Below are 57479 nucleotides of genomic sequence, written 5' to 3'. Positions count from 1 at the left end.
CGCGGAAAGAGAACTCGAAGTCGTTTTCAAATCCGCCACTTCCGTCTGCAGATGAGTGACCGCGGCATCGTTGGAGGTGAGCATTGGCTGATTTGCATCAAGCTTCTGCCTGGCATCCGCTGCGTCCTTCTCCGCCCTCTCAAGCCTGGCGCCCTGCGCCTTCATGTCCTTTTGCATAACATCGAATCGTTGCTGAAGGTCGTCATACTTCCGGTTCAGATCGTCCAGCTTATGAAACTTGTCGTTGAGCTGCTCAAGGAGAATCTGTTCCTGCGTCTTCGGCTTCACTTTTTCAGCTTTTTGGCGCGACTGCGAGGCCGCAGGCTGCGAGCCGCTCGATGTTTGCGCACAGGCCACACCCGTTATCAGCATGACAATTGCAATTATTCTAAGAAACTGCTGCATCGGTTCTCCTTGACTTCAATCTCTTCAACTTCAAACTTTTCGAACTTTCCTATTCACGGAATTCAACTGCGAGAAATACGTGCCTTGACGAAGAGCAGCTGGTCAGCGAACAACTTTCCCATGGCCGGGGCCTGCCACGGACCGGTCTTGCCCGTAAGCGCATTGCTGGACGTGTCGCTTGAAATGTTGATCGAGAAGCCGACAGCCCTCGTAGGGTCCGCAGCTGAGGTCGCTACAATTTGCACAGGAGCGCCCCCGACTGCGGGAGCGGTATATGTCGTTGCCACGCCGCTGGCCGTCTGCGCTGGACTGTAAGAGCCGCAATCGCTGGCTGCGCATATAACTGTCCAGTTCACGCCTGCATTCGTGGGATCGTTGCTGACCACTGCGGTAATCTCTAGCGTCGCTTTACTGTTCAGTGAGGACGGCAGCGTCGATCCGAGTTTTATCGAGATAGGAACCCCTAATATCGTGAGCGAAACACTCGACGTCCGGCTGTGATCTCCCGTTGCCGAGGCATAGAGCGTGACTGACCCTTCCTTGGGTGGCACGGCAGGCGCCGTGTAAAGCGTGACGTAGCCGGTTCCGGTCGTAAGATAAACGGGCACCGGACCGCTCATCGTATGTCCCGGAGCGAACAGGCCGCACGATGGGTCCTGCGTCTGCCCCGGAGGTGGCGGAGTGCCCAGCGGCGGAGCGCTTCCGCAATACTCGCTCCAGTCCGCACCTAGACCATCCACACCGTCTGAAAGATTCACCGAAAGGTACGTGCTCTCACCTACGCCAATGACCTTCTGCGGCTGTGGGCGCGGGTTTCCATTGACGTCTGTAAATAACACAGATCCAATCTGTGGCCGCGGCGTACTCGTCGAACAACCCGACAAAGAGAGCGACCCAAGCAACACCACGGCCGGCATCGCCAGCCAGATGAAACCGGGCCGTTTCGAGATATCTTTCCTGTGGGAACTGCCAGTAGGAATGCCTGACTTCATTGCGGTCCTCTTCTGCGAAAGTTGGAAGTGCGGGAGCAGTTTGCAATCGTCGACAGACTGGATCATGGCTTGGCTCCCAGGTGCCCATTGCTCAAACCAAGGGCCAATGGCGTTACCACCGGAGTCGCCACACCGACGTATTCCGTGACAGAGTTGTCCGCCAGCAAAATCCAGACATTGCCGGAGCCATCGATCATCATCCGCAGAGGCCCGGCTGCGAGGCTGGGAGATACCAGGTTGTTCACCGACCCCGTCCCAGGCAGAATGCCGGGAGGAAACGCTATTCCCCCGCCCGCAGAAGGAGTGCCGCCCTGCCCCGCGAGCCACACCGTGCCGGCTCCATCCAGCGCAACCCCTCGTCCGTTCGTAAAGCTCGCACCCGGCAAGCTCGCGCTTTGTGCAGCTCCTTCTTCGAAACACCCACTAAGAAACAACACTGAGCCCACGCCTGCATACGGTGTCGCCTTGCAGAAGATCGATGGGCCAAAGAAAGCCCAGATATCGCCAGAGGCATCGGGAGCGAATTGCGGGGTTGCTGCGAAAGTAGACGTCGGCGGAGTACCCGTCTGGATCAAACTGGCTCCCAGAGTCGTGAGTTCGGCGATTCCGTTGATCGACTCCACCCCCACCCACACATTGTCCGAACGGTCGACGCCTATCGACGTATAGCCGCTCAGGCCAGTCCCGGAGTATATATATCCGCCAGGCGGGGAAATAGCGACGCCCAGGTTGCTGTACTCGCTCACTGCCACATCGCTGGCAAGCCAGAGGTTCCCCTGCGTGTCGAAAGCGAGATCATTGCCGCCACCCGCTACGCCCTCATAAGGAGCGCCCGCCAGTGACATTCCAAGGCTGGTAAGCTCCTCCAACTGGCGGTTGCCGGAGATCCATATATGACCACTCGCATCGATCGCGATTGGACCGCCGCCCGCAGGGAAACCACTCGCTGGAGAGAGCGCCGCACCCACGGAATTCCACTCGATGACGCTACTTCCCTTCGCATCTGTAATCCAGAGATTGCCCCCAGAGTCGACGGCAAACGAGCCCACCGTACTCGACTGGTTCAAGCCGCCTCCGCAGGTGAAATTCAACGAGAGCGTCCAGTCGTGTGGAGCGGTAGGAAGAACCGGCTGGATAGGGGAGTCCACACTTATCAGGAGGTCCTTATGGAATGCTGAGGCATCGAAGACATAACCCACGACATTGGGCGTGCTCGTATTCAGTGAAGGCTGCCCCTGTACCAGCGCGACGTTGAAGGCTGCCTGCAAGGTGTCCGCAGGGCCAACCCCGCCAAAAGCAATTCTGTTCTGGCCCAGGGTGTCGGTCGCGGTAAACAACGTCCCACATGGGCTACCGTCTCCTTCCACGCCGCCCGCAGTCGAAGTGCATGCATTCAAGGCATCGGCCAGCGTGTTGATCTCCACATACGGCGTCTCCGCGTTGCCTGCGGGAGTCAGAAACCGAGCCTTCCCCGTCGAGATATCTACCAGGTTGTTGACCGCGGCAAAGGCGTTTTGAATACCGGTGGAATTGCTCCCCGAGCCTATGTAGAAATAGCTCTTGTTGCCCGTCAATTCATCGTTCGATGCGAAGGGAGCAAGCGGATACACCGACCCAACCGTCGTTACCTCATTCACAACCACCGGCGAGGAGCTGAGATTGCCGCAGGCGCCAAGCGCCGTCATCAGTCCAAGATTTGGGTTGGCTGCATTCGCACTCATACTGCCGCCCAGCGCAACCAGATACACCTGGCTCTCAGGCGAAGGACAGGTATAGCTTCCCGGTATGTTGAATGCGCCACTCTTGTCAGTGACAACAGTGGAACTCAGTTGATCCGATTGGAGGCCATAACCGCCGGTGCTGACAGCGTAAAGCGCCACCGAAGATCCCACGACAGGTTGTATCGCGGCATTGACCGTCCCATGTAACTCGGGCCCAGTTGAGGCTGTGCTAATCGTGATATTCCCGGAAACAACTTTACTCGAATCGGCGTGCGCGGAAGCTAACACCGTCACTGACCCGGTATCCGGTATCTGGCCAGGCGCGGTATAAGGAAGTGGCGTGCCATTCTGCCACCCCGTGACCGTTGTCGCCGTAACTGCGGGAACAACAGGAACATAAGGAGTCGTCGCTGTCGCAGGAATCGCGGGTATCTCTGGCTTTACGGTGAAGAAGCCGCAACCCGAGGCGCAGACCTGCCAGTCCACTCCGGCGTTCGTCGTATCGTTCCCCGCTGCGGCAAGCAAGTTCAGAGATGCATTCGGTTGCAACTGGGAAGGCAGCGACGGAACAAAGCTCATCGAAAGCGCCGTCGAAGGGACGATGGCAATTGCATTCGATTGGGCACTGATGCTGGGATTCGCCACCGAGGTGGCAACGATAATTACGGAGGTTCCAGCCACCCTGACAGGAGGCGCCATATAAGTCGCCGCCGCTCCGCTGGCCGAGTGACCCGGAGTAATTGCTCCACAGGCGCCCGCGGCCGTGCTGCTGCACTGCAGGCTCCATGCCACGCCCCCGGGAGCCACATCATTGGCCACCTTGGCGCTGATCGTGGTCTGCTCTGAAGCAGTAAGACTCGATGCCGGCTGCTGCGTAATCGTCACCGCCGGCGATTGCGCCGTGATCGTTGTGACTGCAACTGCCGGATTCGATGGAGTTGAAGCAGGTGCGGCAGAGGCTGCGGTAATCACCACCACATTCCCCGCCGGGACAGCACTCGGCGCCGTATAGAGAATCTGGCCGCCGCTGGCAGTGTGCGCCGGAGAAATGCTGAATGTTCCGCACGCATCAGCACTGCCGCAAGTCGCCGTCCAGTTGACACCCAGAGAATTTGGGTCAGAAGCAACACCTGCTGCAAGAGTTGCCTGCGATCCCGACGTCAGTGCGAGGGGAGGCCGAGACGACATCGTGACAACAATCGGCGAGTCAACAACAATATTCGCGGTGGCTTGTGCAGAAAGCAAAGGATTGGTGGTCGATTGAGCCGTAATCGTAACCGTGCCGCCCGGAGGCGTAGTCGACGGAGCGGAATACGTCGTCGCCACGCCGCTCGCTGTATGACGTGGAGTGATACCGCCACAGTTTGCGGCTCCACAACTTATCGACCAGTCGACACCCGCAGCCGCAGGATCGTTATCGACCACTGCGGTAAGGGTCGCGGAGTGAGCCGCGCCGCTCATTTGCGTATACACAGTGCCTGGGGTCACGCTGATGCTGACTACCGGTATCTGTGTGATCAGAATCGTTGCGCTTACCGACTTCGTCGTGTCTATCGCAGAAGTGCCGGTCAAAGTTACCGCGCCGTTCGGTGGAACTATCGATGGAGCGGTATATACCGATGAATATAAGGATCCAAAGCTGGTCGGAGAGGGCGGATTAAACGATCCGCAGGCGCTCGATCCGCACGTAGCCGTCAGGATCACTCCTCCCGAACTGGTGTTGTTGGAGATATTCACGTCGAATGGCAACGTGCCGTTGACAGTCACCGATGCCGGTACAGGATTAGCCAGCGAAACGCTGATAGGCAGTGGAGCGATCGTGTAAGTCAAACCACTGCTCTGAGATGGATTGCTCGTCACCGCTGCCGTAATGAGAACAGACCCTCCAATCGGAACCATCGAAGGCGCGGTATAAGTCGTCTTGCCCCCATCCCCCGTATGCGTCGGAGACAGCGTGCCACAGGCGCCATTGGTCACGCCCCCGGAGATTGGATTGCCGCCGCAATTTGCCGTCCAATCAACCCCAGCCTTCAGCTTGTCTCCGGTGGGCATCATGCTCAACTGCACGCTTGCCGTCGTACTGAGCACGCTTGGGCCATTTGTTCCACTGCTGCCGCTCGCCACGATGGGTCCGGCCTTGACCTGCAAAGATCCTCCTCCGCAGCCCGCCAAAAATGCAGACAAAACAAATAGCGCAACGATCCCCGGCAGCAAATGGCGTCTCATTGCGAATCGGCCACGCACCAGCGTGACTTGTATACTTCGCGGAGACCTTACAGCACCTGTAGACGACATGACCTGCCCCTAGTCCTTTCCACTCGTGACAGCATTCTCTTGTAGCACCCCGTTAACCGATTGCGCAGCCATATCTATCCTGTCTGCCGCGGCAGATAAGTCAGTGCAGATAGCTGCCGCCTTTCGTTCCGGTGGAAGGTCTGTTCGCGTGAGTTCTTTGGTGAGCGCTAGATTGCGAGCCGCTGCCTCCGAAAGTGATACGGGATGCCTGCTACTTTCCTCACCCATTGCATCTGCCGCCCCGATCTCCGCAAGCAAATGTCTTTCCTGCTTCAACACATCTTCCAACCGCTCTTGATGGCTGTAGATCAAATCCGCAAGTGTAGCCGACATCATCATCGAACTCGTGGCGTTTGGCCGGAACCGCGACTGCAATTCCGCAAGGGCTTCGCTTTCCTGGCTGATCGTGAGAGCTGTGCTGAACAGCCTGTGCGCAATCAGGTTGCTGTCCTTTACATCCCGCCCTCGCGATTCAAGAAACATCTGTAACGCGGACGCCTGATCCTGCATCGTGACCGCCTCTATCTGCTCCGGGGTAATGCCATACTCCCGAGTTCTCTTCACATCGTCCAGACTCTGAATCGAAACATGGACTCGCGGAATGGTCGCAAGCTGAGCACGCAGTTCGTTCTTCTGCTTCTCCGTTTCAACCATGCCCTCCACATCAACAACCTGCGAAGATTGGTGAATCGTAATTTGCTCACCGATGTCGGCATGAAGCTGGTTCAACACAAGCCTCACGCCAAGCTCCGCCTCATCCAACTGCTCCTGGCTCGGAGCAGCTAATGGAAAAATTGGAAGGATCCGCGCGTTTGCTGTCGAAACAATATCGGCGTTGCCCAGCGGCTCAAAGACACTCGCCTGGGGCACATTCCACGGAAGAACTGCATAGTCCAACTCTGCGATTTCCACATGTTCCCGGTCGCGAAAATCCACCGTTCGAGCCACGGGGTGAAAATCCGTGTCGCGCATAGTAAGGGACTGCCCGAGTACGGCGCCAGTGTCCATGGTCGTCGTCAGCGTAAGTAAGTGCTCGCCCGTTCTGGTAATGGAGTCCTCGCGCCGCGCCTGCTCCCCACGCCAAGTCAGGTAATCTTCCGCGGAGATAGGATGATCCCAATTCACACCGGCCTGTTCCAGGGTCGCCTTCAGTTGCCGTGTGGTGCCTGTCGGCGCAACCGCCTTCGCAAGCCGCTTGCCATGTAGATCCCAATACACTGAGCGCTCCAACCTGCTACCGTTCGTCTTGATCTCCAGCTTCTGATAGGCAAATCCCGCATTCGCATTCGGGTCTGGATGCTCCCATCGCGCCGCCTTGTTCAACAGGTCATCTGCGCTGACACCCAGTGCAACCGGTCTCGGCCAAAAGTAAAAAGACCCTGCCGAGATCGCGACTACAAGAGACAGCGAAACTGCCAGCAGCCGGGGCGCAACCCTTAACCGCATCCCACCAGCACGGGGCCGCGCGTGCAGCTCCCTTTCACCTTCCTGGCTTACATATTCCTCCAGCCATGCAGCCAAAACAGCTCTCGGCCTCTCCGGCGGTTGACTGGCCACGAATTCAGTAGCCTCGCTGTACTCCTGCAGGATGCACTCAGCGCCAGGCCCCTTCAGATAATGCAGACGGCCACGGCAGCCCCAGCATTTCGCCAGGTGCTGCCTGACAATCCACCGGTCGAGCGCAGACAGCCGCCCTCCGGAAAACTCCGCCATCGTCGCATTCGAGAGATGCTGCTTGAGACCCGGCACCAAGCCCGTCAATAGCCGGTCCAGTATGGTTCGATCATTCACAGGCAGCCGCCAGGTACGTCGTTGCCTGCTTCACAATGAAGGCCGCGCGCTGTTCGCTGATACCGATGGAAACACCAATGGCTTTATACCCGAAACCTTGTATTCGCAACTGGAGACACTGGCGTTGCAAGGGTCTTAGGCCAGTTAACGCTGCTTCCATTTTTTTCGTTCGCTCCTTCTTCGAATACACCTCTTCAGGCGAGGACGCTGAGTCCGGGCAATTCTCAAGTACAAAGGGTGTCGAGTTACTATCAATGACGATTTCGTGGCGCTTTCTCAACAGATCCACGCCAAGATTGCGCGCAACTCGAACGATCCACGCCTCGATATGCTGCACCTGGCTTTCCCTCGTAAGCATTTCCTTGGTCAACCGCATGAAAGTTTCCTGGATGATTTCTTCGACAAGGTCTTCCCTGATGTACATGCTGCGCAGATATCGAAATAGCTTCGGCCGATACTCGTCATAAAGGGCCAGAATCCTCTGCCGCGGATCGCAGCCAGCTTCAATCAGGTCCATTGGACGCTCGGTTGCCGCTGGCGGGTCTATCTCCTCGGTGACGAAGACTACCCGCCTTGCCGACCTGTCCGAGCCCAACCAGGTTATGCCCACCGAGTTATCGCTTAAAACGCACTCTTGTACGCTTGGCTCTGTCCTGCGATTAATCGTCATACTCGCCACTCCTCGCCGGTCGTCGAGACATTTGTCACTTGTTGGCCCTCTGCTCGTATCGCGAGGATGCGTGTTAGTGAATGTTTCCGTCTGAATATTTCTGGCGCTTTATGAACGCGGCGTGGCGTGCAAGCACGCTCCTGCGGTCCACGTATTTGTTCTCTATGGCCGCGCTCCAAGCTGACCGTTTTTCAGCGCGACTGACGTAGGTGTAACCACCGGCGCACCGATACCCACAAACTCCACCAGCACGTTGCCCGGTATCACATTAAAGTTGGCATCCAGACCACTAGTGTCGTAATTCATAACCCACAGGTTGCCCGAACCGTCCATTGCGCCAATAGGCGTATTGGTTTGTGGAAAATAGTTTCCATCCAAATGAAGCGTCAGCCCCTCCCCGGCGCTCGTTCCCGTGTAGCCATTGGCAGCCGGAGAAATTAAGGCTCCGCCAGTGGTGTACTCGTCAAGGGTCATCACTCCAAGTCCCGAATTGGCATCTAAAACAAAGATGTGCCCCTGACCGTCAAGAACCATCCAGCCACCGGCAGAAGAGTTTCCACAACCGCGTCCTGTATCGGTGATCGGATACATGAAGAGGATGGAACCTGCCGGCGGATTCGAGTTGCTGTTGTAGTTCAAGACATCCAGATTCAGGCCTGTGGGATCGCAGCCGTAGATGCCCCCTGATCCATCGGCTATCAAGGAAGTTACAAAGTAACCAGGCACACTATTGAACGGGTCGTATACGACATTTCCGGTGGCTGGATCCAGGGCGAACAATCTCGGCTGGATGGAGTTTGCATCGATTTGAGTCACCCATGGAATTCCATTCGAGTCAAAGGTTAGGTCACCGGTCTGGCTCGTGAAGCCGGGATTATTCGATAAAATCTGAGATAACGACTGGTTACTGCTGTTGTATGTGTACTCGAAGATGCCGTTGACCGACGTTGCCCAGATATTGCCCACCGAATCGAGTGCAAGGCCTGTAACTGAGCTGACATTTTGCGCAGGAGGTAGGATCACAGAACCAGTTTGTCCAACTGCGAGCAGCGAAGACTGACCCGAGGCCGACGGATTCAAATCCCCCAGCCAGGCATTATCAGAAGCATCGAACGCGATCGCCCCAATGAGCGCCACCGGACTGCCAGGTTCAGGATCATAACCGCCAAAAGTAATCTGCGGCGTAGCGTCAGTGCTCAGGGTCGTTGCCGGGGTAACCGGTGCACCCAGCGCATCGAACCGGGCAAGGATCGCGTGAACAGCGTCTTGCGGTCTCGGACTAGGCAAGCCTGCCTGCCCATCCTCGCCGAATGCGGTGACCCATATATTGCCCAGGGCGTCGATAGCCATACCCGTGTTGATGATTGGTCCAAGATCTGTGTAGTCATTCCCTCCCGAGCTATAGCTGGCCAAGGTCGTAGGTGAAAGCCCCAGCCCTGCACCGGTATAGGTGAGCGCGATCGTCCAGTCATTCGGCGCAACCGCTAACTCCGGCTGAAACGGACCAGTAGCAGAAGCCAAGCCAAAGAGAGTCGATACATTCAGTCCAGGATTCTGCGCCACGTCCAGAATGGCCTGGAGCGTGTCGCCTGGAGCCATACCGCCCGAAGGCGTGGCTGCGCTAAACAGGGCCGAACATGCTCCCCCGCCGCTCGAAGCCGTGCAGCTCGCCAGAATGTCCGCCAGCGTGTCGATACGCGCCTGCGGCACCGTGCTGCTATTCAGGAGCGGGACCGGATTGGACGCATACGCAGGGGTTATCGTCAGCACCGTTCCAGCAGCCGTGTTCACCAGATTGTTGACCGTGGCAAACGAGTTGCTCAACCCCTGGTAGTTCGTCGCAGACGTACCCACATTCGGAGCGGTGGTCATGAATGCAGAGAGCGCGTAAGCCGAAGCAGCCGTCGTAGCCTCATTGATCACCACCGACACGCCGCTTGTAGAAAGCGCGCTGCATGGTCCCAGCGCGGTCATCAATGCGATCGAGGAGTTAGCCCCGCTCCCTGTATCCCCGCCTGTAGCCACCAGGTAAAACAGGTCGTTGGGCGATGCCGGGCAAGTGCCGTAATTAAGCATGAACGCGCCGGTCGCATCCGTGCTCACCGAAGCGCCTATCGCAGTACCACTTGAGCCGTAGCCAGTGCTGCCCGCGCTATACAACTGCACCGAAGCACCCTTGATCGGAGTCGTCCCGCTCAGCACCTTTCCAGTCAGCCCAGCCCCCGCTGGAGCAACATCGTAGGATGCCGTAGCAACCGTGCTCGTGCTGCCGTTATCGATCGCAATCGCCTGAATCGTGATAGATCCAGCCACGTTCAATGCGATGGGCGCGCTGTATGCAGGCGAGTTAGCTGTCGGCGGGGTGCCATCGGTAGTTACGTGAATGACAGCATTAGCATCGCTGTCAGCCAACTGTACCGTCTGTCCGACGGTGACCGCGCTGCCGCTTGCCGGGGAGAATGCCGGTGGCGGCACAACCGCCGCCGCCGTTACCGTGTAAGTCGCCATGGCCGCGGCGCTATTGCCCTCGTTGGCATCGACAGCAATGGCCTGAACTGTAATCGTTCCTGGAGTCGTGAGCGAAATCGGAGCACTGTAAGTTGGTGAAGAACTGCTCACCGCGCTGCCATCGATCGTGTAGTGGATCACGGCACTCGTATCGACATCAGAGATCGTGATGGATTGCTGTCCCACCTGGAAGGAAGCGCCGCTGGCCGGGAAAAAGGCGGGTGCGGGCACGGGCGCATTCATGGTGATCGCATAAGCAGCCAGGGTAACTGGGCTGCTGGTTCCATTCACCACAGCGATAGCGCTCAAGGTGGCCGTCTTCGCAATGGTGACCGGGCCACTGTATACCGAGGAAGCAGTGCTGGCCGTACCGTTCAGCGAATAATAGATAACTGCCCCGGCGGTCTGATCGGTGATCGTCACCATCTGGGCCGAGGTATAGCTACCCGTACCGACTGAGAAGACTGGAGCGGCTACGGCCTGGTTGATGGAATAAGTCGCACTGACCACGCCGCTGTTCGAGTAGCCTGCAGCCACAGCGATAGCGTTGATTGTCTCGCTTTTCGAAACCTGGATCGGCGTCGTATTCATATAAAGCTGCGAGGAGGCCGTCGGCGTACTGCCGTCAGTCGTGTAGTACACATTTGCACCAGCAGTCGCATCTGCGATCGTAACCTGCTGCGGCCCCGTATACGCGCCCCCCGCCGGCGTGAAGCTCGGCGTGGCAACCGTATTCAGATTGATCGTGTAAGCCGCCGCGGCTACATTGCTGGTAGTCTTGCCTGGCACCACCGCAATCGCCTGCAGAAACTCGGTCTGATAAACCGTCGTTGGCTGAGCGCAACGCGGCGACGATGTCGTCGGAGTCGATCCGTCTGTCGTGCAATACAACACTGCATTCTGCGTGGTATCGCTAATCGTCACGGCCTGCGACGAGTTGTAAGTTCCGCCCGCCGGAGCGAACGATGGAGTAGGAACCCCACCCGCCGGCATTGAAGAACCGCCACAACCTGAGAGCAATAAGGAAGCCAGGAAAAGGGGGATCAGGGAAACGCCGACCACTACCCGCGACACCACACACTTAATCGACATACCCGCGCCCGCCTCCATATAACACCGCTTGACCGGCCTCCCACATACTTCCGCGCTGGACTTGCAATCAGATTGCAATCGTCAACTAGCAGTGGGTAAGTCAGTGCCTTCACAGTAATGACGGGTTCGCCAGGAATTCTCAACGGCAGACACTAACTTTATTTTTTATGAACTTGATTGATAAGGAAGCGAACTCGGGACAAACAGCACACCGGCGTGCCGGATAAAAGCATGGCGCCAATCGATTCAAAGTCTTTGCAGACTTGCTCTCAAGAGAAATCTGATCGTTACACAGCAACCGGTGAGACAGTATTAAACTCAAGTGAATTGAGCCGGGCATCCGTCTTCCCGCCGAACCAGAGGATCACGATGCAACACGCTAGTTACTTCGTAGTCATACTATCTATCGTCTCTATAAACTATTGAAAAGCCGGACCGAGTAACTTCTATTCTGGCGATGCGTTCCATTTCATCTAGCTCAATCGCGCTTGCATTCGAGCTAATACTTACATGATATCTAGTCAGATAACTCCTGGTTACTTAGAAATGACTGTCTTTGAATTTCCAGTGAATCTGATACCTGGCCCCATTGTAAATCCACGCCTCACCCGTAATTCATTGTTAGGAACGAGAGTAATAATCTCGTTCCTGATTCACTCTCCTTGTTTCTCAATCGTCACTTAGACACTTGCCCAACCTTCACCGTATGGACCCGCGAAACAGCTTCGGCCTATCACCCTGGCCGTGGTCAACGCTAAGTTTACAGTTTTAAAGGAGCAGATTCTGATGAAGATGATTATCAAGTCAGCCATCGCCACCGGCGTGGCCCTCATCGCTCTCTCGGCGAACGCGCATGCTCAGGGCATTACTTCTGCCAATGTCGCATTCAAGGGCCTTGGCTCGTCCGGTATTGCTCTCGAACTCGGCCTCGGAGCTTCCTCAGCCACCCTGGGCAGCATCCATGCCACCTGCATCTGGAGCGGCGCCGGACTGATCGCGAAAGATGCTACTGCGCCCTTCACCGCGAGCACACCGGCAACGGACTCCGGCAACGCTTGGGCGGCCTGGACACCTGCTGGCGGCACCTGCGCGGCTCCCGGCACGGGCACTGCCATCTACTCTTATCTGACGACCGACTCGGTCGTTGGCAACCGCTGCCTCTTCGATGGCACAGCCTGTTCCATCACCAACTTCCCCACCACCGATCCGGCTTCTGCGGGCCAGTTTAGCGGCCTGGTGACCGAGGTCCCCTTGCCCACGGAGATCGCGAACGCCTTAAACTCAGCTGCCATCAATGCGGCCGGAACCGACATCCGTCCTGAGGATGCCGAGTTCGCTACCGCCCGCGCTCTCACACCCTGCGGCTCCGTTATCGCTGGCACACAGTATCTGGGCCTCGGATACTCGAAAACCGACGTCACGCACGCCCAGGTTACCACTGCTGTCACCGGCAGCTCCAGCGTCTTCAATGTCATCAACTTCACCCTGCCGGCCTTCACCGTCACCCCGGTCGGTGCTACGCCGATCATCGTCGTCGTCAACGGCAGCAGCACCACCGGCCTCGGCCAGTTCTCAAACATCACGAGCGCTGCTCTGGCCAAGTTCCTCGACGGCACCTTCTCTTACTCCGACCAGGTTACATCGCCTACTTCTACAAGCGGAGACCGCGTCTACGTCGGTATTCGCGAGCCTCTCTCTGGTACCTACAACACCATGGAGTACAACGTCCCCAACACCACGGTTAACATGACCTCCCAGGATGTGGGCGTTAATCAGAACGCCACCAACGGTACCCTCGCCCAGCGGGCCTGCACCGCCAACGGAACCGGCACCGTCGCCCTCAACCCGCTCAACATCACGACCGCCAGCACTGGCGCTCGTATCCGCACCATCGGCACCGGTCAGGAGCTCTCCTTCGTTCGCAGCAATGGCGTCGTCGGCGGCATCAATAACAACATCGGCTACGGCTTCTGGAGCGTTGCAAACTTCTCCGGATTCAGTTCCACCAACGGCAAGTACCTGATGGTCGATAGCATCGATCCTCTGCTCAACAGCTCCAGCTCTTACACCGCCTATAACGGCGCCATTCCGCTCAACAGCACCACCGAGTTGGCCAACGTTGATCTGCACGCAATGAACGCTGTTAACGGATATCCCATCTGGTCGCTGCTGCGCCTCGTTTCCAAGGGCACCACCGTTCCCTCGGCGGTCACCACCCTTGCCAGCGCTGCCCAGAGCTTCGTCACCTTCGACACCACTACCGCACGTCCGGACTTCATCGTTCCATCCAGCCTCACTGTGGTCCGTTCGCACTTCCTTCCGCCTGCCGGTTCAGGTTTGCCTCCCGTCGCATCGATCGCCGACGGCCACGTAGGTCTGAACTCCAGCAGCTGCTCCGCTCTTGAAGCAGGCGGTGATGTGGGCGGCGTCGTTCTGCGCCTCTCCGGCACCGGTTCGCCTACCTCCGACAACTCCTACTGCGCCAACACCAGCAACCCCCACCATCTCGACGGCCAGACCGGAATGCGCCGGTAGCCTAAGACCTCTCTGAAGTACTTTTCAACGGCAGATCCGCTCGCAAGATCGGGTCTGCCGATTTCTTGTCAAGCACTACACAGATCAGGAGCAGCTCATGATCCGCCGCCTATTTTTCCTATTTGCAATCGATCTTCTTACCATGGCGAATCTTCATGCCCAGACCCCCAACATCCCAATCCCCATGCAGGCCGCACCAGAAAAAGAAGCTTCCCCAGCGACCGGCCTCAAAACTCTGAATATTCCGGATGACGCGCCCAAAGAAGACTGGAACACTCTTGCGCTCGCCAAAAGCAACCTGCCACCGCAATCGATTGGCGGCTTCCTCCTCAGCAAAGTCGATCTGCCCGGCGGCTGCACACGCGAAATCCTGCGCATGGAGTGGCGCAAGAACGATCCCATCGATCTCTACGTGATTCGCCCAACACATAACGGCAAGATGCCAGTCGTGCTATTCCTCTACAACTACACCTTCGATAACGACATCTTCCGTGAAGACCGCTGGTGCGATCGAGCCAGGGACAATGGTTTCGCCGCAGTCGCCTTCGCCACCGCACTCTCCTGGCCGCGCATTCACTCCCCGCGCCCTATCGGAAACTGGTTCGTAAGCCAGTTGCAGGAGGCATTAGCCAGTTCCACCCACGACGTACAGATGGTGCTCAATTACCTGGAGACGCGCAATGACCTCGACGCCGGCCACGTCGCTGTCTTCGGTCAGGGCTCAGGTGGAGCAGTCGCGATCCTCTCAGCCGCCGCCGACCAACGAATCGCCTCACTCGATCTGCTAGACCCCTGGGGTGACTGGCCTGAATTTCTCCGCGACTCGAAACAAATCCCCGAAGACGAGCGCCCGAATTATCTAAAGCCAGAGTTTCTCAAAAGCGTCGCATCGCTGGATCCGGTCGACTATCTTCCTGAGCTCAAAGATCGCGTCGTTCGCATGCAGCAGATAAGCGACGAACCCGTCATGCCCGCCGCAGCAAAGGAAAAAATGGCCTCAGCCGCACCGCATAGCGACCAGCTCATGCGCTTTCCCGACCGCGCCGCCGCCGGAAAAGCCCTCGGATCCAACGGCATCATGAGTTGGCTCGGCGAGCAAGCTAATCATGAAACCTCGGGCAGTCGTTCGCACTAAACAAAGCCGTCCCTTACGTTGCCAATAAGTTCAGAACGTCTACCTGGTTTGCTTCCCAGAGGCTCATGGCCGCTTTGTTCTTAGCTATAGCCTTCTTCACGGACTCTTTGACTGGAGTAGGGTTCCTTTTGCGATTGGTTTTTTACCGTACCCATATTAGCCGGGATAAATAGGGACTCCACTTTGAAATCTTCCATCAAGATTGTTGCCCCGGTGAAGGGATGCCCTGCAAAATCCACTACATTTCGCTGTTTCTGAGGGTCATCGGGGAGTGTCGAGAGTTCTAAGTCTAAGAAAATAATTGGCTCCTCAGGTAGGACTCGAACCTACAACCCTTCGGTTAACAGCCGAATGCTCTGCCATTGAGCTACTGAGGAATACCCTGTGGAGCACGTCTGGGCGACGCACTGCGCTAAGACATTTATAGCAAAGACAGTTAACTCGGGTCAATTAACCACTGAAAATAAGCGACTTTTGTCTGCACCAACGATTTCGCAAGCTGTTCTGTCCTGATCCCTCCCCGATTGCTATCGATATGCTCACAATTATCACCCGTTTTGAAAGAGCAGGTGCACAAAATTCTTCACAGTCATTTTGTCTTCCGCATCTCTGTTTGGCCTAATTTGCGGCGCTTCGTTCCAAACCATCGCGGATGATCCTGGGATCCAAATTAAGTCCTTCCGCGTTCTGACAACAATGCTCGTTGGCCATCGAACAGGCACATCTGCCGACTGCTGATGGTTGTCTGAGCAAACAGGAAACGAAGGATAGAGGTCAATCCCGACTACATTGCGGTTGGCAAGAAGGTTTCGCCCGAAGCAACTTGGATTCAGGCCGATGTATTTGACCTTCCTAAGAATATCGGCCGATTCGATTGTGCAATCTCCAACCCTCCGTTCGGTGCGACTAAAGCATCTGGCAAGTCCCCTCGATTTACCGGCAGCGATTTTGAGTACAGAGTTATCGACATCGCAAGCGACCTGACGGATTATGGTGTGTTCATTATTTCCCAGATGTCAGCCCCGTTTGAATATAGCGGTAAGGAGCACTACCAAGAACGGAAAGTGATAAATACAAAAAAACCTATAAGCAAACAGCCATCGAGTTAGGCTAATTGCGGAATTGACACTTCCTTCTACCGAATGGATTGGAAGGGCGTCGCGCCCGCTGTTGAAATCGTTACTGCAGATTTCGAGGAGGTGCGTGCTGCACGTCGACTGCCAGCCGAACCCGGAGCGGCCGATGGAATAACAGAGCATAAAAGCACGGTATCGGCGCATCTGAATGCATAAAGCTTCGACAGCAAATTCCGATCTACAGATGACATTATTTTGACCCTTATGAATCCGCAAGATAAGCCCCCACCACGTGATTTTAGACAGGAGATGACGGATGAAATTATTCGTCTCCTTGAGTCTGGCGCCGCTCCATGGCAACAGCCTTGGGAAGGCGGTAACGGAGGTTTACCTTATAACCTTATAACCCCACTACGACCAAAGCCTATCGTGGCGGTAATGTTCTCGGCCTCATGATTACCAGCATGGTGCGCGGTTACCCCGACCCACGATTTTGCACCTTCAAACAGGCTCTCGACAATGGCTGGAGCGTACGCAATGGGGAGAAAGGTTCTCGCATTGAGTATTGGGAACCGAAGCTGGGAAAGAAGGACGAGGAAGGCGCTACCGATGAGGAAAAGAAAAGCCGCTCGCAAGATGGTCGCGCGATTGAGAGGGGTAACCAATCAGCTCCATCCGATTCTGCTCGACTACACGGAAACACGGGGCCACAAGCCAGTTCTAACTCTCACAGAGCGTATTCGGAGCCTGGCAAATAGTCTCACATTCCTGATTGCAGAACTCAACGGATAATGCGCAAACTCTCAATCTCAAGGCGCAGGTTAGGGATTTGAGCGCAGCCATTGAGGATGAGGAAGGGAAACATCATTTGTCTCAAGTAATTACTAGAGTCCTTCATGGACACCGGTTCCTCAAAAATGATGTGTGCAGTTGGAGACAAGCGCTTGATGCTTTTGCCTCGTGGTAAAAAGCTCCTACTCGACTGACGAATGTTTGCCCCAATCAAACCGCCGTCCCAGGATTCCTTTGACGATGAGGTGATCGGTCGCTGCAGTTGGGCCGACCCCAACACCGATGTTGATCTCCCATTTCGGCGATATGTTGAGGTCCGTTACGGCGAAGATCTGTTGCTGCTGATTATGGAGGGTGTCAAAGGCTCCAAGCCGGCCATAGTCTGCGTAATATTCGAGGCCTCCGCTAATCTGACGAGTGAAATCGTAGCTGACCTTGACTCCGGGCGAGAAGCCGAGCCCCTGTTTTACATCCGGACCATGCAAGGTGCGTTCGAGAGCAGGGTTGAATGCGAAATACCATCGCCCGAGAGTCTTGTCGATGATTGGACGTATCTCCCAGGTCCATGTGTCAGGGGAATAGATTGCTCGCTGATAGCCGATTTCTGTCGAAAGGCTAAGCCCGACCGGGAGATGCCAACTGTCAGGCGCTCTTACTCGTGGTCGAATATGGTCTCCGACCCATTGGACTCCGTGACCATCCTGCTCGCTGGTGAAGACATAGAAGCCGATCTCCGACCAGCTCGTAATGCCTTCAGTGAGTTCGAGCGTCTCATGCTCCTGATGATTTGTCGGAATCACGCCATCGATGTCGTTCTTCTGACCTTCCGGGGTGAAGTTGGAGTGCAATTCAGCCATCAATGTCTTCGGAGCAACGGTGTCTGCCCCGTAAACCTGGATCTCATAGTTTCCTTGTGCCGCAGAGGATCGCACACACAAAATGGCCGCGATAGCGAAAATCGCATTAGCCGCGAGCTTGATCGTTGAGTTACGCATAATTGAACACCATCATGAATCCTCGATCCATGTGATCTTGCTGATGACAATGAAAGAGTGTTTTACCCGGATTGTCGGCCACAAACTCTACCTCGACAGTTTTACCGGCGTGTACCAGCACCACATCCTTGCGCACACCGGCGATCTCAACGCCGTCCTCGATCCGGCGGACTTCAAACGTGTGACGGTGTAGATGCATGGGATGGTCATCCATGCTTTTGTTCTTCATGACCAGACGGTATCGCTGTCCGGTCTGCAGAATGGGTGAGTTGGCAGGTGTAGAGTTCTGAGGATAGCTCAGACCGTTGATGCGCCAGAGTTCTTCGTTGCCGTGCCCCTGGAACTTGGAGTCAAAAACCAGCTCGATCGTTTTTGCGTCCTGATGTTGTGCGGCATCGCCTGTTGCCGCGAACTGGCGATAGTTCCACACAAGATCCTCCGGTTGCGTCCACACCGGTTTACCGGAAGAGTTGGCGTATTCGATGACAACACCCATTCCGCTGGCTTGAACATGCTTGCGGACTTCACCCAGGACCCATACGCCGGGATTGTTCATCTCGACGATGGCAGAGACGCGCTCTGCGGGTGCGAGCCGAAGCATGGAAACTGTCTGAGCCTGGGCTACTGGATTTCCGTCCAGCGCTACGACCTTGAAGCTATGCCCTGAGAACGAAATCCAATGAACCTCGGTCGGGCTGCTATTGAGGATGTGCATCATGACGCGCTCGCCTTGTTTGACCTTTACGGGATCTCCAGAGCCGAGCATCTTGCCGTTGATTGTCGTGACATTGTAGACCGGGTTCATATAACCGTCGTCACTGCTCAGGAATTGCCCGTTCCAGTCATGAAGTCCAAGGAAGATCTCCTGATCGTAGGCAGCAGGGTTGTCACGCGGTTCGATCAGCAGGAAACCGTGCAGCCCACCGTATTGCGCCTTGGTGAGGTTCTTCCCTGCGAAGGTGTGCGTGTGATACCAGCGGAAACCTGCCGGATTGGGCGTCATGGTATAGCGCGTCGAGGCCCCCGGCGCAATCATTGGCGTACCTTCCTCCATCGCTCCGTCGATATCGGGCGGCAAGTAAAGGCCGTGCCAGTGAACGACCTCCGAATCTTTCGTCAGGTTCCGAATCTCAACAGACTGCGGTTTTCCCTCACGCATCCGAAATAACGGCCCGGGAATCTGTCCGTTATAAGCCACAGTCTGGATGTGATGCTTTGGCGAAGCTTCCAACGTGTACGGAGCAATCTCAAGCCTCACGTCCGGCGCAGCCGCAGCGCGGGCCGCGCCGGACAATGCGAGTGAGCCGACCGCCATTCCAGAAAGTTGAGTAAAACGTCTGCGTGTCAGCGTAGGGCGAGACGCGGAATTGGGCATAGTCCTTTGTAGCTCCGATTGAGTTCAATAAAAAAGCAAGTGCAGTTAGAACGGAATAGTCCTGTTACAGCGTGCAAACAGGATCGTCAGTTAGTTAGAAATCAGGCCAACGAGATTGAGATCAATCGCAACGTCATTCTCAGCTTTCCAGAACATGAAGCTTGGGTTCTTGAGACCCCACTGAACATAGGGAACGACGAATTGCGCCCTCACAGTTGCCTTCGATCCATCCATGTAAATCTGCATCGGAATCGTCAGGTCGTGGGGATTGCCAAGTAGGGTGAACACTCCGCTCACCTGAATTGTTGAGTCACCACGGGGCGCGATCGTCCCGGTGTAGGTTTTGGGCGCAAAGGAGACGGTCATGTATTGGTCGACTTTGAGAATGTCCTTATTCATCTTCTTATCGCGGCTGTCGTTACCGGTCTTCCCGCTGCCAGCCAGTACGGCCACCGAACCCGACATCCTTGGATTGCTTCGGTCAAACTCAATCGATCCCGATTGGATGTGAAAGATGCCGTTGACAACCTCGTGGGTCGTGTTGAGCGTCATCTTGATTTCGCTGGTATCGGGGTTGACGGCGAAGGTCTGATGCTGGGCGAGAGCGGCTGGAGCGAGTATGACCGCGAGAGCAAAAATTGCGAAGGATTTCATTCGATCTCCCCTGGAGGGCTTTGACTAACGAGAGCTGTTTCGGCGTGGCCCGATTTCAGTTGGCGAACGCTTGTGGAGCAACAGCGGCGGGCTGGGCGACACGCGTGAGTCTGGCCGTTACACGCATCGCTCCGGGCCAGACCCTCAAGCAGAACGGCAATACAGCGCGCGCGAGTGCGTTGTTTAAGCCGTCGGCGGCGATCTCAGCAAGACGCATCTGGGGCAGCATTGCGGAGCGCAGTTTTGACTGAAAGACCGGCGCCGGCTCCGCCGCAAGATAGGCAGCGGCAGCACGACGGCCAGTATGCAGGGCGATGGATATGCCATCGCCGGTAAACGAGGGGATTACGGCTGCCTGATCGCCGATACAGTAGAGCCCATCCTCGGTTGCGCGGCGGACATAACCGTACGGGATATGGGTGATGGTGATCGGTTTGTGGAGCAGCGGTTCCGCACCGTCAAGCCGCATCGCGAGGTGAGGACAGTCCTGCTGCATCTTCGCAAGGAGTCCCTCCCAGCGAAGACCTGAACGGACAAAATACCGCCGTTGCACCACACAGCAGAAATTCGTAATGCCGTCTTCCACCGGTTGGATACCACCGTAGCCTCCGGAATAGAGCGTCAACTCGGAGGCGTCCGCGAGGTCAGCGGTCTGGGCAGCTGACAGTCGGTAATACATCTTGAAGGCGACCCATTGGTGGGGGTCCTTCGGGCGACCGTGGCCGCGCAGATCATGCTTGCCCGTCGCGAGAAAAGCCGTCGGAGCTTTATAAGTGGTACCGTCGTCGAGCGTAGCCTGCCAGAGGTTGGTAGTCGTACGACTGAGAGACTGCACAGCGCGGCCACGTTCTACGCGGACTCCCGCTGCGATGGCCTCGGCAATGAGCGCTGTATCAAGCCCCTTGCGTGTGAGTGAGGCCGCGGGAAAAGGCAACGGAGCCTCTGCGGCGCGCCTGGCGGCGGCAAGGCGAACGTAGTTGATGGGCACAGCGCCTAGCGAGGCCACGTCGATGCCGAGTGCATGAAGATCCTCAAGGGCCTCGCCGCTTAGAAACTCTCCGCAGACCTTATGGCGTGGTGTGGGCTCGCGTTCAATCAGCGTAACGGCCCGTCCCTTACGAGCGAGTGCGATCGAAGCGGCACAGCCTGCCACACCACCACCAACGATCAAAACTTCGTCTTGCAAAGCACTACTCCTAATTCACTGGATGTTCAATCAATTTGTAGCGGGATTCCATATTTCTAGTAGACGCCCCAAAAACAGTCCGGCACGTCATTCTGTACAAATCGTCATTTGGGAACCGGACCCGCTTCGGAAATAGAACAGTTTGCAAATCCGCATCTCAAAATCTCATAACCCTTAGCTGACGCTCAGTTGCGACGTGTGGTGAGTTCGCGCCAGTTGAGGCCGAGATCAACAATCAGCAACGAGGCAAGTGTGAAGGCAATCACGCCGACGGCGGATAAGACGTCGCCCAGGTGGCTCCAGTAACGCGGCCAGAGATTGAGCACGCGGCTGGAGACGAACGTAAAGGTAACTGCATAGGAGCGCGCCATCCATTGGCGGTGCTGTGTGATTTGGCGGTTGCGCGCGGTGATGAAGGCGGCGGTGGTGCAGACCATCCAGGCGGCGGCCTGCATGGAGGTTCCAGGAAGACCAGGGCGTCCAGCAGCGAGAGCAATCCCCGTGAAGGAACCTATGAACACGGAGATGACGTAGATGCGGCCAAGAATGCGATGGAGTTGGGGGTGACGTTGGCGGATTCGCGAGGAGAAATTGATCGGGCCGATCAAAAGGGCGAATATTCCTGCAAGGGTATGCGGGATGAGGAGATGTCGGTCGGCAATAACCTGCAGACGGTAGGCGTGGTACATCGGATAGTCGGTGATGAGGAGCAGTTCTGAAGTAATGAAGACGAAGAGTACGGTGAGACCAAGCGAGACCCAGAGAATCGTCTTGAATCTGAAACCTGAGGTACTGGGCGCTGGTAAAGTAGAAATCGGCATTATTCGCTTCTCAGATGGTTAGACGCGATGAGGTGCGCCATAAGGGTGACGAGGCGAGAGGAGTCAAATCTCTTAATCTAAAAAGGTGCTTCAGAATGATCGACCTCACTTCCACCGCCCCACGCACAAGCGTCCCGGCCGCCAACGCTCCACCGTCACCGCCTCTTGCGGGACCTCAGCTGCAGCCAGCAAGCGTATCCAATCCTCCTTCCTGAAGGCCCGCCGGAACGACACCGGCCCATCATGCCGCACAAACCGGTGCCACTTCACCACCTTTGCCATCCACCCAAACATCCGACTACTCCACTCGGACCGCTCCAAATCATTGATAAACCAACCTGCCTTTACCGTCGCTTCCATCCACCTCAGCAGTGCGACGATCTCCTCGTCCTCCAAATGATGTGCCATCAGCGAACTAACGACGATATACATCGGCTGCTCCGGTCGAGATTCCATGGCATCGCCGGTCATCCACGTGATTCTGAGTTCCTTCGGCGTAGACTCCGCTGCTGCGCGTGCAGCATAAGGATTTAAATCGATCCCCGTTAACCGCACAGCAATGCCCCGTCTCTTTGCCCAGCCTGCAATCTGCCGTAGTAGATCGCCGCCGCCACTGCCCACATCGACGATGTGTACTGGATCAAGCCGTTCAAGTGGCAACCGCTCCAGCCAAGCCAGTGTCGGCCGATAACCCAGCAGCCAGCGATTGACCTTTTCCAGACTACGCAGGCAGTCACGGAAATCCTCATAGCTACAGTTACCGTCCATCAGCTCCGGCAACTTCCGCGGAGAGACACGCCGACTGAAGTCGCTTTCCGCACTAGACCGCATGAAAACGCATCGTCTCCGCTGTCAGCCCCGGCCCAAACGACATCGCACACCCACGCTGACCTGGTTGCGCTTGCAACATGAGTCGCTGCAACACAAACATCACTGTCGCCGACGACATGTTGCCGAAACACGACAGAACCTCGCGCGACGTCGCCAGCGCATCGGGCGGTAGCGCCAGTCCCTTCTCCACCGCGTCCAGAATCGATCGCCCACCCGGATGAACAGCCCACAGGTCGATACCATCACGTTGGGCCATCAGTTCGCCCTCGTGTAGCGCGCGGCCCAACTCTCCCGGCACTTGCCCGGAAAGCAGCATGTCGAAACCTCGCCCGCCGATCTTCCAGGTGATTAGCCCACGTGTCTCCGGCACCATCACCGCTTTAAAGCTGTCCAGAGCAAAACCCTGCTCGTGCGCAGTGATTAGGTTCGCCGCAGCTCCGTCGGCGAAGACCAAGAACGAGAGCACCTGCTCCAGATCCTGCGTCTCCTGGAAGTGCAGCGTACACAGCTCAAGGTTCAACATCAGCACACCCGCCTTCGGATCTGAGCGCACAATGTGCCGCGCCAGCTTCAACGCATTGATCGCGGCATAGCACCCCATGAATCCAACCATCGTGCGCTCCACGTCCGGCGAAAGTCCGAGGTGATCGACGATCTCAAAGTCCAGACCGGGCGCATAGAGCCCCGTGCAGCAGGTCACCAACACATGCGTAATACCGGAGCGCTCCTGCTCATTGAGAGCAAGCCGGTCTACGGCCTTCCTCATCAGTATCGGAGCGCACTGCTCAAACAGTTCCATACGCCGCGCCGTGTCGGGAAAGTTGCCTGGCCGATAGAAATCATACGCATCATGCAAAGAGAATTGGCCGGAGCCTTTCTGCGGATCGAAGAATGAATAGCGATGCGCGATGTCAGCGCGGCTCACCATGCGGCGGAAGACCGTGCGGCGCCGCGGATCGGCAAGCATGTTCTCTGCGAAGGCGGCGAAGGCGTCATGCACATCGTGCTCTGGTACGGCAGTGGCGATGCGGTTCAGGTAAGCCGTAGTCATGCACAATGGCCCTCAGCGGGATTGGATTAGATGTCGGTTCGCCTTGAAGAAAATCTGGACCACAAAGAGACGACGATCCGGCGACAGTCGACTACTTGAGAGAACAGGTTTCTCATTCTGAGTACAACAGCTTCTTGTTGAGACGAGATCTCTGTTTCTTTGATAGCACTTGCCTGGAGGGGAATACGATGACGATTTGTTCATGGAGGACGCAATCACCCGAGCGCCCCCTGAATTTCGTCCGTTCAGATGCTAAGTTACGGAAGAGCAAAGCAAGAGGCGCGATCACGAGTGTTCTTAGGAATCGACATTCAGCGCTCTGCCAACGACTAAAATTTGCGAGGTCAATACTCCGAGATGAGATCCGCAGCATCACTCAAATCTATCCGCCTGATACACCGCTACATTGGACTGTTCTTCTCGCCAACGATTCTCTTTTTCGCAATCACAGGTGGTCTACAGATGTTCGGGCTGCACGAGAGCGCTCGTGGCAGTTCCTACGTACCTCCTAACATCCTCATGCATCTCGCCCAATTGCATAAAAAGGGGACGCTTTACCTTCCTCCACGAAAGGTTGCTTCACCCACTTCGACCAAGTCGGATGGGGCAAAACCAGATGGTCCAAAAATTGAGACCCCAAAGCCAACGCAAGCATCCCCGGCCACGCCACCCAACTCGCTTCCCATGAAGATATTCTTTGCCTCCACAGCACTTGCACTTGCCTTATCGACATGTACGGGCCTCATAATGGGTTGGAAGTGTGCACACCGGAAATCGATCGTTCTGCTCACTCTTGCGGCAGGAGTCCTTATTCCGGCTATCTTGCTCTTTATATAGCGCTTCCCGACTCGTTCATTCTTGAGGGAGACGCAGATGACACAATCGTCATCTTGCAGTCTCATGGAGTATGCGACTCATGAACTAAAATGTCTTACCAGGATTTATGCGACTTCTAATGGTCGAGGATGAACCCGAGATTCAGGATTTCTTAAAGCAACCCCTTGCTGATGCGGGTTACGAGGTGGATGCCGCCAAGGATGGGCGATCCGCCATCCAACTCGCGTCTGGAAAGAAATATGACGTTCTGATCGTCGACCTTGGACTTCCGGATCAAGATGGCATTGACCTGATTCTTCAGCTTCGACGCTCTGGCATTAGCAGCCCCGTATTAATACTTTCAGCCAGAAGATCGGTCGACGATAGGGTCAAAGGTCTGGAACAAGGTGGTGACGATTACCTGACAAAACCCTTCGCACTCGCAGAATTACTAGCAAGATTGCGTAACCTCTTGCGGCGTAATCTTGTTACGAGTGAGGAAGCGAGCCGCCTCCGCGTACTGGACCTGGAGCTGGATTTCATCAGCCGTAGAGCGTCTCGCGGTGGAGAGGTTTTAAATCTAAGTCCGCAAGAATTCGTGCTTCTGGCATATCTATGTCGACACGCTGGGCGTGTTATTACTCGGTCGATGCTTCTCTCCGAAGTGTGGGGGATGCGAATTCAACCTAACACCAATGTTGTTGACGTACATGTCTACCGCCTGCGCGGCAAGGTGGATACAGAAGGCCGTGAGCCGCTGATCAAGACCTTACGAGGTATTGGCTATGTCCTCAAAGACCGCTAATCCGGTCATGCGTAGCGCTGCATGGCGTATTTCTCTTTGGGCAACACTTGCCTTTGCCATTGGAATAATGCTGGTTTTTGTCATGCTTCATCGCTTCGTCGCGAACGACATTCAGCGTAGGAGTGACCAGTGGCTTAGTGGAGAGGTGGCAGTCCTCGGTGATGTAGCCGGGCGAACACCAAAGGACCGCCTCTACGGTCGGGTCGTGGGAGAAGTCGCGGAACTTGCAAGCAGAGAGGTGCCAAACAAACTCCGCTCCAACAGCAATGAGAACGACTCTGTCTTCTTTCTTCAGGCTGGCGATGATGGGGCTCTGAAGCTTTGGGTAGGTGCCGGTGACGGGATGCCAAACTTAGCTGCGATTCGCGCGCGCAAGTTTATCTCCGACGCTCCCTACGACTTGAATGTCAAAGGATTTAATCACCCCTTTCGGGTGGCATCGGTGCGACTGGAGGACGGGAGTCATATTTATCTCGGACTATCGGAGCGAGATGAATTGCGTGTGCTGAAAAACCTCCGCTTCCGGTTTTTTTGCCTCTGGCTACTCGTCGTGCTGTTTGGTTCTGCGATTGTGTTCTTCGTGACCAGACGCATGCTGGGCCATGTTCGTGAGATCACCGAAGCTGCATCCCGGATTGGGCAATCTGATTTGAGTAGCAGGGTTCCGACCAGCAAACGGAACGATGAAGTAGGACACCTGGCGCTAACACTCAACCGCATGCTGGATCGGATAGAAAGCTCGATGCACCAATTGCACACTATTACAGAGTCCCTCGCTCATGATCTTCGTAGTCCGTTGACAGCGATCAGGGGAAAGCTGGAAGTTGTCCTGTCGGGAGATTTAAAAGTCGAGCAGAGTGAACCGATCGTCTCAGCCATCGATGAACTGGATCGATTATCAGAGTTCCTGAATACTTCGCTAGATGTTGCTGAAGCGAAGGCTGATGCGCTTAGACTTTCACGCACCGACGTCGATCTCGATGAACTGGTTCGAATCATGATTGACCTGTACGAGCCTTCCATGTTGGAGAAAGGGCTTCGAGTGAATCTACTAAGCGCTGGCCCTGTCACAATACTGGCAGACGCTGCTCTTCTTCATCGGGTGGTCGCAAACCTTCTCGATAACGAACTCAACCACCTACCCGCATCATGCACCGTTTCCATAAAACTTGGCACAAGTGAGAGCGCTACAACCCTGATTGTGGAGGATGATGGCCCGGGATTTGCTTCGGAGATTGGTCTCCGGATGTTCGAGCAGAGGGTGAAAGGAAGAGACTCCAGAGGGCATGGGCTTGGGCTTGCATTCGTTGAAGCGGTGGTGCGAGCTCACGGTGGGAGTGTAACGGCGTCGAACCGTCCAGAAGGAGGAGCTTTGCTGTCGATTTCCTGGCCTCGTGAGACCGGAGAAAAGATCGAAACTTCGCACTCTCTCACACTGGTCAACAGGTAAGCACATGCAAGCCTTGCATAAGATCGATGTGACCTTGGAGATGATCAAGCGGGAACACTCAATCTTCGCTCAGCCGTTCGCTTTGACCGCTGCGATGTTGAGTCTGCATCAGAGCTATGCTCTACTGCAGCACGCGCTGCAGCGTGGAAGTATGAGGCCGCCTCAGATTTTGCAACAGGGAGAAATCCTTCTGACCGGTTGAAGAGACACGTCAACAGGAGCACGGCTCGAACATAGGCATTCACGAATCATTTCCGAGAAGCCGACTTGTGGCTAATGATCCTCCAACGGAGAGCAAACGAGCAGAAGCGGCACCGCTCCTGCTCGCTCATGATTGGTGCCATTCAAAGACTAGGATGTAGCTCCCGTACAGGACTTACCTGCTCCAAAAGGGCTGCCGCATGAAGAATCGTAGATTCGGCGTGCCAATTACCAACGATCTGCACACCGATCGGCATCCCGTTATGGCTCGTACCGAACCGCATGGAAATGCCCGGCAGACCGGTCACATTCAATGGCGAGGTCGCGGACATGATGTTCATGATGCTTACCGTCTGGCCGTTGATCTGTAGTTCCGCCTGACCGTGCCTAAAGGACGGAACAGGAAGTACCGGAGTGAGCAATACGTCGTACTTCTGGAAATACTCGGCATACCCATCCTTAAGCCTCTCCGCAGCCTGCACTGCGTCGATATAGTCTGCCGCTGGCGTATCAGGCAGTGAGAGCATGAACCTGGCCATTGCACCTATTTCATCCTCGCTGCGGCCTGCCGTTGTCTTCACGAATCCGGGCTTCATCTCGAGGACATGCAGACGGCTGAAGACATCGAGTGCGAAGTCGCGCTCAAATGCAGGAATGCGCACGGACTCGACCATGTGTCCGAAGGCTTTGAGCGCATCCGCGGCAGTTTCCACCGTTACTGCGACCTCACGGTCGATCGGCCCAAAACCTGGCTCGACGAGCCAGCCCACACGAAGCGAGCGATTGTTGGAGTGGATGTTGTTATCGAACGGGAGGGCGCTGCTGGAGTAGGCGTCCTGTCCGTCCGGTCCAGCTAGTTGTGAAAAGGCCAGTGACAGATCGCGAATGCTCCTCGCCATTGGGCCCACGTGCCAGAAACGGCGCGGCTCACGCGGCCAGATGCCTGTCATTGGTACTCGTCCATGGGTTGCCTTGAGAGAAACAATGCCGGTGTGAGCCGCCGGACCACGTACCGAGATTGCAAGGTCAGTGCCCAGACCAAGTGGAGACATGCCGGCTGCGATCGCCGCAGACTCCCCGCCGCTTGAACCACCTGCAGTCAGATCCATGTTCCAGGGGTTGTTTGTCCGGCCCGTGAGCAGATTGTCGCTTTCGATTCCGTAAGAGAATTCAGGCAGATTGGTCTTCGCAAGCAGAATGCCCCCAGCCTTCTTGAGACGCGCAACGCTGGTTGCATCCGTGTCGGGCGTTCGGCCCTTGAAGATCGGCGTTCCGCGTTGGGTCTGCACCTTGGCGGTGTCGATCGAATCCTTTACTGTGAATGGCACACCGTGTAGAGGTCCCAGCTCGTCTCCTCGCAGTATTGCCGCCTCTGCTTCCCTGGCACACTGCAACGCATTCCCGGCGATCGTAACGATTGCATTCACCTTCGGATTGAGCGCCTCGATACGATAGAGGTGCGCCTTCATAACTTCGACCGGAGAGACCTCGCGTGTGCGGATCAGTTCGGCCAGCTTGGTTGCGTCGGAATAAATCAGTTCTGTGCTCATTGCCTTCCTCTCTACCTGCCACTAGGCAGGCTATGACACTTGAGATTCTACCTGCCACATGGTAGATTCAAAATTGAGAGATTTATTTACAGATATGTAGGAGGTGTGGGATGAGTGCAAACGCTCGTGAAGACATTCTGGCCGCTGCGAAGCTTGTTGCTCAAGCTCACGGTTATGCAGGATTGAACTTCCGTGATTTGGCAGAACAGGTCGGTATCAAAGCCGCGAGCATCTACTATTACTTCCCGAGTAAAGCCGACCTGGCTACGGCGGTAGCGAAGCGCTATTGGGAGGATGCCGCGGCTTATCTTGAGTCACTGCTGAAGAATTCAGCGATGCCGCTGGATGCGCTGCGCCGCTATCCAGAGACCTTTCGCTGGGCACTGGAGAACGACAACCGCATCTGTCTTTGCAGCTTTATGTCTGCGCAATTCGATGATGTGCCTGACGAAGTAAAGGCGGAAGTTCAAACTTTCACCGACGTCAATGTTGCATGGCTCAAGAAGACTTTGGTTGCTGCCAAGGTTGCCCACCCCAAGGAAGCAGAGAAGCGAGCACGTGCTATCTACTCTGGAATTGTGGGCGCTCAGCTGATGGCGAGAAGCCGAGCAGACATTACCCTCTACGACAGTCTGATCGAAAGTTACCGCACAGCCGGATTGCTTCCCGCTTGAAAACATATCCGTAATGACAAACGCGCACCTCGGAAGTAATCGAGTATTCGGTCCGTTAGGTCAATAAGTGTAATGCCTGTTAGCGCGAGTTGGGAAACGGTCGCTGCTAATTGCCGAAATCTAACGCGCTGACTGGAGAGATTGAAAGGCCCTCGCCTCCTTATTACATCAGCGAAACCACAGATTGATTAAATTTCGGACGCCAGGAGATTCGAGGAATTGCTGAACTGCATTCGAACGAAGCCTTTGGCCTTCAAATGTTTATCTGTCATGAAAAACAGTCCAGCGACATCGTCCTGAGTACCATCATGCTCTTGATCGCCGGTAATCAAGACAAACCCGCCGGGATGTCTACGGGCGCTCTGCCCAATGCCTGCAACGCGCTTCGAACGATGTCGGGTATGCCATCTGTGGCGCGGACCCTTCGTCAGGCGGTCCTCCGCTAGAGCCGGGTCATAATTGACCAAGTCTTCGTGCTCGATCCCATGCCAGATCGGCAGGATGATGAAGCGGCCAACCTTTTCTCTCGCAAACAGGCCATTGAGCTCATGCTCTGTCCACTTGCGTGCTGCCAAGAACGGCTTCGAGAGAACCACTATCGCATAGCTACTGTTTATCAGCCCCTTGTTGATAGCCGGACGCAAAGACTTGCCCACGCGATAGAGTCCTCGTCAAACCAGACAGTTATGTCGGCTTTCCTCAGTTGGGTCACAAGTTGTCGGACGTAGGGCGTGTCCGGGCGCACCGAGCATATTCCGGCCGAGAAACTCGTTCGCCGTGACTTGCCGATCCGTCGATTCATATTCGTTCTTGTTGCGAAGAAGGGTTGGAACAGTGATTCCAAACTTCTCTTTCAATGCCTGTGTTTTAGCGCCATCCAGCGCCTCCTCGTCCGATAGGGCTTCGTAGGCGACCTTCAGTCGCCCCTGCTTGTCCTCGACGAAGTAATATATATTCTCTTTCGAAAACAGAAGGCTAGGTGACACGCCAAACCCCGCAAAGTGACGCGATTTCTTGACTATAAGTTTACAGTGAACAGCGCTGTTGAGAGGTCATCCCGCTCGAGAAGGCGTTGCGCACAATTCAACGATCCTAGCCTTGGCAATCTGGGGTCCAACCTTGCGCTGATTTCTCGATGGGCGATAAATCGCCAATGCGCTCTCGGCCCCCGCACTCTTAAGCACAATTCTCTTAGTCAGGGCGAGGCCTACCTGCATCGCTCTGGCGGTGCACAGCTACAATCCATGCATGCGAAAGACTCTCGATCTAAATGACATTCGTACATTCGAAGCGGTCGCGAAAGCCGGAAGCATTACGGGTGCTGCCAAGGAGCTTGAACAACCGGCGTCGACGGTCAGCCGGTCGCTCACGAGATTAGAGGAGTGCCTCGGAGTACTCCTCGTTCGGCGGACGCAACGCGGTCTCACGGTGACAGAGGCCGGGAAGCGGTACCTGGTCTCCTGCAAGAGCGCGCTTAGGTCTCTTCGCGAGGGTGGTGAAGGGCTGGAAGCTCAAAGGACAAATCCCAGCGGGACTCTTCGAATCGCAGCGCCTGTGTGTTTCGCAAAAAATACATTGTCGCCACTACTGAGCTCTTTTCTAGGGAAGTATCCTGAACTTCGAATCGAGATCGATTTGTATTCTTCCGGTTGGGACAAGGAACCTGAAGATGAACTGGACGTCTACTTTAAAGTCAGGGCTCCCAAGGATTCCACGAAACGATGCCGCCTCTATCCGGAGATTCTCCAGGGGGTTTTCGCAAGTCCTCGATATCTTGCAAAACATGGTACCCCGAATGAGCCGTCATCCCTTGCATCTCATCGATGCATTGGTCTTCTTCCCGAAGGCGGCTTCGACCTCTGGAGACTCTCGAAGGAGAGATCGAGGGTAACGCCCGAGACGGACCTTGTCGCGATTGCAAGTGACCCGGAGATTCACCGGCAGTTGGCTGTCGATGGTGCGGGCATCGCCGTTCTCCCGCTGTGGCTGGCTACCCAGCCTGGCATGGCGAACAAGCTGACACGTTTGATGCCCTTGTGGAGGCCGCCTTCGATCACTTTATGTGCTTTGTATTCAGGATCGTCGAGGCTCACACCGAAAATTGAAGCCTTCCTGAACTACATTGAACCCTACATAGGTACAGACCGCGACCCGTGCCTGCATGGCGCTCAAGGTAAGCTCTGCTTCTCTCAACGCAAATCCAAAGTACGCAAAAATTAATATTGCAATAGTGCAATACCGTTTTGCATGTTTGAGGACATAGTCCTCGCTCTATCGTGCATCTCTCCTTGTAGCGGGTTCGCTCGCGTTGGAGCATCGGAGAGATTGCCGTGCAAAAGGATAGAGTCGTTGTCATCACGGGAGCAGCAGGTGGCATCGGATCGGTTTTGGTCCGTCGCTTCCTCGCCAATGGGGACGCTGTTTTCGCTATCGATGTGAATCTTGAAGGGCTTGGTGCTCTCGATGGCATTCATCGATCAAACCGTCGCTACGCGAGCATCACAGCAGATATAACAGAAGCTGCCTCAATACAAGCTATTACTACCGCGATCCGTGAGCACTTTGAAGAGGTCAATATTCTCATCAACTGCGCCGGGTTTTATCCCGTTGTGCCATTTGAGCAGATGCAATTAGACGACTGGCAGAAGGTGATTGCCATCAACCTTACGGGCACCTTTTCAATGTGTCATTCGTTGCTTCCCATGATGAAGGCCAAAGGTTGGGGCCGGATTATCAACTTCAGTTCCGCATCGATCTTTGAGGGCGTCGCAGGGCAGACACACTATGTCGCGGCCAAGGCAGGCGTCGTTGGCCTCTCTCGGTCCCTCGCGATGGAGGTCGGTCAATACGGAATAACGGTGAACTGCGTTGCTCCGGGACTTACGTTGACACCTCCGGTGCTCAGAGATCTTCCACAAGAGCTCATCGCAGAACAACCCAAATTACGTGCGCTGAAGAGAGATGAACAAGCGGATGACCTGGCGGGCGCAGTGTTCTTCCTTGCTTCGCCAGAAGCGGATTTCATGAGCGGACAACTCCTCAACGTTGATGGTGGCAAGATCAAACATTGATAGACCAAAATTCACAATTTTCCTAAGAAGGTGGTTATGAAAATATTGGCAATAGGTGGAGCAGGTAATGTGGGTTCGGAAGTTGTCAAAGAGTTGCTGGCGCGCGATGTACAGGTTCGCGTACTGGTGCGCGATCAAAAAGCCGAGGTTCCAACTGGAGCGGAACACGTCGTTGGGGATCTGCTTGAGCCGGCCAGCGTCGAGAAAGCTCTCGAAGGCGTAGACAAGCTCTACCTCTTGAACGCAGGAACGCCGGACGAACTGACGCAAGCGTTGATCGCCTACAACCTTGCAAGAAAGAGGAAGGTGAAGCACATCGTGTATCACTCCGTGTATCGCGCGGACGTGTTCAAGGATGTGCCTCATTTCAGCGCGAAATTTGCGCTGGAGAGCGCGTTGCACGAATTCGATGTGCCCTATACGGTGATTCGTCCCAACTACTTTCATCAGAACGATCTAAGTCTGAAAGATTCGCTCACCAAGGCCGGCGTATACCCCATGCCTCTCGGACCAGTGGGTATCTCATCGGTCGATATACGAGATGTCGCGGAAGCCGAGGCAATCGCGCTGACCACGACCGGCCACGAAGGAAAGACCTACAACCTGAATGGCCCGGATGTCTTGAGTGGCCCTGGCGCCGCTGCCATCTGGAGTGATGTTCTTGGCAAGGAAATCTCTTATGCGGGCCACGATATGGATGCGTTTGAAAAGCAGATGCGAGACAAAGGACCGGCGTGGGCGGCATTCGATTTTCGCATGATGTTTCAGGGATATCTTGAACGCGGCTTCGTTGCAGAACCCGGCGATCTGGAATCGCTTACCACTCTGCTTGGACATGCTCCTCGGTCGTACGCCGACTTCGCCCAGGAAGCGGCGAGCACATGGACCAGCAAATCATAACGTCTCGATCAACCAGCCAAACCAGAAAGGAGCGCGATGTCCAACGGCAAAGTTATTCCCGGTTTTCGTAGCGAAACAGCCATTGTCGATGGGATACGCATTCACTATTGGATCGGAGGTGATCCGAGCGGCGCGCCTGTGCTTCTGTGGCATGGTTTCCTGGGGACAAGCTTTGTCTGGAAGCACGTTATGCCACTCCTGGCGGAAGCAGGATTTGCGGTCCTTGCTCCGGATATGCGCGGCTATGGTGACTCCGATAAGCCACAGGGAACGGAGGGATATGATGGCCGCGCTCTTGCTGAGGAGTTCCGTTCTCTCGTGCGGGTGTTGAAGTTTGGCGGAGGACAACCTCTCATCCTTGCTGCGCATGACATGGGCGCTCCGCCAGCGATGCTGTGGGCCGCAGATCATCCTGAGGAGATTCGCGGACTGCTTTATATGGAAGTGCCGGTGATGCTATCTTCGGTCCTTACAAAGATCATCGCGTACACGCCCGAGGCTATGCAGAAGGGATCTATGTGGTGGTGGGTTCTTCCACTTGCTCCGGGGGTGCCCGAGCGTCTCGTTGTCGGACGTGAGCGTGAGTTCTTGACATGGTTCTTTGAATCCGCAGTCTCGCGCCCCGATGCCATCCCTGAAAGCACCATCCAGGAATACCTGCGTACATTCTCAGGAAGCAACGGTGTATTGGGAGCAATGGGAGTGTACCGGGCTGCCTTCACAACCATCGCTCAGACCGAGCCATTGCAGAAGCACAAGGTGCAGATTCCCGTCGTGGCGATTGGCGGAGAGAAAGCGCAGGGAGACAAGGTGCGCGAGATGGTTGCGATGATCGCCTCCGATGTTACCGGGTACGTTGTTCCCGACTGCGAACATTTTCTTCCAGAGGAATGCCCCGAAGAGATCGTGAGACACATTCAAATGCTCAAGACCGACACAGCCATAAATTAGCTGCTACCAATCGCGCAGAACTGAGACCTTTACAAACCAAGGAGACGTTGATGTCCAAGACAAGCACTGTACCGACCACATCCCGCACTCTGACAGTTTCTCTGCCCAAGGATCGTCCAAACGTTTGTGTGGGAGCAGATACCTACTCCATCGTTTTGAAGGGCTCCGATACAGACGAAAAGCTTTCTGTGATGGACTTTCTAATTCCTCCCGGCGGAGGACCGATGCCTCATGCTCACGAGTGCGAGGAGACTTTTCTCGTGCTGGAAGGCGAGGTGGTCGTCTTCTGTCACGATCAACGCACCCTTGCGCCGACAGGTGCAGCGGTCAATGTTCCCGGATGGGCACCGCACACCTTTCATAATCTTTCCACGGTGCCTGCCCGTCTCCTTTGCATCATCTCTCCAGCCGGTCTGGAAAGAGAGTTTATGGAGATCGGTCCTTCGGTCGCGACGCGAACCACTCCTCCACCCCCGCCTGATCCGAAAAAGATGGCTGAGCTGAAGAAGCAGATGCCGGAGATCGCAGCCAGATATAACGCCCGAGTTCTGCCCCCGGATACCTTCGATTTTCTGATGAGTGAAGAAGAACGTCAGATGGTGAAGAACGCCAATGGAGAGTGACTTAGTATTGCGTCACTAAGCACGATGTCTTTCTTCAGGAAAACCGTTGCCTTCAGGAGAACCGTTGCCATGACAAGAGCAACCTCTATTGCCTCGCCCTCGTATCACGTTCAATCCACCGCATCCGAGTTACGAAATGGATTTCCGTATTTTGGATATCACGATTCCATTACAAGGCTTTGGTCTGAAAAGTGGCGTACGCTTTGCGAGCATGGCATTTACCCTTTCACGGATGCGAAGGTAGCGGATTTCGATCCTGTCTTCGATGAGATTGTGAAGTTGTCGGAGGATCGATCTGACTTCCTTTACAAACCGGATGAGTATGCGAGGCCATTTTTCTCCGTGGGCTACGATCTTGTAGCGTTTGCCAGACGCGCTGAAGAGGATAAAGACGACGCAAAAGCACGAGATTTTTATCTTCGCGCAGCGGCTGTATATCGCATCGCAAGATTTCCGGTCAATCGATCCAGGCTTAGCCAGGAAGCATGGGAAAAAGGGAAAGCAGCATACGCCAGAGCGGGACAATATTTGAATCCGCCGAGTGTTCCGGTCGATATTCCTTTTTCCCATGTGGATGTCTCAGCCGGCGATCTTGGCCTGCCGATTCAGGCCTATTTGCGAATGCCAAACGGAACAAAGCCCAGAGACGGTTGGCCGGTTCTCCTATTCATCTGCGGTCTTGACGCTTACAAAACCGATCACACTCCTCGCACCCAAGCCCACATGGATCGTGGTTTTGCAACGCTTAGTTTCGAGATTCCAGGCACTGGCGATTGTCCCGCAGCTCCCAACGATCCTGCATCCCCTGATCGCCTCATGAGCAGTGTTCTCGATTGGGTGGATGCACATGCGGCCGAATATAGTCTTGATCTTTCCAAGATAAGCGCGCGAGGAATCAGTACCGGCGGCTATTATGCAATGCGGATTGCACATACACATTCGAACCGCCTGTTTGCCGCCGTAGCACAAGGTGGCGGCTGTCACCATATGTTTGATAAAGCCTGGATCTACGCCCAGAACCAAATGGAATATCCATTCGCCCTGGCTGATGCTTTAGCTTACAAATTTGGCTATCGCGAGAATGAGCCCGTCGCAGCTTACGCGGACGACGCACGCAAGTTCAGTTTGCTCGACTCGGGCGTTCTCGATCGACCGAGCTGCAAACTTCTCATCATCAATGGAATGGAGGACTCAATCTTTCCGATCGAGGACAGCTTAATCGTGGGGCTTAAAGGGGATAAAAAAGACCTAATTGCGAGGGGCAATAGAGGACACATGGGGAATCCTGGTGCCGAGGAACTGCTGTACGCCTGGCTTGATGCCGCAGTCGCTGGCAAGCCTTGAATACCAACAACGCTTCGGCCTTAGTTCGTCCCGAGAAGCGCGCATCTCAGATGCACTGCATACCGCATGCCGGCTCAATGAGCGCATTGCCCTGTTACCAGCAATTGAGCATTCTTTCCGCTTTGCCCGTAAATCCAGGTGCGAACCCGCTTCGTCAGCGCAATTGCTTTTGCAGTTTGATCGCCTCCGCGGGACAAGCCCGAACGCACAGACCACACCCCCGGCAAGAATCAAGGTCGAGGACGAACGCCTGCTTTCCCCGTGGACGAACAATATCAACCTTCCCACCAGGAGAAATTTAGTTTTCTCTTCAGGAGTGACGGTCCGGATGACAAGAACGTCGTAAGGACAAATCGGAACGTACGGTCCTTTTGCTTCACAGCGCATAGGGTCGACACCGGCACCATAATGCCCGGATCAAACTTGCAATTTGTGTCAGGATTCGTCATCGGCGTTGCCTTGCCTTGCTCTTCAAAAATTGCCATGATCCTCACCTCTCATGTTTGCCTAACTCGTAATCCAGTCGACTCTGGAAGAGCGATAGACACCGTCCTCCTGCCAGGGCGATTGAGGCACAACGGTTAGGCTTCATTCGTGAAGTGCTGGATCTAATAACGTTTGACAGGCGCAAATATTGTGCCGGCAACAGCTCGACTCCGGAAAAGAACAGGATCCAGTGGCATCCTGTTCCAAAAGCGTCGACTTGGATTTTTAATCGTAGTTAAAGAAAAGGGCCTTACGCTCCCATCTCCGTTCTTCGTCGCTTGCGAGCTTCACCAGCGCCTCGGCGACGTCAACGTATGACACGCTGCCGCGCTGAATGTTGTCCAGCGTCGCTTCTGCGCAGAGTGTGCCACGCGACGGTGCCTCCACCATTTGGCCCATGCGTGCGTATACGAAACGAAAAGCGGAAGGAGTGCCCTCAAAACACCAGCGAACCACACGCTCCGCATCACGCCACGCCTTTCGCGCGATAAACGCGCGCAGCACCCATGCCATGGCCGCGATCGACCAGCTATTGATCGTTCCTCCGGGTTCAGGCAAAAGCTGGCCTCCCACGATGAGCAAGACGCAATCCGCTAGACGGCCGTCAGCCTCCAATGCATCCACTGTTGCTTGAGTAAGCAAACCGCGATTCGCGTTGTTGGCGGGCTGTCCCTTCGCGTGACCAAAAGGGATTGCACTTGAAGCATCGATAATCGCGTTAGGCCGGCAAGCTTGGACCGCCGCCTTGACCGCCCCTGCGTCGCAGAGATCACCTTTCACGATCGCTATCTTCGAGCGCAGCGCCTCGGAAAGTTTATCTGGATTACGGACAAAAGCCGTGACGGCCCAGCCCTGCCCTAGGGCACGTTCAACCACCAGACGCCCCGCTTTGCCGGTTGCGCCATAAACCAACATCGTACGGATCTTCGAGTTCGTCATAGTTGTCCAGGATGATTAGTTCATAAGTGTGGAAGGCGGAACATCCATTGATCGAATGGCAGTGGTACTTCCCCACTGGCATCGCACCGGCTCACACCTTGGAAAAGACGTCGGTCTGTTCGAGATCGGCAAGAAGTCCCATGTGGGTTGGCTTCCATCCAAGTCGTTCGCGGGTGAGCTTGCTGGAGGTGGGATTGTCGATCGGCACCGCCGGCCCAACGAATCCGAACTGCTTCTTCGCCTCTTCAGGCGATTTGCTCACGACCGGCACATTCAGGCGCCGTCCGATCACCTCCGCGATTCTGCGGAACGGAATGTCCTCCTCATCGACGCCATGATAAGTTCCTCCCGCAGGCCCGTTCTCAAACGCCAGTCGAAACAGATGTGCTGCATCGAGATGATGCACCGACGGCCACCGATTCATACCGTCGCCCACATACGCCGACTCCTTCTTCTTCCGCGCGATTGGGATCAGCAACGATGCGAGTCCAAAGGCAGTGTGACCGTGAACAATCGGCGGCAGCCGGATCGCAGACGTACGAAGCCCACGCGCCGCCCACTCCTTCAGCAGATCCTCATTTTTAGCCCGAATGGCTCCGAAGGCCCTCGGAGTCTGATCATAGGTCTCGTCCTCGGTTGCGAGCCGTCCAGGCTTCATCGCCAGCGTCCCGAATGTCGCCACCAGCGGGCTGCCCTTTCCCAGCGATGCAGCAATCGTCTCGATAGCACGTCGATCAGTCGCGGCGGCTGCTCCCATAAATCTCGGTACAATCCCTCTCGGAGCGCCACCGAGAAAGACGCGAAGACGAGTCCCAAGCGGAACATGCCCTAGTTGATGGTAGAAAGCTGTATGGATCGCACCATTTGAGGTTGAAACTCCCCGGCGCAGTCCTTCCAGATCGTCAACTGTGCCCACCTGCACCTGCGCGCCAGCTTCAAGCAGCTTCCTGCCGGAAGCCTCTGAGCGAGCAAGTCCCGTTACCTGGTGCCCCGCCGCAATCAACTCCTTGACGATCGGGAAACCGATAAATCCTGTAGCCCCAGTTACAAAAACACGCATAATTCTTTCTCCTATCTAGCAGCCTAAAGATGGCCAGCGATAGAATCTATGCGATGGAAGATGCATTTATATCGAGATCGTCCAGAATCGCTGACGACCCGCTTTCGGACGTGCTTTCGCTGCTTAAGCCGCGCGGCTACCAGTCTGGTGGGATCGACGCAGGCGGGGATTGGTCTTTCCAGTTTCCAGGTGGCGGTGGCTTCTTCTGTCTTGCACTCGTCTCGGGCCGCTGTTGGCTGTCCATCGATGGTGTTGACGAGCCTGTCCTGTTGCAGGCGGGAGAGTTTGCCGTACTGCCGCACGGGCCGGCGTTTCGGGCTGCTAGCGATCCGGCAGTCCCACCGGTCAATCTTCTCTCCGTGATGGCTGAGAAACTGAACGGCAGGATACTTACTTGGCAGGGCGGAGGGGCCTGCCTCGGGCTCAGCGCAATCTTCACTTTCGCTGGAGAGCACGCAAACATCTTGTCGGAGGTGCTGCCGACTCTCATCCATATCCGCAATCCTGAAGACCGAGTGGCACTGCACTGGTATTTGGAACGCATGATGGCTGTCATCCGCGATCCACAACCGGGCTGGGTGCTTCAAGGCGAGTACCTTGCCCAGATGATGTTGATCGAAGTTCTGCGCATCCATATGACAGACAAGATGACGGGTGGAATCGGTTGGCTCTTCGCACTTGCCAACAAGCAATTGGGCGCGGCCATCGCAGCGATGCATGAACGTCCAGGACATCGTTGGACCGTTCAGGAACTCGCTGAACACGCTGGCATGTCGCGGTCGGCCTTCGCGCTACGCTTCAAGGAGCAAGTGGGAACATCCGTCATGGAGTACCTGATTCGATGGCGAATGCTGCTCGCGGCGGACAGGCTTGTGAACTCATCGGACGCGGTTTCGTCCATCGCTCTCTCGCTCGGCTACGAATCCGAAAGCGCCTTCGGGTTCGCATTCAAAAGAGAGATGGGTTGTTCTCCACGTCAGTACTGCCGCGCGCGGGTCTCTTCTACGGAGACTTCTTCTACCTCAGAACCCGCGAGTGATACTCCGCCCGAGCCCGCTCAAGCCGCCTTGTAGACTCCCTAATTCCAACCAGATTCATTCCTAACGCCAAGCGTGCTTATCGTTACCGATCATGTTGCTCTGAACAAACGTTCAGAAGGCAAGAAGTGATTCTGTACTGCACTTATCGCTGTAGCAAGCGACAGACCTCTTCACTTTGCGACGCTCCCGATCCTCAGAAACGCTCTTTCCGCCATGAATAAAGTGCTGACGAAAGCCGACTTGCCATCTTCTATTCTTGGTGCGAAGCAGGATTGCTAAAGATTTGGCGCACTGTTTCTCGAATCCAGGCGTGCAACTGATCGCTATCGAAGCGCGGATGCCAAACCATCGAGTAGCGAACCTGGGGAATCTCTTTCGGGGCCTTCAGCCTCGGGAAATCGAATGCGGCCAGCGTCGGTTCTGCGATTCGGGCAGGCATCGTCAGCACCAGGTCTGTGGCCTCAAGCACCCGGATGGCGGCTTGGAAATAAGGAAGATGGACAGCTACTTGCCGCCGCAATCCGGCTTCCTCAAGTGACCGGTCGATCAGATTCTGCTGGTTCGGTTGTGTCTCTATGGAGACGTGGCGGAAGCTTAGATATTCCTTGATGGTGATCGCGCCTCTTCCGCGTTTGAGCGTCCGTCCAGGCGCGCACGATCGCGACCTTCACACCCTTGGCGGCCTGCGAAAGGCCCACTGGTTCAGAGACCATCATGGGCATGTGAGCGAAGCTCCCTTCCTGAAGGCATCGAACAGTCCATGACTCGGCACTACTTTGCCGTCCGTGATTGGGGCGGTGGTAACGTAGGGGCAGTTGGCGCTTTCTGTCCCCTTGCAGCTTCAGGATTGTCTCCACGGGCAGGTGGCGTAAACAGGCCGCGGCATCGGCACCTGAACCAGATCCGCACCCGGCAGCGGTCGAGAATGCAGTCCCCAGCTTCTCTCCAGCGCTCAATGAAATCGAATCGAGCAAGACGCTTTTGCGAAAATGGCGCGATTGAACAGATCCGCCGCCGGTGGCGAAACCACATTAGCAGACAGCGTTTGAAGTATTGTTCATGACGATCAAAGCAGTTTCATGCATCCAATCAACATGTTCCGTATTGGCACTGCCGGTTGGTCCATGCCACAGCAATTCCAACCGGAATGGTCGCACCGGCTTGGCAGCCATTTACAACGCTACTCTCGGATGCTCCCGTGCGTTGAGATTAACTCAACCTTCTATCGAGTCCACCGAGCAACTACGTGGGACAGGTGGGCAAAAGAAACCCCGGCAGACTTCCGCTTCTCGATCAAGGCTCCCAAGACGATCACGCACGATGCAAAACTTCGCGACGTCGAGCCCCTGATGCAAGCTTTCTTCACCCAGATCGAACCACTCGGAGAAAAGAGAGGACCAGTCCTCTTCCAACTTCCGCCATCTCTTGCGTTCGATAAGAGTATGGTGACAGACTTCCTGATTGCGGTACGAAATATGTACTCGGCCGACATCGTTCTGGAGCCACGCCATCCGAGCTGGTTTAACGATGCAGTCGATGATCTGCTAGTGAAATACAAAATCACACGAGTAGCTGCCGATCCTCCTAAGGGGGGACCAAAAGCGAGTGCGTGTGGCGGCGACGAGGGCCTCGCTTATTATCGGTTGCACGGTTCACCCCACATGTACTATTCGAGCTACGACGCGGCGTTTCTAAATTCACTGGGATCGAAGATTGAACCGCATAAAAGGACGTGGATCATCTTCGATAATACCGCCGCCGGCCACGCCTATTCCAACGCACTCCAACTTCAGGTCCTTGCGAATGAAATCTATCGTGATGAGGATGACCGCAGCACGACTAGCTTAGCTCGATGACGATGGGCGTATGGTCTGATGGCTTTTCTTCAGCTCGAGGACCGGTATCAATTTCGCAAGATCTGAGCCTGCTTGCGATCTTTGGCGAAAGGAGAAAATGATCGATGCGAGCTCCGCGGTTATATTCAAAAGCCTTTCGGAAGTAATCCCAGTACGTGAACTTACCGCTCTCCTCCGGATGCAGCGAGCGGAAGGCATCGGTGTATCCCATCGCCAGATAGGCACGATACCTCGATCGTGACTCAGGCTGAAATATAGCGTCGTAAACCCATGAGGAAGGCTTGTGGCAATCAACGTCTTCGGGAATGACATTGAAGTCGCCACCGATGAGCCCAGGCTCGTCCTTCTTAATTAAATCGGCTAAGAGAAATGAAAGTCGGTCCATCCAGGCGAGCTTGTAGTCGAACTTGGCAGTTCCGACCGGATTGCCATTAGGGAGATAGATATTGATGACCCGAATTCCATCAATGAGAGTGTCGAGGAATCGAGCGTGGCTGTCTGTCTCATCGCCATTGAGCGTCGTGCTGATCGTTTCAATCGGATGCCGAGAGAGGATCGCAACACCGTTGTATGACTTCTGCGTGACAGCAGAGCTCTCGTATCCCAGCGTCTTGAAATAATCGACCGGGAACTCAGAACCTTTGAGCTCCTGCAGCAGCAGGATATCCGGCTTTGACTTTTCCAGCCATTTCGTTACCGGCTCAAGTCGCGCGCGGATCGAATTGACATTCCAACTCGCTATTTTCATGGCGGTTCTATCCTTCACGCAACTTGCTGCTGGTCTTCAATTCAGAACATTAGATGCTGACGCAATCTCGATGTGCTGTTTCCATGAGACCATCCTCCCACTAAATTCGTCCGGTTAATGACTACCTCACACGGGACGCACGATGTAAGCTGGTTCCGTGAAAAAAAGCGACGAAGCCGAGAGTCTCCAGATCGAGGGCCGAGAGATCCGTATCAGTCATCCCGAAAAGCTTTATTTTTCAAAAAAAACAACCCTGTCCAAGCTGGACCTCGTCCGCTATTTTCTCACTGTAGCGAGCGGAGCTCTGGCCGGCATCCGGGACCGGCCCATCGTTCTTAAGCGATTCGTCAATGGGGCTGAGGCAGAGCCTTTCTATCAGAAACGTGCGCCAACCGATCATCCCGATGGCTGCGGACCGTTACCCTTTCTTTTCCTTCTGGGCGAACGGCAGAAGAAGTCGTTGTAGACGATACCGCCGGCCTAGCCTGGATCGTAAATCTCGGATGCATCGAACTGCATCCTCACGCCATTCGCTTGGGCGATCTTGATCATCCCGATGAGCTGCGTGTCGATTTGGACCCAGGTCCAGGTGTGGGATGGAACGATGTACGTCTTGTTGCGATGGAGGTGAAATCGGTGCTTGATGGGCTCGGGCTTGTCGGATGGCCTAAGACGAGCGGCTCGCGAGGAATACACATCAACGTCCGCATAGAGCAACGCTGGAGCTTCACCGAGGTTCGCCGCGCCGCGATAGCTCTATCACGCGAGGTTGAGCGCCGAGTGCCTACCTTAGCTAGTTCGAAATGGTGGAAAGAAGAGCGCCACGGTATTTTCCTCGACTACAACCAAAACGCGAAGGACCGCACCACAGCCTCCGCGTACTCCGTGCGGCCTCTGCCTGACGCGCGTGTCTCCGCTCCGCTCAAATGGGATGAGGTCCCCGACTGCGAACCGGGTGACTTTACCGTACTCACCATGCCGCAACGATTCGCCGAGATGGGCGACCCGCATGCCGGGATGGACAGCGCAAAGGGTTCTCTCGACCAGCTGCTCGAATTGGCGGCGCGTGACGAGGCTCAAGGTCTGGGAGATGCCCCTTGGCCTCCGCACTTTCGCAAGATGGAGGGAGAGGGGCCACGCGTTTCTACCTCCCGAGCAAAATCGGCTGCGAAGAAATCCTCGGCTAAAATCACGCGCTCAAAGATGCCGTTGATCGTAGTTGCGAACTCTCCAAAGGAAGAAGCTGCTTTGCACGGATTGGAACGATGGAAAACTCAGCACCCTAAAGCCGCGGCATTGCTTGCCGTCGATGATGTGCTTGTGGACCGCATGCGAGGACGATCGACTATTTGGTATCGCATTCGGATAAACCTGCGGCATGTGCCGGAAGAGCTGCGCCCACCGCAAGGAACACCTTACCCCGATGATGATCCAACGCGGGAGGACCAAGTAAGTAGTCGAACGCATCGCAGGAAACTAAACAAGCTTATCCGCCGTGCGGAAATATCTCCATCAGTTCCTGTGGCGGAGCAACCTCGAGTTGTGCGTAAGTGCAATCCATAGGTCTTTTGTCAGAACGCCATCTTCGAAACAGCGCCATGTGGCGAAAGCGATCCCCTTGCATGTGCTCGTACACAACCTCTGAAACCAGCTCTATGCGAAGCGGCTCCCAGGACAGCTCCTTCCCCTGGCTCCAACGGCTCTGGGCGCCAGGCATACGCTTTCCTGCCCCAGCGGCTTGCGAAGAAGCCCAATTGGCCCACGGATGATCCGCAAGTGCATCGTCACGATAAGGCGCAAGATAAGAAACCAATTCTTTCCGCTTATCCATCGTGAAGCTGGCGCATACCCCTACATGCTGCAACTCTCCAGCTTCATCGTAAAGTCCGAGGAGCAGCGATCCAATAGCTGTACCCAGGCCATTTTTGTGCCAACGAAAACCGGCAACGACGCAATCACAGTCTCGCTCATGTTTGAGCTTGAGCATGACCCGCTTGTCTGGTTGGTATACTCCGCCAATCGGCTTGGCCATCACTCCATCAAGACCAGCGCCCTCAAATCGGCTGAACCAATCCAATGCAATGGAGGGATCTTGCGTCATAGGCGTGATGTAGATGGAAGGGGCCGCCGGCTTGAGCAAAGACTCGAGGCGCTTGCGCCGCTCTTCGAAGGGTTGTTCGCGCAGATCGTCCTCTCCTGCACAGAGAAGGTCAAAGAACACAACCGACGCGGGAGTCTGTTTCGCTAGTAGCTTGATCCGCGATGCTGCAGGGTGAATGCGTAGTTGAAGCGAATCAAAGTCAAGTCCACGATCGGATGCGATGACCACTTCACCATCGAGGACACACTGTTCTGGCAGGCCACGAAGAAGCGTGTCGACTAGTTCAGGGAAATAGCGATTCAACGATTTCCCATCACGACTCTGGATGAGGATCTCTTCGCGATCCCGAAAGACAATGGTGCGAAATCCATCCCACTTCGGTTCGAAGATCCAGCCATCGCCAGCCGGGATTGAGCCAACTAGCTTAGCAAGCATCGGAAGTAAAGGTGCGGAGACTGGCAATTGCACAATCCATCGTAAATCTTGTTCGCGATCAGAACGTGCAATCTTGCACTGAATCGAGCTTCGGATGGCTAGTCAGTGGCGTCCGCGTCTGCCTGGATCTTACCCCAGTATCAATTTCACTTCGGCGATCAGCCTCCTCCCCAGGGAAGTCAATGCGGATGCCAAAATCGGTCGGCTCATTCCCGTACGTTCTGAATTGATCCAGTGATCGAATATCTGGGCGACGATAGAAATCCCGCTTCAACAACGATCGATTGAATCTCGGCAGCTTCCCTCGCATCGACAGTTTCGCTCAGGATCGTCTGTATTTTTGATTGGACAGGATCGAGCCTCCGTTCCTGCTAGGTTGTGCGGGAAACGCCTGAAAACCGGGAGCTTCAGGATTTGGATACGAGTGGTCATCGATACTTAATCCGGATCCACGATAACAATCAGCGGCTCACTATCGAGGAATTTCTAGAGGCGGTTGGAGCAGGCGCCTCCGGGGGTGCCTCCCTCGATATACGACTCTTAGAAGCTGGTGCGTTCTAGAGTCTACGCAGTAGGTGCTTGATACATCTTCGTGTTTTTGAACAATTCGGCGCTGCCTCATTGTTGTTTTTTAAACCACACTCATCAATTTGTGGGCGCAAAGAGCCAGCGCAGACGCTCCCACAATGCTAGTCTGCTTCCTCATTTTCTTAAGAATTGCGTATCTCCTCAATTCCTCTTACGAGGACCCGGCTTCCCAAAAAAGTTGCTGTAAGTGCAGAGCCGAAAAACTATGCCCGATCTCGAACGTGAGCAATTGGGAAATGTTAATGAGCTGAAAACCCTTTGTAAGTGCTAAAAACTATTTGCCAAATACCAGAGCTTAATTGATCACTGCCGGGGGGTTGCCGCCTATCTCGCGCGCATCACAGCCAGCAGAAAGAAATTGATTCGGAAGAGGTTCCCGAAATGTATCACCACGTTAAGAAGTTGATGTATACGGTCAAAGTAGACACCCCTAACATTCGATTTGGAAACATGCTGCTTGAACAATTCGGTGGCGCGAATGGCGAACTAGCGGCAGCAATGCAATACACCATCCAAGGCTGGAACTGTGTGAACGACATTGCGAGGCGTGATTTGCTCATGGATATTGGCACCGAAGAACTCAGTCATCTTGAGGTCGTCGGTGCACTCATTCGTATGCACTTGAAAGGCTTGAAGACAGACAGTGAGGCCGCAGAAGCAGATCCCCTCGTGGCGATCGCAGGCGGCGGAGGAGTGGCACTTTTCGATTCCATGGGGAACGCGTGGACGGCGGACTACTTGAAGGTCACAGGAGAAATGGATGTCGACCTTCGGAGCAACATTGCCGCAGAGGCACGCGCCAAGATTGTCTACGAGCGGCTCATCGAACATACAGACGATCCAGGTTCGATCGACACCTTGCAGTTTTTAATGACACGAGAGATCACGCATATGAAGGCGTTCTCGGCTGCCCTTGAAAGCTTGGAAAAGAACCCCTTCTCGGTCGGTCGGCTTCGGCCCACCCCCGGCATTGTCGACGAATATTTCAACGGTTCAACTGGGACTGGCAGCGAGGGTGACATCGACATGCACGGACCTTGGCAAACGAGTTTCGGCCTGCATCCGGTTGAATCCCAACTGCACGGCGGGCCTGGGCTGTCAGTTGATGACATCAATGGCGTAGTCCGCGGAGAGGACCGTGGCAAGCAAGACGCGGGAAAGCCGACAAGCTCCGCTCCTTACAAGGAAGAGCTCATCGGGGTCGCAGAAGCGAAAGGCTAGAGAGTTCTCGGCATTGCGCATTTTGATATGGCGCGCCACTTAACGTTGAACGCGAACTGGAAAGAGATGGAATATGAAAACCATAAGCATAACGCCCAGGCTCTTTACGCTCTACAGCACACTGGCACTCGCCAGTCTCTGTGTGATCTCATTCCCAGGATATGGACAAGACCAATCCACTCCGAGCACGGCCCCGGATAATTCGGCGAAAAACAAGAAACACGACATAACGGCCGACAAACAGACGAATGCTTCGGCGGATCTACAAGTGACCGCTCAGATCAGAAAAGCGATCATTGCCGAGAAGTCGCTCTCCACCTATGCGCATAACGTCAAGATCATTACCCTCAATGGCATGGTGACTCTTAAGGGCCCCGTGAAATCGGACTCCGAGAAACAGACTGTCGCCGATCTGGCTGCGAAAGCCGCCGGTGGGGCCGACAGGATTACCAACGACATCACGGTCAAGTAGTAGGTCTCCGAGACTTTTCCGTTTCCCCAACGAACGATCAGACAGAGATGAAGGAGAACTAAAATGACAGGCAAAATGACAGCTGTATTTGGCATTTACCCCAACACCATCACAGCAGAGTCGGCAGTTGATCGATTGGTGGCGAGTGGCTTCCCTAACGAAGACGTTTCCGTACTCATGTCCGACGTCGACTCCACCAGAGACTTCGCGCACGAAAAAGCCACTAAGGCTCCTGAAGGCACCGCAGTCGGGGTAACGACGGGCGGCGTTGTTGGTGGCACTCTAGGCCTTCTTGCCGGTATCGGCGCTCTCGCAATTCCCGGTATCGGGCCCCTGGTCGCAGCTGGACCAATCATGGGCGCGCTAGCAGGCCTGGGTGTTGGTGGTGCAGTTGGCGGCCTGGTCGGAGCTCTAGTCGGTATGGGCATCCCTGAATACGAAGCCAAACTGTACGAAGGCCGCGTTAAGGACGGTGGCATCCTCCTTTCTGTGCACTGCGATACCTCAGACGAAATCAAGAGAGCAAAGGACATTCTGAATGAAACCGGTGCCGAAGATATTGCGTCCTCCGCAGAAGCACCGGCTGCCAAAAACGAACTAGGTAATGAACGCGAGTACGTGGCGACCACCGATAAAGTCCACTAAATTGTGATCTACCAATACGAACACGGGGTAGCTAGCATAAACTGGCTGCCCCATCCTCAATAAGAAGCGAATTATCTTGGGTGACCAGGAGACTGTTGAGCTGCCATCTGGCTTTGTCGGAATGAACGGGTCGAAAGCCGCCCGCAGGATTATTAATCGAGCAGCTGTCCATGAATTGGGCGTTTCAGCTTCCTTAGTCCATACGAGTCATCTGAACCTTCCCAGTAGGCACTATCAGATCGTTAAAATAGGCATGGATCGATTTTGCGCTTCTCTCTTGATCGGACTATTTGCGCTACCATGCGTGCTGATCGCAACAGCGATTTATCTGGATACGAGAGGATCGGTATTCTACCGCGATGAACGCGTCGGACATTTTGTTCCATGTACCCTTAAAGAGGGATTTCAGAGTCCCGATTCACCCTCCCACTTCATAAATATGTTATTACCATGATTTTCTCCAATACCTGTTGGTGTTGCCTTCCCGTTGATCGAGACCCGGTGAGTGCGTCAGCGACATCCACTCACCGGGTCTCGCCGATCTCAAACGGCCGTCATGCCACCATCGACGAACAATTCCACCCCGTTCACGTAGCTGGAGTCGTCTGAAGCAAGGAACAACGCAACCGTCGCAATCTCATCAGGCTGCCCCATCGTTCCCCGCGGAATCAGCGACTCGAAGAACTCCCGCGCCTCCTTGGTGAGAACTTCTTCTTGCATCGGTGAGGTGACAGCCCCCGGAACCAGCAGGTTTACCCGGATATGTCTGCCCTTCAGTTCGTTGACCCACGTACGTGCGAAGGAGCGCAACGCCAACTTGCTCGCGGCATACACGCCGAAACCGGGAAAACCTTTTGCTGAAGCATTGGACCCGGTCATGATGATCGATCCGCCACAGTTGAACAGCGGCAACGCCTTCTGAACCGTGAACAGTGTGCCGCGCACATTCAGGTCAAAGGCCGCATCGAAGTGCTCCTCGGTGATCTGGCCCAGTGGCAGTGGCTCCCCCTTGCCGGCACTCGCGAACAAGATGTCAATCTTGCCCTTCTCGCGCTTGACCGTATCGAAAAGGCGGTCCAGATCGTTCAGATTGGCTGCATCACCGCGCACGCCGGTTACGTTTCGGCCAATTGCCTTGACGGCCTCATCGAGCTGTTCTTGCCTGCGGCCGGTGATGAAAACGTAGGCACCTTCTTCAACGAACCGCTTGGCGCTCGCTAGCGCCATACCGCTCGATCCACCCGTGATGACTGCAACTTTTCCTTCAAGCTTTCCCATAGTTTCTCCTTTGATTGATGTGTGATATTCATTGCGATAAAGTTCTTTCACCGGGGTCTGCCAGATCAGCCACGTTCGACGATTCGGCGCAATTTCAGACGGCCGAGAAGCCGCCGTCGACTGCGAAATCCATTCCATTCACGTAGCTCGAATCGTCTGAAGCAAGAAACAGCGCTGCCGCCGCGATCTCCTCGGGACGACCCATCTTTCCGCGGGGGATCAGGGACTCGAACATCTCCCTCGTTGCCTTGTCGAGCCGCTGGGAGTCCTGTGTGTCGACCTGCCCCGGGCTCAGCACGTTCACCCGGATTTTTCTGCCCTTCAATTCGTTCAGCCACGTGCGTGCAAAGGAGCGCAAGGCCGCCTTGCTCGCCGCGTACACGCCGAAACCAGGGAAGCCTTTCACCGACGCGACCGACCCGGTCAGGATGATCGATCCGCCGTCATTAATCAGGGGTAGCGCCTTTTGAGCCATGAACAGTGTTCCTCGCACAATCAGGCCGAACTCTCTGTCGAAATGCTGCTCGGTAATCTTGCCCAGTACAGCGGCCTCACCCTTTCCGGCGCTCGCGAACAGGATGTCGATTTTGCCCTTCTGCTTCTGGACCGTATCGAACAGGTGGTCGAGGTCGTCGAGATTCGCCGCGTCACCGCGCACGCCGGTCACGTTCCGACCGATCAGCTTGACGGCCTCATCGAGCGCCTCCTGCCTGCGGCCCGTGATGAAAACGTAGGCACCTTCTTCAACGAAGCGCTTGGCGCTCTCCAGCGCCAAACCGCTCGATCCGCCCGTGATGACTGCAACTTTACCTTCAAGCTTTCCCATACTTGCTCCTTTGCGTGCCGTGTAACATTCCATACACAGGAGTAGATTCCTCTTGGGGTGGACGAGAACTGCTCAGGAGTCCAAAGCTTTTGTCTATTCGTCCAAACACGGAGGGCTTAATTGGATCCGATAACAGATGTTTTCCGAACATTGCACGTAACCGCCTTCGGTCAGCACAGGCTTGAAGCCACCGCCCCGTGGGGCCTTAGAGGGGGAGGAGCAGAGACCGAAGAGAAAGCGCCGAATGCCGGCAAGAAGAGTTCACCGACAGATTTGGCGCACTTCGCCATGCTGTCGCGCGGCAATTGCTGGCTCAATGTCGAAGGCGTTCCGGAGGCAATTCCACTGACCGGCGGTGATTGCATGTTGCTGGCCCGTGACACTTCGATCGTCATGCGCGATAGCCGTCGAACATCTCCAAAATGGAGTTTCCGTGAGATCGCGGCCAAGACCAAGAGCAACGTCGCTCATTGTGGAGGTGGCGGCGCACCGACGACCATCGTCTGTGGGTCTCTTAGTTTCGACCGCGCCAGTCTAAAACCGATCACTCAGTTGTTGCCGAGCTTCATTCTGATCAGGGGCGATCAGGCACGCACGTTTGCTCTTCACAACACCATGCAGGCGCTGGCGTCAGAGATGGCAGACCAGGTGCCGGGGTCTGAAATCGTCGCGACTCGACTGGCTGAGGTTCTATTTATCCAGGTACTCCGGGCGCACATCGCGTCGGAACCGGAACGCAACCAGGGATGGCTTCGTGCAGTATTCGATCCTCAAATCGGCGCTGCCCTGACTGCCTTTCACGATAGCGTGGGTGCGCCATGGACAGTCGAGTCTCTGTCCGAAGCAGCGGGCGTGTCTCGCTCCGCGTTCGCAGTGCGCTTCAAAGACCTGCTCGGACAAACACCGCTGGAATATGTAACCGAGTGGCGGATGCAGAAGGCGATGCGCCTACTTGAACAGCGTGACAAGAAGCTCATAGACGTGGCTCGGTCGGTGGGTTACGAATCTGATGCTGCGTTCAGTAAGGCGTTCAAGCGAGTGGTTGGAGCTAATCCTGGGGAATACCTCAAACGTGGATTAGAAGACCACGATCAGTCCAGATGAACGCTTTTCCGTTGATCAATACGTCTCATATTCTTGAGACCCAAAGCTCTGGAACAAAGTGAAATTCATCGCCCGCTCTTTGTATAAAGCCGAATGCCGGGAACTCAAGATGTGCTCCTGCCACGAGTGTTCTGCTAGCGGCGGCACTTGCCAGAGTTGCGCGCCGTGTAGACTCTGCCTGTTTGGGGTCACTGTCCGCGTCTACACCCGCTTGCGGCATTGCCATCTGAATGGCCGGCATGTGCACGATATCTCCCCAGAAAAGGACGCGCTCTGCCTCGATCTGAAGAGCAAAGCCTGAATGCCCCGGGGTGTGTCCTGGAAGATGAACGGCAGTCAGATCATTCGCGACGGAGTCTCCATCTTTGAAGGTTTTCAGCCTTGATGCCATAGGACGGACTACATTACGGGTTGGCTCTACCCACTCCGGGTGGTTCTGTCCTGGGCTCGTCGCGGCATCTTCTGCCAACCAGAACTTCACTTCGGCCTCATGCACGAGCAGCTGAGCGTTAGGAAACACAGGCTCACCGGCAGGATTAACCAAGCCTCCGCTGTGATCAAGATGCAGATGAGTGAGCAGTACCGTGCCGATCTCGTCAGGCTGGACTTTTGCCAAGCGCAAACTTTCGAGAAGATGGCCGGCGACAGCACCACCAAACTGACCCATTCCTGTATCGATGAGAATGGGAGCCTCGTCATCGCTCTCGACCAGAAAGGCGCTGACGGTATAGCGTGGGTCTTCGCTGCGAAATGCTTTCCGCTGCAGCTCCGCAGCTTCTAATTTGGAGACTCCGCGGAGATTGCCTTCCAATGTTGCCTCGATGTACCCGTCACTGAGTGTGGTCACCAGCTTGCTGCCGATACGCCAGCTTAGCGCGCCCGGGATTACTTGATTTCTGATTGGCATGTTCTTCTCCTATCTTTCTAGCGCTCCGTTGCGCCAAGTAAAGTGTAGGCATTGACATACATGTCAAGGTCAAGCCAACATCGACGTATGTTGATTGGTGAACTGGCTAAAGCCACCGGCGTCAGCGCTAGAGCTATCCGCCACTATGAAAAACTTGGCCTGTTGCATGCGAATCGCAGCGAGAATAGCTACCGTCATTACGCAGTGGAATCCGTGCGTTACGTGGAGTCTATCCAACAACTTCTTCGTGCGGGCATGACGTTGAGGACCATCGGCACAATCTTCAACTCGCTTATGGATGAAGACTGCACGCTTTATGTTCCGCGAGTCCGGAAGGCAGTGCAGGATGAAGCGGAACGCCTATGGATTCAGATCGAAAGTCTGCAGCAGAGCTATGCTCTGCTGCAGCATGCATTGCAGCGTGGAACTATGAAGCCACCCAAATCGCCGACAGGCAGAAGGTCTCCTGATCGTCTGAAGAAACGCATCAATAGAAGCCGCACGCAAAATAGGTTGACGATTGCTGACGACATGCCGACTTGTCAGGACTGATACAGTAGATCCTCGCACCTATCCTATGAGTTAGCACGTCCTGGAGCGCTATATGAGATGGAGTTGGATTGACTTGAACTTCCCCTGGATAGGGTCTATTGGAGCTGTTGTTGTACTGGTCTTGCTCTTCTCAACCAATGGGTTGCGGAGCGATTTCAGCCGATCACGCTGGAGAGATCACGTCTGGCTGTCCTGGCTTGCGGTTGCGATCTACCTTATCCACAATGTCGAGGAATATGGCGTGGATCTGGTTGGGCAATTTCACGCCTTTCCCAACTCGATGTGCTCCACGCTTGGTCTATCACCTTTTCCCTCTTGCCCCATACCGTCGCCGTTTTTTCTAGCGGTCAATTTGCCACTGTTTTGGGTAGGTGCTCCCATCGCTGCCCTAATGAGTCGTCGTCACCCAATTGTCGGGCTGTCACTCTACGGCGTGATCTTCGTCAATGCACTCTCGCATCTCGGAGCCTTTGTGAGAGCGGGCTATAATCCAGGCGTGCTAACGGCACTCATCCTCTTCCTTCCAGCATCGGTCTGGGTGGCCTGGTCGTGCTTCGGGAGGCGTGGGTTGCCTTACAGGGAACTCATTTTTATCATCGTGGATGGCGCAATCCTACACATCGTTTTGATCGGGTCGACGATGCTTTTTCTACACGGCTTGATCGGTCCCACAGGTCTCACCGCCATTCAAATCCTGAACGCTGCCTTGTTCTTTGCGCTTGCATGGCTTGCTGAGAAATGGCGTAGCGGAATGCTCGTGCGCCCTACCGTAACATAACTGGTTATAGGAATCGGAGAAAGGCGAGCAAGGGGGACAGATACTGCTGACATTCGGCGCATAGAGTGAAGAGTGGTGATGGGCAATGGTGGCCGATTGCGTGAACAACTGCTCAAACATGGTGGCCTCCTCGGGCAAATTACTCTGCCCAGCATCGCCACCAATATCTAGTTTCGTTTCTCCGCAACGTCCGCCAGACGGCTCACGTCCGGGCAGGCGGGAAACCTCGCAATTAAGCCTTGTCAAAGGGAGCACTATTCAAGAGTGCTATTACCCGGCTCCGTATTTCATCTCGTAGAGCCCGTACTTCCTCCAAAGGACGGCCTTTGGGATCTGGCAAAGGCCAATCATCCCGTCGCAAGCCAGGCGCATAAGGGCACTTGTCACCGCATCCCATCGTGATGAGTAATTGTGCTCCTTGCGCCAGTCCCTCCGTCAGCTTTTGAGGTTTGGCAGCACTCAGGTCGATTCCGATCTCCTGCATAACCGCCTGGACTTCAGGATGGACGCGCACACCCGGCTCCGTTCCGGCTGAGATGGCCTCTGCCTTCTGTGTGTCCGCGAGCTGGTTGAAGAATGCTGCTGCCATCTGTGAGCGACCAGCATTATGAACACACGCGAAGATAACCTTGACCATGAAGTCTCCTGTTATTTCTTTCCGATAATGTCTAACTCGTTTTTGATCGCCATTGCATCCAAACTCGCGAGTGGGAGTGAAAGCAAGAGAGTAATGCGTCTGTCCAAAATGGAGAAGGCTTGCGAGAATGCGCGATCGACGTCCGAGGGCGTTCCCATCGCAGCTGCTGGATCAGGCAGACCCCAATGCGCGGTCGTTGGCTGTCCAGGCCAAATGGGGCAAACTTCATTTGCAGCGTTATCGCATGTCGTAAAAACGAAGTTCATGTTCGGCGCGTCGGGTCTGGCGAGCTCATCCCAGGACTTACTATGCAAGCCGGCGGTTCGCAAATCTGCGGCCTCGATCAGCCGAAGTGCCACGGGGCGTACATTTCCTGATGGATGGCTTCCGGCCCTATAAGCGGTGAAGTTCGCCGCTCCCTTTCGGTTCATGATGGCCTCAGCCATGATCGAGCGTGCAGAGTTGCCGGTGCATAAGAACAAGACGTTGTAATGGGGCATCGTGATCTTCCTATGCGCAGTAAGAGGGTTCACAGCACGGAGTGGACGCGGCGGGCTTTGGTTTGATGGCGTAGACCTTAACACTGGCAGCTGCTGCGTTGATGTCATGCTTTGCCAACAAATCAGTCAATTCAGTGTGGAGCGAGGCCGCTGTGTCAGGCACGGGCTTACAGCAGGACTCTTGATCCATCGCCGGTGAACAGCAGCCAGATTGATTTTCAACTTTGGCATAAGCATTCAGGTCCACTCCGCTATCCACAATCTCAACATGCTCGAATCTAGCTGCCGCCAAACCGTTTCGATACTCTTCGACCTGGATTGCGCCAGCGATACAGCCCACGTAAGCCGCCATGCTACGGGCGATCGCTTCTGGCAGCTCACCCTTCAGCGCGATGTCACTTACGGCTACGCGACCGCCCGGTTTGAGCACGCGGGCGATTTCGCGGAAGACTGCAGGCTTATCCGGCGCGAGGTTGAGGACGCAATTCGAGATGACACAATCGACAGAAGCATCAGGGAGCGGAATGCGGTCGATAGTGGACAGATAGAACTCCACATTGGTATAGCCGCCCGTTGCCGCATTGGCTCGGGCCCGCTCAATCATCGCCGGAGTCATGTCGACGCCAATTGCACGTCCCTCCGGTCCCACCAACTTCGACGCCAAGAATACGTCCAAGCCGCCACCTGAACCGAGATCGGCCACTACCTCACCGGGTCGTATGTGTGCGGTCGCCGTCGGATTGCCGCAAGACAGACCCATGTTCGCCTCTGCTGGGATGGAAGTCAGCTCTTCTGTCGAGTAGCCAAAGGCTTCGGCAACAGCCTTTACCCCGTCATCGTTGCTCGATAAGGCGCTCTGTGCCACTGCACCGTACTTCGATCGAACGGACTCAAGAATCTGTTCTGCCATGTAGCCACCTCCAAACATATTCGCCATGGCGAATCTATTCCTTGCTTTCGTATTCGTCAAGGCATATACATTCTTTATGGCAAGGCGAGCGCAACAATTTGATATGCAGCAGTTTTTTCAAGCTTTGGGAGATAACACCCGCCTCAGACTGCTCAACCTCATGGGGGAGCAGGAGGTTTGTGTCTGTTATTTCGTAGAGATTCTTGGCGGCCCACAGCCAAAAGTCTCTCGCCATTTGGCATATTTGCGGAATGCTGGCATTGTCTCAGCGCGCCGTGAAGGCAAGTGGATGCACTACCGCATCGTCATGCCACCGCATATCGGCGCAACGCAGATTCTCCGGCAGACCCTCGATTGGCTAAAGGAAGACAAGGGAATGCAGGCAGACAAGGCGCGTCTGACAAAGGCTTGCTGCTCTCCGTCTAAGTACCCCGCGCTGGAAGGCGCTCCGCTGCCCATTGCTGTTGCGGAACAGGGCTGCGAGGTTTGCTAGACATGGCGCCAGTGACGCAAAGCCGTGTATGCGCCCCCGCGCAGCGAAAGAAATTGTCGTTCCTCGACCGCTTCCTTACTCTCTGGATATTTCTCGCGATGGCTGTCGGCGTGGGCATTGGCCACTTTGTTCCGAGCTCGGCTGTCTTCGTCAATCGCTTTCAGACCGGCACGACGAATATTCCCATCGCCATCGGCCTCATAATCATGATGTTTCCGCCGCTGGCGAAGGTTCGGTACGAAAAGCTCGGAGAGGTTTTCCGCGACAGGCGCGTTCTCGGCCTGTCGCTCGTGCAAAACTGGCTCATCGGCCCGGTGCTGATGTTCCTTCTAGCCATCGTCTTCCTGCACGGCGAACCGGCCTATATGCGTGGACTCATCCTGATCGGCATCGCCCGTTGTATTGCGATGGTGTTGGTATGGAATGAACTCGCGGAGGGCGACACGGATTACGTTGCTGGCTTGGTGGCCATCAACAGCGTCTTTCAGGTGATCTTCTATAGCCTTTATGCATGGGCGTTTCTGATGGTGCTGCCGAAGTGGTTTGGTCTGGAAGGTAGCGTTGTCCAGATCGGTATCGGCCAGATCGCTAGGAGCGTTGGACTCTACCTAGGTGTTCCGTTTGTAGCCGGGTTTCTCACCCGCTTCGCTCTCATCAAGATCAAAGGCGAGGAATGGTATCGGACTCGATTTATTGCCCATATCAGTCCTCTCACGCTCGTCGCCCTACTCTTCACCATCCTGGTCATGTTCTCTCTAAAGGGCGACCTCATCGTGCGGCTGCCGCTCGACGTGGTGAAGATCGCCATCCCGCTCGTCATCTACTTTCTCATCATGTTCCTAGTCAGCTTTTGGATGGGCAAGCGGCTGGGCGCTAATTACGCACAGTCGGCAACGCTCTCCTTTACGGCTGCCGGCAATAATTTCGAGTTGGCGATCGCCGTCGCTGTTGCTGTCTTCGGCCTGAACTCTGGAGAGGCATTCGTAGGCGTTGTAGGTCCGCTCATCGAAGTCCCTGCGCTCATCGGCTTGGTAAATGTAGCGTTCTGGATCCGGAGACGTTATTTCGGTAAAGCGACCACGATACCCGACGCTCTCATTCCTTCCTCCATGTAAATAGTTATGTCATGTAAATAGTTATGTTGCGTACGAAGGGCTCAAAGCTGCTTATTCAGCGGTGATGAGCCCTCTAAGCAACATTATTTTGAACTCAACATAACTGTTGTAGATCTTCCACTAACTGGAAGAGTTCATGGTTGAACAGGACGAAGCGCTCGACGACGCGAATCGCCTCGCGCACTTCTTCCGAATTCCCTGGATAGAAGGACACGCCTAAGGCGGGTTCTGACGTGCCTTCGAGCATGTGCAGGCCTTCTTCGTCGAAGCACGCTGTCACGGCGTCTCAGTCCTTGAACGCGACCAACAAGGACGGCAGCGGGGGACTGTCGTAGTTGCCCTCTTCGATGAAACTGGATCTTGGCCGAACGTGAGTCCTGGAGAGTTGTTGGAGACTGCGCAGGCGCTTGATCCACGAACCGTATCGGCCGTTGCCGTGCTTGCGCAGGAGACGACGGGCGAGGAGATTCCAACGGTC

At 55.2% G+C, this 57479-nt stretch carries 52 protein-coding genes, 1 tRNA gene and 3 pseudogenes (1 of these 56 running past the window's edge); 26 read left to right on the top strand and 30 right to left on the bottom strand.

Features of this window, described 5'->3' with window-relative positions:
* The 6 genes from OHL19_RS21140 to OHL19_RS21115 all read right to left on the bottom strand — a co-directional run.
* Positions 1-405, bottom strand: the start of a protein-coding gene (locus OHL19_RS21140) for a hypothetical protein (protein WP_263359830.1). The gene continues 1479 nt to the left of window position 1, outside the view; the window shows 405 of its 1884 coding nt (coding positions 1-405); its start codon is at positions 403-405; its stop codon lies off the left edge, out of view.
* Between the two features lie 62 nt (positions 406-467).
* Positions 468-1397 (bottom strand): hypothetical protein, encoded by a 930-nt coding sequence (locus tag OHL19_RS21135; protein ID WP_263359829.1) that lies wholly within the window; start codon positions 1395-1397, stop codon positions 468-470.
* A gap of 62 nt (positions 1398-1459) precedes the next feature.
* The gene (locus OHL19_RS21130) at positions 1460-5344 is read right to left on the bottom strand and encodes a hypothetical protein (protein WP_263359828.1); all 3885 of its coding nucleotides are present in this window, start codon (positions 5342-5344) and stop codon (positions 1460-1462) included.
* A 78-nt stretch (positions 5345-5422) separates the two neighbouring features.
* Positions 5423-7204, bottom strand: a complete 1782-nt coding sequence (locus tag OHL19_RS21125) for a hypothetical protein (protein WP_263359827.1) — start codon at positions 7202-7204, stop codon at positions 5423-5425.
* Entirely contained in the window at positions 7197-7874 is a 678-nt protein-coding gene (locus tag OHL19_RS21120; protein ID WP_263359826.1) for an RNA polymerase sigma factor, read from the bottom strand. Before OHL19_RS21120 ends, OHL19_RS21125 begins: the two co-directional genes overlap by 8 nt.
* Before the next feature lie 162 nt (positions 7875-8036).
* The gene (locus OHL19_RS21115; RefSeq protein WP_263359825.1) at positions 8037-11474 is read right to left on the bottom strand and encodes a chitobiase/beta-hexosaminidase C-terminal domain-containing protein; all 3438 of its coding nucleotides are present in this window, start codon (positions 11472-11474) and stop codon (positions 8037-8039) included.
* A 786-nt stretch (positions 11475-12260) separates the two neighbouring features.
* On the opposite strand from OHL19_RS21115, the gene OHL19_RS21110 reads away from it, so the two are divergent.
* Both OHL19_RS21110 and OHL19_RS21105 read left to right on the top strand, forming a co-directional pair.
* Positions 12261-14009 carry an autotransporter outer membrane beta-barrel domain-containing protein gene (locus OHL19_RS21110; protein ID WP_263359824.1) on the top strand — a complete coding sequence of 583 codons (1749 nt, stop codon included), beginning with the start codon at positions 12261-12263 and terminating at the stop codon, positions 14007-14009.
* A 97-nt stretch (positions 14010-14106) separates the two neighbouring features.
* Positions 14107-15144 (top strand): alpha/beta hydrolase family protein, encoded by a 1038-nt coding sequence (locus tag OHL19_RS21105; protein WP_263359823.1) that lies wholly within the window; start codon positions 14107-14109, stop codon positions 15142-15144.
* Positions 15145-15446: 302 nt separating this feature from the next.
* Here OHL19_RS21105 and OHL19_RS21100 read toward each other — a convergent pair.
* Positions 15447-15521: transfer RNA gene (locus tag OHL19_RS21100), tRNA-Asn, on the bottom strand.
* A 963-nt stretch (positions 15522-16484) separates the two neighbouring features.
* Here OHL19_RS21100 and OHL19_RS23195 point away from each other — a divergent pair.
* The 3 genes and pseudogenes from OHL19_RS23195 to OHL19_RS21095 all read left to right on the top strand — a co-directional run bounded on the left by OHL19_RS23195 (position 16485) and on the right by OHL19_RS21095 (position 17012).
* Positions 16485-16676: an ArdC-like ssDNA-binding domain-containing protein gene (locus tag OHL19_RS23195; protein ID WP_396126820.1), complete on the top strand. Its 192-nt coding sequence runs from the start codon at positions 16485-16487 to the stop codon at positions 16674-16676.
* Positions 16673-16786: pseudogene (locus OHL19_RS23190) on the top strand (ArdC-like ssDNA-binding domain-containing protein); the annotation flags it as partial. The gene OHL19_RS23195 and the pseudogene OHL19_RS23190, both read left to right, overlap by 4 nt.
* 43 nt (positions 16787-16829) lie before the next feature.
* A complete protein-coding gene (locus tag OHL19_RS21095) occupies positions 16830-17012 on the top strand; it encodes a hypothetical protein (RefSeq protein WP_263359822.1) in 183 nt (60 codons plus the stop codon).
* A 182-nt stretch (positions 17013-17194) separates the two neighbouring features.
* Here OHL19_RS21095 and OHL19_RS21090 read toward each other — a convergent pair whose 3' ends face one another.
* The 7 genes from OHL19_RS21090 to OHL19_RS21060 all read right to left on the bottom strand — a co-directional run bounded on the left by OHL19_RS21090 (position 17195) and on the right by OHL19_RS21060 (position 23925).
* Entirely contained in the window at positions 17195-18007 is an 813-nt protein-coding gene (locus tag OHL19_RS21090; protein WP_263359821.1) for a hypothetical protein, read from the bottom strand.
* Positions 18000-19382, bottom strand: coding sequence for a multicopper oxidase family protein (locus OHL19_RS21085; protein ID WP_263359820.1), 1383 nt, complete (start codon positions 19380-19382; stop codon positions 18000-18002). Before OHL19_RS21085 ends, OHL19_RS21090 begins: the two co-directional genes overlap by 8 nt.
* 90 nt (positions 19383-19472) lie before the next feature.
* Entirely contained in the window at positions 19473-20036 is a 564-nt protein-coding gene (locus OHL19_RS21080) for a YceI family protein (protein WP_263359819.1), read from the bottom strand.
* A gap of 55 nt (positions 20037-20091) precedes the next feature.
* Positions 20092-21222, bottom strand: a complete 1131-nt coding sequence (locus tag OHL19_RS21075; protein ID WP_263359818.1) for an NAD(P)/FAD-dependent oxidoreductase — start codon at positions 21220-21222, stop codon at positions 20092-20094.
* A gap of 185 nt (positions 21223-21407) precedes the next feature.
* Positions 21408-22043 carry a DUF2306 domain-containing protein gene (locus OHL19_RS21070; RefSeq protein WP_263359817.1) on the bottom strand — a complete coding sequence of 212 codons (636 nt, stop codon included), beginning with the start codon at positions 22041-22043 and terminating at the stop codon, positions 21408-21410.
* Positions 22044-22148: 105 nt separating this feature from the next.
* Positions 22149-22874 (bottom strand): methyltransferase domain-containing protein, encoded by a 726-nt coding sequence (locus tag OHL19_RS21065; protein ID WP_263359816.1) that lies wholly within the window; start codon positions 22872-22874, stop codon positions 22149-22151.
* A complete protein-coding gene (locus OHL19_RS21060; RefSeq protein WP_263359815.1) occupies positions 22864-23925 on the bottom strand; it encodes a type III polyketide synthase in 1062 nt (353 codons plus the stop codon). The genes OHL19_RS21065 and OHL19_RS21060 overlap by 11 nt, the downstream gene beginning before the upstream one ends.
* Positions 23926-24880: 955 nt before the next feature.
* Here OHL19_RS21060 and OHL19_RS21055 point away from each other — a divergent pair.
* Genes OHL19_RS21055 through OHL19_RS21045 form a run of 3 tightly spaced genes read left to right on the top strand, consistent with a single transcriptional unit; the run spans position 24881 to position 27198 of the window.
* Positions 24881-25546, top strand: a complete 666-nt coding sequence (locus OHL19_RS21055; protein ID WP_263359814.1) for a response regulator — start codon at positions 24881-24883, stop codon at positions 25544-25546.
* Complete coding sequence (locus OHL19_RS21050) at positions 25527-26996, top strand: HAMP domain-containing histidine kinase (protein WP_263359813.1); 1470 nt, start codon at positions 25527-25529, stop codon at positions 26994-26996. The genes OHL19_RS21055 and OHL19_RS21050 overlap by 20 nt, the downstream gene beginning before the upstream one ends.
* A gap of 4 nt (positions 26997-27000) precedes the next feature.
* Positions 27001-27198: a hypothetical protein gene (locus tag OHL19_RS21045; protein ID WP_263359812.1), complete on the top strand. Its 198-nt coding sequence runs from the start codon at positions 27001-27003 to the stop codon at positions 27196-27198.
* A 142-nt stretch (positions 27199-27340) separates the two neighbouring features.
* On the opposite strand, the gene OHL19_RS21040 is transcribed toward OHL19_RS21045, so the two are convergent.
* Positions 27341-28747: an amidase gene (locus tag OHL19_RS21040; protein WP_263359811.1), complete on the bottom strand. Its 1407-nt coding sequence runs from the start codon at positions 28745-28747 to the stop codon at positions 27341-27343.
* A 110-nt stretch (positions 28748-28857) separates the two neighbouring features.
* Between OHL19_RS21040 and OHL19_RS21035 the strand changes: the two genes are divergently transcribed.
* Positions 28858-29421 (top strand): TetR/AcrR family transcriptional regulator, encoded by a 564-nt coding sequence (locus tag OHL19_RS21035; RefSeq protein WP_263359810.1) that lies wholly within the window; start codon positions 28858-28860, stop codon positions 29419-29421.
* Positions 29422-29609: 188 nt separating this feature from the next.
* Here OHL19_RS21035 and OHL19_RS21030 read toward each other — a convergent pair whose 3' ends face one another.
* Both OHL19_RS21030 and OHL19_RS21025 read right to left on the bottom strand, forming a co-directional pair.
* Positions 29610-30077, bottom strand: coding sequence for a toll/interleukin-1 receptor domain-containing protein (locus tag OHL19_RS21030; RefSeq protein ID WP_263359809.1), 468 nt, complete (start codon positions 30075-30077; stop codon positions 29610-29612).
* A gap of 15 nt (positions 30078-30092) precedes the next feature.
* Complete coding sequence (locus tag OHL19_RS21025; protein ID WP_263359808.1) at positions 30093-30407, bottom strand: hypothetical protein; 315 nt, start codon at positions 30405-30407, stop codon at positions 30093-30095.
* Positions 30408-30669: 262 nt separating this feature from the next.
* On the opposite strand from OHL19_RS21025, the gene OHL19_RS21020 reads away from it, so the two are divergent.
* The 6 genes from OHL19_RS21020 to OHL19_RS20995 all read left to right on the top strand — a co-directional run bounded on the left by OHL19_RS21020 (position 30670) and on the right by OHL19_RS20995 (position 36310).
* Entirely contained in the window at positions 30670-31641 is a 972-nt protein-coding gene (locus OHL19_RS21020) for a LysR family transcriptional regulator (RefSeq protein ID WP_263359807.1), read from the top strand.
* Positions 31642-31751: 110 nt separating this feature from the next.
* Positions 31752-32492 (top strand): SDR family NAD(P)-dependent oxidoreductase, encoded by a 741-nt coding sequence (locus OHL19_RS21015; protein ID WP_263359806.1) that lies wholly within the window; start codon positions 31752-31754, stop codon positions 32490-32492.
* A gap of 36 nt (positions 32493-32528) precedes the next feature.
* Positions 32529-33392 (top strand): SDR family oxidoreductase, encoded by an 864-nt coding sequence (locus tag OHL19_RS21010; protein ID WP_263359805.1) that lies wholly within the window; start codon positions 32529-32531, stop codon positions 33390-33392.
* 36 nt (positions 33393-33428) lie between these two features.
* Positions 33429-34343 (top strand): alpha/beta fold hydrolase, encoded by a 915-nt coding sequence (locus tag OHL19_RS21005; RefSeq protein WP_263359804.1) that lies wholly within the window; start codon positions 33429-33431, stop codon positions 34341-34343.
* Between the two features lie 50 nt (positions 34344-34393).
* Positions 34394-34966, top strand: coding sequence for a cupin domain-containing protein (locus OHL19_RS21000; RefSeq protein ID WP_263359803.1), 573 nt, complete (start codon positions 34394-34396; stop codon positions 34964-34966).
* Positions 34967-35035: 69 nt separating this feature from the next.
* Positions 35036-36310, top strand: coding sequence for an alpha/beta hydrolase family protein (locus tag OHL19_RS20995; RefSeq protein WP_263359802.1), 1275 nt, complete (start codon positions 35036-35038; stop codon positions 36308-36310).
* Between the two features lie 154 nt (positions 36311-36464).
* Here OHL19_RS20995 and OHL19_RS23185 read toward each other — a convergent pair whose 3' ends face one another.
* From OHL19_RS23185 to OHL19_RS20985, 3 genes are all read right to left on the bottom strand, one after another.
* The gene (locus OHL19_RS23185) at positions 36465-36584 is read right to left on the bottom strand and encodes a 4Fe-4S binding protein (protein ID WP_396126819.1); all 120 of its coding nucleotides are present in this window, start codon (positions 36582-36584) and stop codon (positions 36465-36467) included.
* 437 nt (positions 36585-37021) lie between these two features.
* A complete protein-coding gene (locus OHL19_RS20990) occupies positions 37022-37735 on the bottom strand; it encodes an NAD(P)-dependent oxidoreductase (RefSeq protein ID WP_263359801.1) in 714 nt (237 codons plus the stop codon).
* A gap of 91 nt (positions 37736-37826) precedes the next feature.
* Positions 37827-38795, bottom strand: a complete 969-nt coding sequence (locus OHL19_RS20985) for an SDR family oxidoreductase (protein WP_263359800.1) — start codon at positions 38793-38795, stop codon at positions 37827-37829.
* Between the two features lie 29 nt (positions 38796-38824).
* On the opposite strand from OHL19_RS20985, the gene OHL19_RS20980 reads away from it, so the two are divergent.
* Entirely contained in the window at positions 38825-39868 is a 1044-nt protein-coding gene (locus OHL19_RS20980) for an AraC family transcriptional regulator (protein WP_263359799.1), read from the top strand.
* Between the two features lie 217 nt (positions 39869-40085).
* Here OHL19_RS20980 and OHL19_RS20975 read toward each other — a convergent pair.
* Positions 40086-40478, bottom strand: a pseudogene (locus OHL19_RS20975) (LysR substrate-binding domain-containing protein); the annotation flags it as partial.
* 481 nt (positions 40479-40959) lie between these two features.
* Here OHL19_RS20975 and OHL19_RS20970 point away from each other — a divergent pair.
* Positions 40960-41691 carry a DUF72 domain-containing protein gene (locus OHL19_RS20970; RefSeq protein WP_263359798.1) on the top strand — a complete coding sequence of 244 codons (732 nt, stop codon included), beginning with the start codon at positions 40960-40962 and terminating at the stop codon, positions 41689-41691.
* Here the strand turns inward: OHL19_RS20970 and xth are convergent.
* Positions 41675-42439 (bottom strand): exodeoxyribonuclease III, encoded by a 765-nt coding sequence (xth, locus tag OHL19_RS20965; protein ID WP_263359797.1) that lies wholly within the window; start codon positions 42437-42439, stop codon positions 41675-41677. The genes OHL19_RS20970 and xth overlap by 17 nt on opposite strands.
* 157 nt (positions 42440-42596) lie before the next feature.
* On the opposite strand from xth, the pseudogene OHL19_RS20955 reads away from it, so the two are divergent.
* Positions 42597-44002, top strand: a pseudogene (locus OHL19_RS20955) (DNA polymerase domain-containing protein).
* On the opposite strand, the gene OHL19_RS20950 reads toward OHL19_RS20955, so the two are convergent.
* Positions 43926-45008, bottom strand: coding sequence for an ATP-dependent DNA ligase (locus tag OHL19_RS20950; RefSeq protein WP_263359794.1), 1083 nt, complete (start codon positions 45006-45008; stop codon positions 43926-43928). The pseudogene OHL19_RS20955 and the gene OHL19_RS20950 sit on opposite strands and share 77 nt — an antisense overlap.
* Positions 45009-45944: 936 nt before the next feature.
* Here OHL19_RS20950 and OHL19_RS20945 point away from each other — a divergent pair.
* The 3 genes from OHL19_RS20945 to OHL19_RS20935 all read left to right on the top strand — a co-directional run bounded on the left by OHL19_RS20945 (position 45945) and on the right by OHL19_RS20935 (position 47901).
* A complete protein-coding gene (locus OHL19_RS20945; RefSeq protein WP_263359793.1) occupies positions 45945-46784 on the top strand; it encodes a manganese catalase family protein in 840 nt (279 codons plus the stop codon).
* A gap of 73 nt (positions 46785-46857) precedes the next feature.
* Positions 46858-47256: a BON domain-containing protein gene (locus OHL19_RS20940; RefSeq protein WP_263359792.1), complete on the top strand. Its 399-nt coding sequence runs from the start codon at positions 46858-46860 to the stop codon at positions 47254-47256.
* A gap of 63 nt (positions 47257-47319) precedes the next feature.
* On the top strand, positions 47320-47901 hold the full coding sequence (locus OHL19_RS20935; protein ID WP_263359791.1) for a general stress protein: 582 nt from the start codon (positions 47320-47322) through the stop codon (positions 47899-47901).
* A gap of 543 nt (positions 47902-48444) precedes the next feature.
* On the opposite strand, the gene OHL19_RS20930 is transcribed toward OHL19_RS20935, so the two are convergent.
* Both OHL19_RS20930 and OHL19_RS20925 read right to left on the bottom strand, forming a co-directional pair.
* Positions 48445-49179 (bottom strand): SDR family NAD(P)-dependent oxidoreductase, encoded by a 735-nt coding sequence (locus OHL19_RS20930; RefSeq protein ID WP_263359790.1) that lies wholly within the window; start codon positions 49177-49179, stop codon positions 48445-48447.
* A 94-nt stretch (positions 49180-49273) separates the two neighbouring features.
* Positions 49274-50005 carry an SDR family NAD(P)-dependent oxidoreductase gene (locus tag OHL19_RS20925; RefSeq protein ID WP_263359789.1) on the bottom strand — a complete coding sequence of 244 codons (732 nt, stop codon included), beginning with the start codon at positions 50003-50005 and terminating at the stop codon, positions 49274-49276.
* Positions 50006-50125: 120 nt separating this feature from the next.
* Between OHL19_RS20925 and OHL19_RS20920 the strand changes: the two genes are divergently transcribed.
* A complete protein-coding gene (locus tag OHL19_RS20920; protein ID WP_263359788.1) occupies positions 50126-51109 on the top strand; it encodes an AraC family transcriptional regulator in 984 nt (327 codons plus the stop codon).
* 25 nt (positions 51110-51134) lie between these two features.
* Here the strand turns inward: OHL19_RS20920 and OHL19_RS20915 are convergent, their stop codons facing one another.
* Positions 51135-52016, bottom strand: coding sequence for an MBL fold metallo-hydrolase (locus OHL19_RS20915; RefSeq protein ID WP_263359787.1), 882 nt, complete (start codon positions 52014-52016; stop codon positions 51135-51137).
* Between the two features lie 60 nt (positions 52017-52076).
* Here OHL19_RS20915 and OHL19_RS20910 point away from each other — a divergent pair, with 60 nt between their 5' ends.
* Positions 52077-52568: a MerR family transcriptional regulator gene (locus tag OHL19_RS20910; RefSeq protein WP_263359786.1), complete on the top strand. Its 492-nt coding sequence runs from the start codon at positions 52077-52079 to the stop codon at positions 52566-52568.
* A gap of 52 nt (positions 52569-52620) precedes the next feature.
* Positions 52621-53346 carry an HXXEE domain-containing protein gene (locus OHL19_RS20905; RefSeq protein ID WP_263359785.1) on the top strand — a complete coding sequence of 242 codons (726 nt, stop codon included), beginning with the start codon at positions 52621-52623 and terminating at the stop codon, positions 53344-53346.
* 232 nt (positions 53347-53578) lie between these two features.
* On the opposite strand, the gene OHL19_RS20900 is transcribed toward OHL19_RS20905, so the two are convergent.
* From OHL19_RS20900 to arsM, 3 genes are read right to left on the bottom strand one after another with little or no spacing between them, the layout of a single operon-like run.
* Positions 53579-53983 carry an arsenate reductase ArsC gene (locus OHL19_RS20900; protein WP_263359784.1) on the bottom strand — a complete coding sequence of 135 codons (405 nt, stop codon included), beginning with the start codon at positions 53981-53983 and terminating at the stop codon, positions 53579-53581.
* An 11-nt stretch (positions 53984-53994) separates the two neighbouring features.
* Positions 53995-54483 carry an arsenate reductase ArsC gene (locus tag OHL19_RS20895; RefSeq protein WP_263359783.1) on the bottom strand — a complete coding sequence of 163 codons (489 nt, stop codon included), beginning with the start codon at positions 54481-54483 and terminating at the stop codon, positions 53995-53997.
* A gap of 10 nt (positions 54484-54493) precedes the next feature.
* A complete protein-coding gene (gene arsM, locus OHL19_RS20890) occupies positions 54494-55393 on the bottom strand; it encodes an arsenite methyltransferase (RefSeq protein WP_263359782.1) in 900 nt (299 codons plus the stop codon).
* Between the two features lie 25 nt (positions 55394-55418).
* Here arsM and OHL19_RS20885 point away from each other — a divergent pair, with 25 nt between their 5' ends.
* A complete protein-coding gene (locus OHL19_RS20885) occupies positions 55419-55886 on the top strand; it encodes an ArsR/SmtB family transcription factor (RefSeq protein ID WP_263359781.1) in 468 nt (155 codons plus the stop codon).
* Between the two features lie 2 nt (positions 55887-55888).
* Entirely contained in the window at positions 55889-57001 is a 1113-nt protein-coding gene (gene arsB / locus OHL19_RS20880; protein ID WP_263359780.1) for an ACR3 family arsenite efflux transporter, read from the top strand.
* Between the two features lie 94 nt (positions 57002-57095).
* Here the strand turns inward: arsB and OHL19_RS20875 are convergent, their stop codons facing one another.
* Positions 57096-57281: a hypothetical protein gene (locus tag OHL19_RS20875; RefSeq protein ID WP_263359779.1), complete on the bottom strand. Its 186-nt coding sequence runs from the start codon at positions 57279-57281 to the stop codon at positions 57096-57098.
* Positions 57282-57479 lie beyond the last annotated feature (198 nt).

This window comes from Acidicapsa ligni, from assembly GCF_025685655.1.
Classification (GTDB): Bacteria; Acidobacteriota; Terriglobia; order Terriglobales; family Acidobacteriaceae; genus Acidicapsa; species Acidicapsa ligni.
This window is presented reverse-complemented; position numbering and strand designations above follow the sequence as displayed.

Bases quoted from the DNA above. Each gene is read 5' to 3' on its own strand.
- OHL19_RS21060 (WP_263359815.1), bottom strand. From the start codon at position 23,925: ATGACTACGGCTTACCTGAACCGCATCGCCACTGCCGTACCAGAGCAC.
- OHL19_RS20970 (WP_263359798.1), top strand. From the start codon at position 40,960: ATGCCACAGCAATTCCAACCGGAATGGTCGCACCGGCTTGGCAGCCAT.
- OHL19_RS21120 (WP_263359826.1), bottom strand. From the start codon at position 7,874: ATGACGATTAATCGCAGGACAGAGCCAAGCGTACAAGAGTGCGTTTTA.
- OHL19_RS21020 (WP_263359807.1), top strand. From the start codon at position 30,670: ATGCGAAAGACTCTCGATCTAAATGACATTCGTACATTCGAAGCGGTC.
- OHL19_RS20945 (WP_263359793.1), top strand. From the start codon at position 45,945: ATGTATCACCACGTTAAGAAGTTGATGTATACGGTCAAAGTAGACACC.
- OHL19_RS21115 (WP_263359825.1), bottom strand. From the start codon at position 11,474: ATGTCGATTAAGTGTGTGGTGTCGCGGGTAGTGGTCGGCGTTTCCCTG.
- OHL19_RS20935 (WP_263359791.1), top strand. From the start codon at position 47,320: ATGACAGGCAAAATGACAGCTGTATTTGGCATTTACCCCAACACCATC.
- OHL19_RS21130 (WP_263359828.1), bottom strand. From the start codon at position 5,344: ATGAGACGCCATTTGCTGCCGGGGATCGTTGCGCTATTTGTTTTGTCT.
- OHL19_RS21045 (WP_263359812.1), top strand. From the start codon at position 27,001: ATGCAAGCCTTGCATAAGATCGATGTGACCTTGGAGATGATCAAGCGG.
- OHL19_RS20910 (WP_263359786.1), top strand. From the start codon at position 52,077: ATGTCAAGGTCAAGCCAACATCGACGTATGTTGATTGGTGAACTGGCT.
- OHL19_RS20940 (WP_263359792.1), top strand. From the start codon at position 46,858: ATGAAAACCATAAGCATAACGCCCAGGCTCTTTACGCTCTACAGCACA.
- xth (WP_263359797.1), bottom strand. From the start codon at position 42,439: ATGAAAATAGCGAGTTGGAATGTCAATTCGATCCGCGCGCGACTTGAG.
- OHL19_RS21135 (WP_263359829.1), bottom strand. From the start codon at position 1,397: ATGAAGTCAGGCATTCCTACTGGCAGTTCCCACAGGAAAGATATCTCG.
- OHL19_RS21065 (WP_263359816.1), bottom strand. From the start codon at position 22,874: ATGCGGTCTAGTGCGGAAAGCGACTTCAGTCGGCGTGTCTCTCCGCGG.
- OHL19_RS20930 (WP_263359790.1), bottom strand. From the start codon at position 49,179: ATGGGAAAGCTTGAAGGAAAAGTTGCAGTCATCACGGGTGGATCGAGC.
- OHL19_RS20980 (WP_263359799.1), top strand. From the start codon at position 38,825: ATGGCCAGCGATAGAATCTATGCGATGGAAGATGCATTTATATCGAGA.
- OHL19_RS21095 (WP_263359822.1), top strand. From the start codon at position 16,830: ATGAGGAAAAGAAAAGCCGCTCGCAAGATGGTCGCGCGATTGAGAGGG.
- OHL19_RS20915 (WP_263359787.1), bottom strand. From the start codon at position 52,016: ATGCCAATCAGAAATCAAGTAATCCCGGGCGCGCTAAGCTGGCGTATC.
- OHL19_RS21080 (WP_263359819.1), bottom strand. From the start codon at position 20,036: ATGAAATCCTTCGCAATTTTTGCTCTCGCGGTCATACTCGCTCCAGCC.
- OHL19_RS20885 (WP_263359781.1), top strand. From the start codon at position 55,419: ATGGCGAATCTATTCCTTGCTTTCGTATTCGTCAAGGCATATACATTC.
- OHL19_RS21010 (WP_263359805.1), top strand. From the start codon at position 32,529: ATGAAAATATTGGCAATAGGTGGAGCAGGTAATGTGGGTTCGGAAGTT.
- OHL19_RS21000 (WP_263359803.1), top strand. From the start codon at position 34,394: ATGTCCAAGACAAGCACTGTACCGACCACATCCCGCACTCTGACAGTT.
- arsM (WP_263359782.1), bottom strand. From the start codon at position 55,393: ATGGCAGAACAGATTCTTGAGTCCGTTCGATCGAAGTACGGTGCAGTG.
- OHL19_RS21005 (WP_263359804.1), top strand. From the start codon at position 33,429: ATGTCCAACGGCAAAGTTATTCCCGGTTTTCGTAGCGAAACAGCCATT.
- arsB (WP_263359780.1), top strand. From the start codon at position 55,889: ATGGCGCCAGTGACGCAAAGCCGTGTATGCGCCCCCGCGCAGCGAAAG.
- OHL19_RS20995 (WP_263359802.1), top strand. From the start codon at position 35,036: ATGACAAGAGCAACCTCTATTGCCTCGCCCTCGTATCACGTTCAATCC.
- OHL19_RS21085 (WP_263359820.1), bottom strand. From the start codon at position 19,382: ATGCCCAATTCCGCGTCTCGCCCTACGCTGACACGCAGACGTTTTACT.
- OHL19_RS21035 (WP_263359810.1), top strand. From the start codon at position 28,858: ATGAGTGCAAACGCTCGTGAAGACATTCTGGCCGCTGCGAAGCTTGTT.
- OHL19_RS20900 (WP_263359784.1), bottom strand. From the start codon at position 53,983: ATGGTCAAGGTTATCTTCGCGTGTGTTCATAATGCTGGTCGCTCACAG.
- OHL19_RS20925 (WP_263359789.1), bottom strand. From the start codon at position 50,005: ATGGGAAAGCTTGAAGGTAAAGTTGCAGTCATCACGGGCGGATCGAGC.
- OHL19_RS20985 (WP_263359800.1), bottom strand. From the start codon at position 38,795: ATGCGTGTTTTTGTAACTGGGGCTACAGGATTTATCGGTTTCCCGATC.
- OHL19_RS20905 (WP_263359785.1), top strand. From the start codon at position 52,621: ATGAGATGGAGTTGGATTGACTTGAACTTCCCCTGGATAGGGTCTATT.
- OHL19_RS23195 (WP_396126820.1), top strand. From the start codon at position 16,485: ATGAATCCGCAAGATAAGCCCCCACCACGTGATTTTAGACAGGAGATG.
- OHL19_RS21090 (WP_263359821.1), bottom strand. From the start codon at position 18,007: ATGCGTAACTCAACGATCAAGCTCGCGGCTAATGCGATTTTCGCTATC.
- OHL19_RS20990 (WP_263359801.1), bottom strand. From the start codon at position 37,735: ATGACGAACTCGAAGATCCGTACGATGTTGGTTTATGGCGCAACCGGC.
- OHL19_RS20895 (WP_263359783.1), bottom strand. From the start codon at position 54,483: ATGCCCCATTACAACGTCTTGTTCTTATGCACCGGCAACTCTGCACGC.
- OHL19_RS21105 (WP_263359823.1), top strand. From the start codon at position 14,107: ATGATCCGCCGCCTATTTTTCCTATTTGCAATCGATCTTCTTACCATG.
- OHL19_RS21070 (WP_263359817.1), bottom strand. From the start codon at position 22,043: ATGCCGATTTCTACTTTACCAGCGCCCAGTACCTCAGGTTTCAGATTC.
- OHL19_RS21055 (WP_263359814.1), top strand. From the start codon at position 24,881: ATGGTCGAGGATGAACCCGAGATTCAGGATTTCTTAAAGCAACCCCTT.
- OHL19_RS21110 (WP_263359824.1), top strand. From the start codon at position 12,261: ATGAAGATGATTATCAAGTCAGCCATCGCCACCGGCGTGGCCCTCATC.
- OHL19_RS21050 (WP_263359813.1), top strand. From the start codon at position 25,527: ATGTCCTCAAAGACCGCTAATCCGGTCATGCGTAGCGCTGCATGGCGT.
- OHL19_RS21040 (WP_263359811.1), bottom strand. From the start codon at position 28,747: ATGAGCACAGAACTGATTTATTCCGACGCAACCAAGCTGGCCGAACTG.